Annotated in this window: 60 protein-coding genes (1 of these 60 cut by a window edge); 52 read left to right on the top strand and 8 right to left on the bottom strand. The window is 61.3% G+C overall.

Features of this window, described 5'->3' with window-relative positions:
• From ACKAMS_RS30260 to ACKAMS_RS30220, 9 genes are all read left to right on the top strand, one after another.
• Nucleotides 1-1,009 carry the 3' portion of an FAD-binding oxidoreductase gene (locus ACKAMS_RS30260; protein WP_118604050.1) on the top strand. The gene continues 80 nt to the left of window position 1, outside the view, so 1,009 of the gene's 1,089 nt are visible here — the last part of the coding sequence; its start codon lies beyond the left edge, outside the window; its stop codon occupies nt 1,007-1,009.
• Entirely contained in the window at nt 1,006-1,680 is a 675-nt protein-coding gene (locus ACKAMS_RS30255) for a VOC family protein (protein ID WP_202975883.1), read from the top strand. Before ACKAMS_RS30260 ends, ACKAMS_RS30255 begins: the two co-directional genes overlap by 4 nt.
• Entirely contained in the window at nt 1,674-2,252 is a 579-nt protein-coding gene (locus ACKAMS_RS30250; protein WP_118604052.1) for a flavoprotein, read from the top strand. Before ACKAMS_RS30255 ends, ACKAMS_RS30250 begins: the two co-directional genes overlap by 7 nt.
• Entirely contained in the window at nt 2,249-2,827 is a 579-nt protein-coding gene (locus ACKAMS_RS30245; RefSeq protein ID WP_118604055.1) for an NADPH-dependent FMN reductase, read from the top strand. The genes ACKAMS_RS30250 and ACKAMS_RS30245 overlap by 4 nt, the downstream gene beginning before the upstream one ends.
• Entirely contained in the window at nt 2,827-4,191 is a 1,365-nt protein-coding gene (locus ACKAMS_RS30240) for a cation:proton antiporter (RefSeq protein ID WP_118604058.1), read from the top strand. Before ACKAMS_RS30245 ends, ACKAMS_RS30240 begins: the two co-directional genes overlap by 1 nt.
• 11 nt (nt 4,192-4,202) lie before the next feature.
• A complete protein-coding gene (locus tag ACKAMS_RS30235; RefSeq protein WP_118604061.1) occupies nt 4,203-5,966 on the top strand; it encodes a tryptophan halogenase family protein in 1,764 nt (587 codons plus the stop codon).
• Nucleotides 5,967-5,971: 5 nt separating this feature from the next.
• Nucleotides 5,972-7,207 (top strand): M20 family metallopeptidase, encoded by a 1,236-nt coding sequence (locus tag ACKAMS_RS30230; protein ID WP_118604064.1) that lies wholly within the window; start codon nt 5,972-5,974, stop codon nt 7,205-7,207.
• Between the two features lie 200 nt (nt 7,208-7,407).
• Complete coding sequence (locus ACKAMS_RS30225; protein ID WP_147343756.1) at nt 7,408-9,618, top strand: lantibiotic dehydratase; 2,211 nt, start codon at nt 7,408-7,410, stop codon at nt 9,616-9,618.
• Nucleotides 9,615-10,061, top strand: coding sequence for a pyridoxamine 5'-phosphate oxidase family protein (locus ACKAMS_RS30220; protein ID WP_181991958.1), 447 nt, complete (start codon nt 9,615-9,617; stop codon nt 10,059-10,061). The genes ACKAMS_RS30225 and ACKAMS_RS30220 overlap by 4 nt, the downstream gene beginning before the upstream one ends.
• A 9-nt stretch (nt 10,062-10,070) precedes the next feature.
• Here ACKAMS_RS30220 and ACKAMS_RS30215 read toward each other — a convergent pair whose 3' ends face one another.
• Nucleotides 10,071-11,108, bottom strand: a complete 1,038-nt coding sequence (locus tag ACKAMS_RS30215) for a methyltransferase (RefSeq protein WP_118604076.1) — start codon at nt 11,106-11,108, stop codon at nt 10,071-10,073.
• A 221-nt stretch (nt 11,109-11,329) separates the two neighbouring features.
• Between ACKAMS_RS30215 and ACKAMS_RS30210 the strand changes: the two genes are divergently transcribed.
• The 5 genes from ACKAMS_RS30210 to ACKAMS_RS30190 all read left to right on the top strand — a co-directional run bounded on the left by ACKAMS_RS30210 (nt 11,330) and on the right by ACKAMS_RS30190 (nt 18,717).
• Nucleotides 11,330-12,085, top strand: coding sequence for a VOC family protein (locus tag ACKAMS_RS30210; RefSeq protein WP_141751367.1), 756 nt, complete (start codon nt 11,330-11,332; stop codon nt 12,083-12,085).
• 17 nt (nt 12,086-12,102) lie between these two features.
• Nucleotides 12,103-12,936, top strand: coding sequence for an SAM-dependent methyltransferase (locus ACKAMS_RS30205; RefSeq protein ID WP_083291413.1), 834 nt, complete (start codon nt 12,103-12,105; stop codon nt 12,934-12,936).
• Nucleotides 12,933-13,541 (top strand): TetR/AcrR family transcriptional regulator, encoded by a 609-nt coding sequence (locus ACKAMS_RS30200; RefSeq protein ID WP_070160024.1) that lies wholly within the window; start codon nt 12,933-12,935, stop codon nt 13,539-13,541. The genes ACKAMS_RS30205 and ACKAMS_RS30200 overlap by 4 nt, the downstream gene beginning before the upstream one ends.
• The gene (locus ACKAMS_RS30195) at nt 13,538-14,380 is read left to right on the top strand and encodes an NAD(P)H-binding protein (protein WP_070160022.1); all 843 of its coding nucleotides are present in this window, start codon (nt 13,538-13,540) and stop codon (nt 14,378-14,380) included. The genes ACKAMS_RS30200 and ACKAMS_RS30195 overlap by 4 nt, the downstream gene beginning before the upstream one ends.
• A gap of 1,964 nt (nt 14,381-16,344) precedes the next feature.
• Nucleotides 16,345-18,717 (top strand): type IV secretory system conjugative DNA transfer family protein, encoded by a 2,373-nt coding sequence (locus ACKAMS_RS30190; RefSeq protein WP_238704741.1) that lies wholly within the window; start codon nt 16,345-16,347, stop codon nt 18,715-18,717.
• Here the strand turns inward: ACKAMS_RS30190 and ACKAMS_RS30185 are convergent.
• Nucleotides 18,684-19,634, bottom strand: a complete 951-nt coding sequence (locus ACKAMS_RS30185; protein WP_118604079.1) for a nucleotidyl transferase AbiEii/AbiGii toxin family protein — start codon at nt 19,632-19,634, stop codon at nt 18,684-18,686. The two genes, ACKAMS_RS30190 and ACKAMS_RS30185, sit on opposite strands and share 34 nt — an antisense overlap.
• Nucleotides 19,634-20,431 (bottom strand): type IV toxin-antitoxin system AbiEi family antitoxin domain-containing protein, encoded by a 798-nt coding sequence (locus tag ACKAMS_RS30180; protein WP_118604082.1) that lies wholly within the window; start codon nt 20,429-20,431, stop codon nt 19,634-19,636. Before ACKAMS_RS30180 ends, ACKAMS_RS30185 begins: the two co-directional genes overlap by 1 nt.
• A gap of 244 nt (nt 20,432-20,675) precedes the next feature.
• Here ACKAMS_RS30180 and ACKAMS_RS30175 point away from each other — a divergent pair, with 244 nt between their 5' ends.
• The gene (locus ACKAMS_RS30175; protein WP_118604085.1) at nt 20,676-21,041 is read left to right on the top strand and encodes a hypothetical protein; all 366 of its coding nucleotides are present in this window, start codon (nt 20,676-20,678) and stop codon (nt 21,039-21,041) included.
• A gap of 26 nt (nt 21,042-21,067) precedes the next feature.
• Here the strand turns inward: ACKAMS_RS30175 and ACKAMS_RS30170 are convergent, their stop codons facing one another.
• Nucleotides 21,068-21,631: a helix-turn-helix transcriptional regulator gene (locus tag ACKAMS_RS30170; RefSeq protein ID WP_238704742.1), complete on the bottom strand. Its 564-nt coding sequence runs from the start codon at nt 21,629-21,631 to the stop codon at nt 21,068-21,070.
• Between the two features lie 371 nt (nt 21,632-22,002).
• Here ACKAMS_RS30170 and ACKAMS_RS30165 point away from each other — a divergent pair, with 371 nt between their 5' ends.
• The 5 genes from ACKAMS_RS30165 (at nt 22,003) to ACKAMS_RS30145 (ending at nt 26,137) form a co-directional block, all read left to right on the top strand.
• Complete coding sequence (locus tag ACKAMS_RS30165; RefSeq protein WP_372581612.1) at nt 22,003-23,274, top strand: hypothetical protein; 1,272 nt, start codon at nt 22,003-22,005, stop codon at nt 23,272-23,274.
• Between the two features lie 131 nt (nt 23,275-23,405).
• On the top strand, nt 23,406-24,044 hold the full coding sequence (locus tag ACKAMS_RS30160; RefSeq protein WP_118604096.1) for a hypothetical protein: 639 nt from the start codon (nt 23,406-23,408) through the stop codon (nt 24,042-24,044).
• Nucleotides 24,037-24,705: a TetR/AcrR family transcriptional regulator gene (locus tag ACKAMS_RS30155; RefSeq protein ID WP_238704743.1), complete on the top strand. Its 669-nt coding sequence runs from the start codon at nt 24,037-24,039 to the stop codon at nt 24,703-24,705. Before ACKAMS_RS30160 ends, ACKAMS_RS30155 begins: the two co-directional genes overlap by 8 nt.
• Nucleotides 24,706-24,864: 159 nt before the next feature.
• Nucleotides 24,865-25,146, top strand: a complete 282-nt coding sequence (locus ACKAMS_RS30150; protein ID WP_118604099.1) for a hypothetical protein — start codon at nt 24,865-24,867, stop codon at nt 25,144-25,146.
• A gap of 187 nt (nt 25,147-25,333) precedes the next feature.
• Nucleotides 25,334-26,137, top strand: a complete 804-nt coding sequence (locus tag ACKAMS_RS30145) for an alpha/beta fold hydrolase (protein WP_118604102.1) — start codon at nt 25,334-25,336, stop codon at nt 26,135-26,137.
• 12 nt (nt 26,138-26,149) lie between these two features.
• Here the strand turns inward: ACKAMS_RS30145 and ACKAMS_RS30140 are convergent, their stop codons facing one another.
• Complete coding sequence (locus tag ACKAMS_RS30140; protein ID WP_070160971.1) at nt 26,150-26,932, bottom strand: helix-turn-helix domain-containing protein; 783 nt, start codon at nt 26,930-26,932, stop codon at nt 26,150-26,152.
• A gap of 267 nt (nt 26,933-27,199) precedes the next feature.
• Nucleotides 27,200-27,676, bottom strand: coding sequence for a helix-turn-helix transcriptional regulator (locus ACKAMS_RS30135; RefSeq protein ID WP_083291530.1), 477 nt, complete (start codon nt 27,674-27,676; stop codon nt 27,200-27,202).
• A 206-nt stretch (nt 27,677-27,882) separates the two neighbouring features.
• On the opposite strand from ACKAMS_RS30135, the gene ACKAMS_RS30130 reads away from it, so the two are divergent.
• The 19 genes from ACKAMS_RS30130 (at nt 27,883) to ACKAMS_RS30040 (ending at nt 45,758) form a co-directional block, all read left to right on the top strand.
• The gene (locus ACKAMS_RS30130) at nt 27,883-28,587 is read left to right on the top strand and encodes an SAF domain-containing protein (protein ID WP_118604105.1); all 705 of its coding nucleotides are present in this window, start codon (nt 27,883-27,885) and stop codon (nt 28,585-28,587) included.
• Between the two features lie 99 nt (nt 28,588-28,686).
• Nucleotides 28,687-29,391: a hypothetical protein gene (locus ACKAMS_RS30125; RefSeq protein ID WP_238704744.1), complete on the top strand. Its 705-nt coding sequence runs from the start codon at nt 28,687-28,689 to the stop codon at nt 29,389-29,391.
• Nucleotides 29,388-31,037 (top strand): ATPase, T2SS/T4P/T4SS family, encoded by a 1,650-nt coding sequence (locus ACKAMS_RS30120; protein WP_118604108.1) that lies wholly within the window; start codon nt 29,388-29,390, stop codon nt 31,035-31,037. Before ACKAMS_RS30125 ends, ACKAMS_RS30120 begins: the two co-directional genes overlap by 4 nt.
• 2 nt (nt 31,038-31,039) lie before the next feature.
• Nucleotides 31,040-31,918: a type II secretion system F family protein gene (locus tag ACKAMS_RS30115; RefSeq protein WP_070161042.1), complete on the top strand. Its 879-nt coding sequence runs from the start codon at nt 31,040-31,042 to the stop codon at nt 31,916-31,918.
• Complete coding sequence (locus tag ACKAMS_RS30110) at nt 31,915-32,814, top strand: type II secretion system F family protein (protein ID WP_118604111.1); 900 nt, start codon at nt 31,915-31,917, stop codon at nt 32,812-32,814. The genes ACKAMS_RS30115 and ACKAMS_RS30110 overlap by 4 nt, the downstream gene beginning before the upstream one ends.
• Nucleotides 32,815-32,930: 116 nt before the next feature.
• On the top strand, nt 32,931-33,185 hold the full coding sequence (locus ACKAMS_RS30105) for a hypothetical protein (protein ID WP_118604114.1): 255 nt from the start codon (nt 32,931-32,933) through the stop codon (nt 33,183-33,185).
• Between the two features lie 605 nt (nt 33,186-33,790).
• On the top strand, nt 33,791-34,153 hold the full coding sequence (locus ACKAMS_RS30100; protein WP_118604120.1) for a hypothetical protein: 363 nt from the start codon (nt 33,791-33,793) through the stop codon (nt 34,151-34,153).
• Nucleotides 34,154-34,244: 91 nt separating this feature from the next.
• Nucleotides 34,245-34,559, top strand: coding sequence for a hypothetical protein (locus ACKAMS_RS30095; RefSeq protein WP_118604123.1), 315 nt, complete (start codon nt 34,245-34,247; stop codon nt 34,557-34,559).
• A 38-nt stretch (nt 34,560-34,597) separates the two neighbouring features.
• Nucleotides 34,598-35,011, top strand: coding sequence for a hypothetical protein (locus ACKAMS_RS30090; protein ID WP_070160957.1), 414 nt, complete (start codon nt 34,598-34,600; stop codon nt 35,009-35,011).
• The gene (locus ACKAMS_RS30085; protein ID WP_118604126.1) at nt 35,008-35,460 is read left to right on the top strand and encodes a pilus assembly protein TadG-related protein; all 453 of its coding nucleotides are present in this window, start codon (nt 35,008-35,010) and stop codon (nt 35,458-35,460) included. Before ACKAMS_RS30090 ends, ACKAMS_RS30085 begins: the two co-directional genes overlap by 4 nt.
• Nucleotides 35,457-35,912, top strand: coding sequence for a TadE/TadG family type IV pilus assembly protein (locus ACKAMS_RS30080; protein WP_058037093.1), 456 nt, complete (start codon nt 35,457-35,459; stop codon nt 35,910-35,912). The genes ACKAMS_RS30085 and ACKAMS_RS30080 overlap by 4 nt, the downstream gene beginning before the upstream one ends.
• A complete protein-coding gene (locus ACKAMS_RS30075) occupies nt 35,909-39,154 on the top strand; it encodes a LysM peptidoglycan-binding domain-containing protein (RefSeq protein ID WP_118604129.1) in 3,246 nt (1,081 codons plus the stop codon). Before ACKAMS_RS30080 ends, ACKAMS_RS30075 begins: the two co-directional genes overlap by 4 nt.
• Nucleotides 39,151-39,717, top strand: coding sequence for a hypothetical protein (locus ACKAMS_RS30070; protein ID WP_058037091.1), 567 nt, complete (start codon nt 39,151-39,153; stop codon nt 39,715-39,717). The genes ACKAMS_RS30075 and ACKAMS_RS30070 overlap by 4 nt, the downstream gene beginning before the upstream one ends.
• An 11-nt stretch (nt 39,718-39,728) precedes the next feature.
• Complete coding sequence (locus ACKAMS_RS30065) at nt 39,729-40,355, top strand: hypothetical protein (protein WP_118604132.1); 627 nt, start codon at nt 39,729-39,731, stop codon at nt 40,353-40,355.
• Between the two features lie 1,388 nt (nt 40,356-41,743).
• Nucleotides 41,744-42,628, top strand: coding sequence for a hypothetical protein (locus tag ACKAMS_RS30060; RefSeq protein WP_118604138.1), 885 nt, complete (start codon nt 41,744-41,746; stop codon nt 42,626-42,628).
• 163 nt (nt 42,629-42,791) lie between these two features.
• Nucleotides 42,792-43,697 carry a CPBP family intramembrane glutamic endopeptidase gene (locus tag ACKAMS_RS30055; protein WP_118604141.1) on the top strand — a complete coding sequence of 302 codons (906 nt, stop codon included), beginning with the start codon at nt 42,792-42,794 and terminating at the stop codon, nt 43,695-43,697.
• A 135-nt stretch (nt 43,698-43,832) separates the two neighbouring features.
• A complete protein-coding gene (locus tag ACKAMS_RS30050; protein WP_238704746.1) occupies nt 43,833-44,570 on the top strand; it encodes a hypothetical protein in 738 nt (245 codons plus the stop codon).
• A gap of 135 nt (nt 44,571-44,705) precedes the next feature.
• Nucleotides 44,706-45,458 carry a hypothetical protein gene (locus ACKAMS_RS30045; RefSeq protein WP_372581611.1) on the top strand — a complete coding sequence of 251 codons (753 nt, stop codon included), beginning with the start codon at nt 44,706-44,708 and terminating at the stop codon, nt 45,456-45,458.
• Nucleotides 45,459-45,758 (top strand): hypothetical protein, encoded by a 300-nt coding sequence (locus tag ACKAMS_RS30040; RefSeq protein WP_118604144.1) that lies wholly within the window; start codon nt 45,459-45,461, stop codon nt 45,756-45,758.
• Between the two features lie 31 nt (nt 45,759-45,789).
• Here ACKAMS_RS30040 and ACKAMS_RS30035 read toward each other — a convergent pair whose 3' ends face one another.
• A complete protein-coding gene (locus ACKAMS_RS30035) occupies nt 45,790-46,395 on the bottom strand; it encodes a hypothetical protein (RefSeq protein ID WP_372581610.1) in 606 nt (201 codons plus the stop codon).
• Nucleotides 46,396-46,663: 268 nt separating this feature from the next.
• Here ACKAMS_RS30035 and ACKAMS_RS30030 point away from each other — a divergent pair, with 268 nt between their 5' ends.
• From ACKAMS_RS30030 to ACKAMS_RS30005, 6 genes are all read left to right on the top strand, one after another.
• Complete coding sequence (locus ACKAMS_RS30030) at nt 46,664-47,563, top strand: A24 family peptidase (protein ID WP_238704748.1); 900 nt, start codon at nt 46,664-46,666, stop codon at nt 47,561-47,563.
• 91 nt (nt 47,564-47,654) lie between these two features.
• The gene (locus tag ACKAMS_RS30025) at nt 47,655-48,218 is read left to right on the top strand and encodes a hypothetical protein (RefSeq protein WP_372581609.1); all 564 of its coding nucleotides are present in this window, start codon (nt 47,655-47,657) and stop codon (nt 48,216-48,218) included.
• 40 nt (nt 48,219-48,258) lie between these two features.
• A protein-coding gene (locus ACKAMS_RS30020) for an IS3 family transposase (protein WP_372581608.1) occupies nt 48,259-49,481 on the top strand; the annotation gives its coding sequence in 2 pieces (ribosomal slippage) (nt 48,259-48,574 and nt 48,574-49,481; 1,224 coding nt in all).
• A 69-nt stretch (nt 49,482-49,550) separates the two neighbouring features.
• A complete protein-coding gene (locus tag ACKAMS_RS30015) occupies nt 49,551-49,718 on the top strand; it encodes a hypothetical protein (protein WP_408989962.1) in 168 nt (55 codons plus the stop codon).
• Nucleotides 49,719-49,791: 73 nt separating this feature from the next.
• The gene (locus tag ACKAMS_RS30010) at nt 49,792-50,151 is read left to right on the top strand and encodes a hypothetical protein (RefSeq protein WP_118604153.1); all 360 of its coding nucleotides are present in this window, start codon (nt 49,792-49,794) and stop codon (nt 50,149-50,151) included.
• Between the two features lie 45 nt (nt 50,152-50,196).
• Nucleotides 50,197-50,721, top strand: coding sequence for a hypothetical protein (locus tag ACKAMS_RS30005; protein ID WP_238704750.1), 525 nt, complete (start codon nt 50,197-50,199; stop codon nt 50,719-50,721).
• Nucleotides 50,722-50,906: 185 nt separating this feature from the next.
• Here ACKAMS_RS30005 and ACKAMS_RS30000 read toward each other — a convergent pair whose 3' ends face one another.
• Nucleotides 50,907-51,593, bottom strand: coding sequence for a CPBP family intramembrane glutamic endopeptidase (locus ACKAMS_RS30000; RefSeq protein ID WP_141751357.1), 687 nt, complete (start codon nt 51,591-51,593; stop codon nt 50,907-50,909).
• Between the two features lie 369 nt (nt 51,594-51,962).
• On the opposite strand from ACKAMS_RS30000, the gene ACKAMS_RS29995 reads away from it, so the two are divergent.
• From ACKAMS_RS29995 to ACKAMS_RS29965, 7 genes are all read left to right on the top strand, one after another.
• Nucleotides 51,963-52,505, top strand: coding sequence for a hypothetical protein (locus ACKAMS_RS29995; RefSeq protein WP_070159882.1), 543 nt, complete (start codon nt 51,963-51,965; stop codon nt 52,503-52,505).
• Nucleotides 52,502-53,443 (top strand): alpha/beta fold hydrolase, encoded by a 942-nt coding sequence (locus ACKAMS_RS29990; RefSeq protein ID WP_118604156.1) that lies wholly within the window; start codon nt 52,502-52,504, stop codon nt 53,441-53,443. The genes ACKAMS_RS29995 and ACKAMS_RS29990 overlap by 4 nt, the downstream gene beginning before the upstream one ends.
• A 1-nt stretch (nt 53,444) precedes the next feature.
• Nucleotides 53,445-54,491, top strand: coding sequence for a hypothetical protein (locus ACKAMS_RS29985; RefSeq protein ID WP_118604159.1), 1,047 nt, complete (start codon nt 53,445-53,447; stop codon nt 54,489-54,491).
• Entirely contained in the window at nt 54,491-55,390 is a 900-nt protein-coding gene (locus ACKAMS_RS29980) for a hypothetical protein (RefSeq protein WP_118604162.1), read from the top strand. Before ACKAMS_RS29985 ends, ACKAMS_RS29980 begins: the two co-directional genes overlap by 1 nt.
• On the top strand, nt 55,387-55,545 hold the full coding sequence (locus ACKAMS_RS29975) for a hypothetical protein (RefSeq protein WP_181991959.1): 159 nt from the start codon (nt 55,387-55,389) through the stop codon (nt 55,543-55,545). The genes ACKAMS_RS29980 and ACKAMS_RS29975 overlap by 4 nt, the downstream gene beginning before the upstream one ends.
• Before the next feature lie 413 nt (nt 55,546-55,958).
• The gene (locus ACKAMS_RS29970) at nt 55,959-56,402 is read left to right on the top strand and encodes a hypothetical protein (protein ID WP_147343758.1); all 444 of its coding nucleotides are present in this window, start codon (nt 55,959-55,961) and stop codon (nt 56,400-56,402) included.
• 95 nt (nt 56,403-56,497) lie between these two features.
• A partial coding sequence (locus tag ACKAMS_RS29965) for a hypothetical protein (protein WP_408989961.1) occupies nt 56,498-56,692 on the top strand: 195 nt, incomplete at its 3' end.

Raw genomic sequence — 56,692 nt, 5'->3', positions numbered from 1 at the left:
CAAGACCGGTGCCTCGGTTGTCGTCTTCGACGCGGGCGCTACTGCCGGAGGTGCGACCCCGCGTGCCGCAGGCGTCGCCGTACCGTCGTTGCGCTACCTCGGCGATCAAGAGTTCTATCAGTGGCTCTGTTCTGCCAGCGAGGATCTGGCCTCCGATATCGCGACGCTCGAGCCGGAGTCTGGCCCATTCTCCATGGCTCGTCCAATCCTCCGGGCACTGCGGCGAACCGACGCAGACCAGTACGCAGCCAGCCTCGCCGACGTCGACGGCAGGTGGGTCGAGCACGCCGAGCTCGCTGAGATCGCGCCCGGACTGAGCCTTCCCAAAAGCCGGCAATACATCCTCAGCGACGGGCTGATGGTGGACGGGGCCGGATATCTACGCGCGGTACGTGATCACGCACTCGCCCAGGGCGTCACCTGGTTACAGGGAACCGAAGTGCACGCACTCTGCGACGACCTGTCCGGAGTCGGCGTGACGACGAGCAGCGGCGTGTTCCGGGCCGAGCGCGCAGTCGTCGCAGCCGGAGCATGGAGCAGTTCCCTCGGAGCACCAGACGTGACCCCGCAGCGCGGTCAGATGATTCTCCTGCGTACAGAGGTCAAGCTGCCCGTGATCTTCTCTTCGGCGCTTTACCTCGCGCCGGCAATCGGTGGTGGTGTCCTAGTCGGTGCTACCGAAGAACACGCGGGCTTTGACGAAAGAGTCACTGCCGGTGGAGTATCGGGTCTGTTATCGTTCGCGACCGCGGCGATGCCAGCACTGGCGAGTGCCGAACCTGTCGAACTGCGTGCCGGACTACGCCCCGTGACCGCGACAGGTCGGCCGATCGTGGGCGCGATACCGGAACGCCCCCGACTCTTCGTCTGCGCCGGGCACGCCGGTCACGGACTATTGAGCGCTCGAGCCACCGCAATGGGTCTGGTTTCCGGTCTCACTGAAGACGACTGGGAGTCACTGCCGTACAGCATGTGCCCCAGCAAAGTCACTGCCGAATCGGCGCGGTGATCGCCGTGATACGCATCGATCATGTTTTGCTCGGATCTCGCAGCATCGAGCCGTTGCGAGATCGGCTACGCGACGAATTCGGGTTCGGCATCTGCGACGGCAGCCCCAACCCGGATGGCACCGCCAGCTGGATCGTACCCATGTCCACCGACGAGGTGCAGTACCTGGAACTGCTCGTAGCCCACGACGAGAACCTGCTCGCTGGCACTGAGTTCGGGCGACTGTTCCTCGAACGCACAGCCGACGGGCCCACACTTCTGAACTGGGCTGCTCTGGTCGACGACATCGAACAAGTAGCAGCACGTATTACCGCCACCGGAGCGTCTGCGGATCTGCTCACTGGCGAGTCGGTACGCGCAGACGGGGGAGTGGTCCCCTGGGCAGAAGCCGGATTTGCTACCTCGTGGTCCATGCCCGAGCGGCCGTTCTTCCTGGCCTACGGAGACATGGCGACACGGCTGGAACGGGTGCCCGCCGACCTCGATGCCGCGGCCCACGATCACGTGCCGACCGGTATCACTGGTATTCGGGTACGTACCGCAGACACTGCCGAGTGCCGCGCGTGGATGGGCGGCGAGACCCCGGGCATCGAGATCGTCGAGGATCTCATCGGAGGCATCGAGGAGGTACGGCTGGAGACAGCAGAAGGCCAGGTGGCTCTCCGATGGTGACGGATTTACCGATGCTGTACGCAATTGTCACCGGTGCCCCGCCAGCCGGAGGAGTCGGCGCACTGGTGTGTGCCGCCCAAGCAGACGGGTGGCAGGTGGGGATAATCGCCACCCCCTCTGCCATGCCGTTCCTCGACGTCGAAGCTCTCATCGCGATGACCGGATATCCCGTGTTGTACACCTTCAGGGCCCCGACCGAACCGGAGCCGTTGCCGCCTCCGGATGCGGTTGTCGTGGCCCCGGCCACGGCCAACACGATCGCCAAACTCGCGGCCGGACTGTCGGACACGCTCGCCACCGGCCGATGCGCCCAAGCGATCGGTGCAGGCATTCCTCTCGTGGTTGTCCCGTTCAGTACTCGGGACCACTTGGCTCATCCGGCGATCGTCGCAGCCATGTCCTCGCTGCGGGCCTGGGGTGTGACAGTCCTGTACGGAGAGCAAGTGTGCTCCATGCCCGCAGGCGGACCGACAAGCGCTGCGCCCGAGTCCTTCCCGTGGCGGCTTGCCTGGGACCACCTTCGCGCAGAGTGCGAGGGACCGGACAACGATCAGCGGAAGGCGGCACAATGAACACGTCCGTAGTAGTACTCAGCGGCTCGCTGAGCCGCGGCTCAGCGAGCAACCGACTCGCGACCTGGTGCGCGCAACAGTGCGCGCCGCATATCGACGCCACGGTGTTTCACGGTTACCAGCTCGAATTCCCTTTCTACACACCGGGCCGGGTGGGATCGACGACAGTCGACCTGTACCTGGATGCACTCCGCACTGCCGACGGTGTCATCGTGATTTCCCCGGCATACCACGGCAGCATCTCGGGGCTGTTGAAAAACGCCTTGGATTACATCAACGAGCTGTCCACCGATACCCGCCCTTACCTGCAAGGACGGGTATTCGGTTGCGTCGCCGTCGCCGGTGGGGAACAAGGCGCGGCCAGTACGTTGGCCGCCCTCCGTGCGATCGGCCACGCGCTACGCGCCTGGCCCACCCCTCTCGGCGTCGGAATCGCCCGGCCACCGTTTACCCCAGAGGGGCTACCCGCCGACCCAACAGTCTCCCAGCACTTGCCGACCATGCTCGACCAAGTCATGGAAATGTCACGGGCGCTGAACCGCAAGGAGCAACCGCTCCCAGCCGGGACAGAGTGATGAACCGCGACATCGCGGTGGCCCGCGCACCCTCGCGCCGCTCGATCGCGCCTGAAATTATCACCGCGACAGTGGCATTCGTCGGTCTGCTGATTGTCTCGTTGGTGTGGACTCGCCCCGCCGGGGCAACGCCGGCGCTGTTCGCGCAGTTGCTGCTCGGTGTGACCGTAGTCATTGTTACCTGTCGGCTCGCTGGTCGTGCGGCAGTCGGGCTGGGCCAACCCCGGGTAATCGGAGAAATCGCTGCCGGAATCGCCCTCGGACCGTCACTGCTGGGGCAGCTGTGGCCCGGTGCTGTGGAAGCGCTGTTCCCGGATCAGGTTCGGCTACCAATGAATTGGCTCGCCCACCTCGGCATGGTCCTGTTCTTGTTCCTGGCAGGAATGGAAATCGACCCGAAACTGTTGCGGCGCAGCGGCCGCATCACTACGTCGGTCAGTCAAGTCGGCTTTGTGTTCCCGTTGCTGCTGGGAGCGTTGTTCGCGCTGCTCGTATACCCGCACCTGGCACCTCCCGGTGTGCAGCTGCTCCCGTTCGCGCTGCTGGTGGGGGCGGCGATGAGTGTCACCGCCCTGCCGGTTCTCGTCGTGATCCTCAGGGGTAGCCCACTGCGAGGTAGCGCATTGTCGACCATCGCGGTCACAGCGGCCACCATCGCCGATGTACAGGCATGGATTCTTCTTGCACTGGTTGCAGGCCTGGTCGGCGGCGTCGCTGGCGGGCTACTCCCCACTATCGGACTTACTTTCGCGCTAATGGCGGGATTGATGTTGGTGCGGCCCTGGCTGCGCGCATTGCTGAACAGCCAGGTTATTCCCCTCCCGATCCGCGTTGTCATTCTGACTGCCTGCGCTGTCGGGTTCGCCGAACTGGCCGCTTTGGCTGGGATGCACGCAGCGATAGGCGCGTTCGTCTTCGGGTTGCTCGTACCCCGCGTCGGCGGTGTCGCGGAGCGGTCGATCAGGCTGCTGGGTCCAGCCGCCGCGATCCTATTGATGCCGTTGTTCTTCGCGGGCAGCGGAATGGCAACGGATCTAACGACACTCGGTGCGGCAGGTGCGCTGTGGGGATGGTTCGCCGTTGCTCTCGCTCTAGCGTTCGTCGGCAAGTATGGAGGAGTCGCGCTTGCCTCACGTGCAGCCGGCGCGTCGTGGTCGGATTCGGCGCGGCTCGGCGCGCTCCTGAACTGCCGCGGCATGACGGAGCTGGTCGTACTGGGTATCGGGCGGGATCTTGGTCTGCTCGGGCCCGAATTGTTCACGATTCTGGTGCTCACAGCGTTCGTGTGTACCGCAATGACATGGCCTGCGCTCGCCGCGGTTGATCGATTCAGCCCCAGCGTCCAGGTCGCAAACTCTCGTTGAAAGGTCTTCCCATGTCCGTATACCCCCTGACCGACCTCGACCGTTTGCTCGCCAGCCTGCCTGACGACGACTCGACCGCAGTACGGGAATGGTTCACCACCTCGAACGGCCTCAGCGCCGACACCGAGAGCGAGGCCGACGACTTCCGCGACATCTCGGCGACTCGCCCATCTGCCGATGATCCCCGTGCAATCCGCCGCATCGGGATCATCGGCGGCGGCACCGCCGGATACCTCACCGCGCTGGCATTGCGCGCCAAAAGACCCTGGTTGGAAGTGACTCTCGTCGAATCCAGCGGGATCCCGATTATCGGCGTCGGAGAGGCGACGACACCGTCGATGGTGCCGTTCTTGCACCACTACCTCGATATCGACGTCGAGGAGCTGTACCGGGAAGTCGCCCCCACGTGGAAGTTGGGCATCCGATTCGATTGGGGCCCCAAACCCGCCGGCTTCATGGCACCGTTCGACTGGGGTTCGAATTCGATCGGTGTGTTGGGCTCGATAGCCAGCCAAGGCGACATCAACGCATTCACCCTCCAGTCCTTGCTGATGGCACACGATCGAGCGCCGGTCTTCGACCTGGGCGATGGTGAACACATATCGTTGATGAACCACTTGCCTTACGCCTATCACCTCGACAATGCTCGATTCGTCCGGTACCTCACCAAACTCGCGGGTAGTCGCGGCGTACACCACCTCGATGCCACTGTCGATCAGGTCGTACTCGACGCCGAGGGCTGGGTCGATCACCTGGTTACCGCCGACAACCAGCAGATCGTATTCGACGCCTACGTCGACTGCTCCGGCTTCCGATCGCTGTTGTTGGGTAAAGCGCTCGACACCCCCTACGTGCCATTCACCGACAGCCTCAAAACCGACCGGGCGATCACCGCCGTCGTGCCACACCACGGCGCGATCAAACCGTATACGCGAGCGACAACGATGGACGCCGGCTGGTGTTGGACCATCCCCACGCGCACCGATGATCACGTCGGCTACGTCCACTCGTCGCAGTTCATAGACGAAGACGCTGCTACTGCGGAGTTGCAGCGGCTCTACCCAGACGCACATTCCTTCAAGACCGTCCGGTTCCGCTCCGGCAGACACGAGGAAGCATGGCGCGGCAACGTTATCGCGATCGGCAACTCGTATGCTTTCGTCGAACCGCTCGAGTCGAGCGGGTTGATGATGATCACATTGGGCATCATGTCGCTAGTTGGATCGCTACCTGCGTCGTGGGATGAACCCAGCCCCCGCGCCGTCGTCAACGCCGCACTTGCCAAGAAATGGGACGAGATCCGTTGGTTCCTGTCTCTGCACTACCGCTTCAACACCCGCAAAGACACCGAGTTCTGGGTGGACGCACGGGCCAACACCGACGTTTCAGGTCTACTGCCGTTGCTCGAGGTGTATGCGGGCGGTGCCCCGCTGCGATTCCGGAACCCAGTAGTGCGGGGGTTTCTGGAGTCCACCGCGCCGACCTTCTACGGCCTCGATGGGGTCGACTGCCTGCTGCTCGGACAGGAAGTGCCGACGAAACTGTTGCCGCAGAACGAATCTAGCGACGCGTGGGCAGCACGCAAAGCATCCGCCGATGCGCTCGTCGCACTCGCTCTACCCACCGAGATGGCATTGAAGGCCTTCGATCTGGATCCGCGGCTCAATGCAGCTGTACTCCGCTCCCGAGGTAGTTGGGCAGGGCCGCGTGGCGCCGAGCGCCTTGTCGCGGCCGAACCTGCCGGCCCCGCAGGTACACGAGCCGAGCCGGCATGAGGCAGATGCCGAGTACCGCGGCTTTTGATCTGCTCGGTGCTGAGATAGGTGAGCGGTGCCGTACCGCAGTCGACAACTGCGCCGACGAACTGCGCGAACTGTCGCACGCTATACACGCCGACCCCGAAACGGCATTCGACGAGCATCGTGCGGTAGGACGCTGCACGGATCTCCTGCGGGCGAACGGTTTCCGTGTTCGCCACGAGGTCGGTGGATTGACAACAGCGTTCTGCGCCGAGTATGGATCCGGGCCGTTCGTTGTCGTGTTCTGCGCCGAGTATGACGCGCTGCCCGAAATGGGTCACGCATGCGGGCACAATATGATCGCCGCCGTCAGTGTTGGAGCAGGGCTCGCGCTGCGCGATGTTGCTGACGAACTCAACATCACCGTACGAGTCTTGGGGACCCCAGCCGAAGAATCCGGTGGTGGAAAACTCGTTCTGCTGGCCGACGGCGCCTTTGACGACGCCTCGGTGTGCCTGATGGCACATCCTGCACCGGAAGAGAACTGTGCGCCGAGGTCGCTCGCGGTGATGGACCTCGAGGTCACCTATCACGGTCGCGCCAGCCACGCCGCCTATGCCCCACACGCCGGCATAAATGCCGCGGATGCGCTCACTGTCGCCCAGGTGGCGATCGGGCTGGCGCGTCAACATCTGAAGCCCCGGCAGATGGTGCACGGGATCGTGACCGACGGCGGGAATTTACCAAACATCGTCCCGGAGCGTACCCGCGCATTATTTCTGCTGCGGGCATCCGATCTCGAGGACCTGCAGAATTTGAGGGACCGGATCATAGGGTGCCTACAAGCCGGGGCGTCCGCGACCGGATGCACTTTCACCGTCGCCGAGCCGACCCCGGCCTACGCAGAACTCACGCACGACCCCTGGCTCGTCCATGCCTACCGCAGTGCTGCGCGCGCTCTGGGGCGCCCGTTGCTCTCCGAGCAAGCAGAGGCCGAAATTCCTACAGGTAGCACCGACATGGGCAATGTCAGTCGGGTGGTTCCGAGCATTCATCCCACACTGAGCATCGACTCTGGCGCGGCGGTCAACCACCAACCCGAATTCGCCTCGGCATGCGTCTCCGAGTCGGCCGATCGCGCAGTACTGGACGGGGCATTGGGCCTTTGCTGGACCGCTGCGGCCGCTGCAGCCGATGTGGATCAGCGGGCACGCTTTGATCAAGCACGGGCCGACCGGTTGCGAGAACGCACTCGATCGACGGAAGAGGGGTTGTGATGACGGTGCATCTGGCTATTGACCAGTCCGAAGGAGTCGAAGAACAGAGGAAGAGCCCTCTGATCAGAGAGGTCGTACTGCCCGATCGAGTGCTGCGAATCCAATTGCGTCCGTGGGCATTGCTGCGAACCCCGGGATTTTCCGCACAGTTAGCCGACACCGCAGCGGACACACAACGCTTGGCTGCTATCATACGCATCTTGGACAGCGAGGCCGCACTCGACGCGATCGCAACCGATTTCGACGAAGCGGTCGCACCGAGGCTCGACGAGTTCGCGAATAGACAGGAAAATCGGCAGCGGACGCAGCGTGCGGTACGCCACGTCCGTCGACTGCTGACCGCACGTGCTGAACTGGACATGCGCGCCACGGGCCTGTTGCTCAGTGCAGGCAGTGATGATTGGGCGAGACGGTGGACCGAGGCCGTGCAGGGCTATCGATCACTTCTGGCCCCATACGAGGCCACGGAATCAGGGGCGTTGGCCGCAGCCCGATCGAAAGTGCGCGCAGCCTTCGCCGATGAGCGTATTCGCCACGCGGTCTTCGTCTCCAATCCCGACTTCCACGATCATGCCGCCACGGTCTGGGACCGTGCCGAGTCGTCGAACGCATCGTCTCGTCGCACCCTCGCCACGTTGCACCGCTATCTGCGGCGCTTCAGCACCCGGTGCGAAACAGTGTCGTTCTTCGGGCCGGTCCAGTTCGTTGCACTCGACAGTGCGGTAGTGGAGCCGCTGGCGATCGATGAGCCTGGCCCCGAGCGGATCACCGTCGAGGCGAGCAGCTGGCTGGTTGAAGCATTGACCAGGCACCTCACTGCCGCTTCTGCTCCCGCGGACCGATCAGTACGACGCAATCCGCTGTTCGCTGAGCTTCCTGACGGCCGCGGCCTGCGACACGTCGCCAGCGGCCGCAATTTCCGCGTCGACGCGCACAAGCTCACAGTGTGGCGGGCAGCAGATGGTCGCACCGCCGAGGAAATGGCCCATGCGTTGGGCTGGACAGTCGATGAAGTGTTGGCCACAGCAGGCTCACTCGGTGGAGCACTGTCGGTTCTCGCCCACCCAACCGCGTCCGTAGAGCTGCATGCACTGACGCGTCTGTCCGAGATGACCGAGGACCCCGTCGTGGCAGAACTCGCGGCGGCGCGTGATCGCTACGCAACCACAATGTGGCCGCAGAGACGCGAAATGCTCCTCGATGCACGTCGACTAGCGGGTGAGTTGTCGAACGGGACAGTTCGCCGACAAGAAGGCAGCCACTACGCCGATCGGGAGATCTTTCACGAGGATCGAACTGGCCCCCACAGCGAAAAGATCCGAATCGGCGGTCAAGCCCTGGAAGGAATCGCCGACGCCCTGCGATCAGTACTGTCGATCTGCTATCTAGGAGCCTTGTTGCGCCGCGCCGACGCGCGGGCAGCACTGCGGAAGGCGCTCGGGGGTAAGGCCACACCGTTGGCAGAGCTGACCAGCCTCACGCTGCCAACAGAGGGGCCGGCCATGCGTGATTTTCGAGACCGGCTCGAGTCGCTTTTCGAAGGTAGCCCCAATATTCGGTCGGGCGACCTACATGACGCGTTGGCAGACCTGTGGTCATCGGTGCCACACGACGCTGCGGCGGATTGCTGTTTTCCGAGCCCGGATCTCATGGCACTCGGCCCCGACCTGTCCACGTCGTCGTGGCTTTTGGCGGAACTACACGACGACTGCAGCTCGATTTACGGTGGGCTGGAATCTCCGTTACACAGCGAACCTGATCGGCTATGGAACGAATTTTCCACCGACGTCGCAGCCTTGGTCGGCGATCATGCCGCAACCATCGTGGGCCGCCGGCGCAGCGCTCACGTCACACCGGAGCTCCCCGGTGTGTCAATCGAACTGGCGGGACGATCCAGCAAGGAACAGAATGACATCGTCCCGATCGCTGAGGTCGTCGTGGTGCCTGAAGGCGACGCGGTGCTCATCCACGGACGCAGGCGCAGGCTATACCCGGGAGATCTCAACGCGCCCCTGTACTGCGCCCTGGCACTGCCGGCCGTTGTGCCAATTCGCATCGGCTCCGGTGCGCATACTCCGCGACTGACCATCGACGGCACCGTGTACCAACGCGAACAATGGCGATGCCATATCCCCGAATCTGGTAACGCGCTCGACCTGCACAGGCTTCGACGTCGCCTCGGTCTACCGCGGCGCGTGTTCGTGCGGTACCCAACTGAACCCAAGCCTCTGTACCTGGACTTCGCCGACCCGATGAGCCTTCGAGAAGCCGCGCGGCACGCAGGCGCAGAGGTCAGTGTGACCGAGATGCTGCCGGTACCCGAGGATCTGTGGTGGCCACTTCAAGAACCTCAATGCGCCGAACTGCGAATCGGCTGTTCGATCACCCCCTTCAAGAGAGAATCGAAATGACAATCACCGGAACAGGTTTGGACGCACTTCTGGAAGACCGTTCACAGGAATACCGCGCGCGGGTCCACCATCGCTTGGCCACCGAGCGGGTGGTGTGGTTCACCACCGTGAACGCGCGAGGTGTAGCAGCACCGAACCCGGTGTGGTTCTACTGGGATGGAACAAGAATTGTGGTGGCCCACGACAACAGGGCGCACCGTTTGACGCACCTGCGCCGCAACAGTGACGTTGTGCTGCATTTCGACTGCGGTTCTTTCGGACGTGACATCGTCGTGATGGAAGGTAAGGCCGATCTAGCCGCAACACCCGACAGCGGACCGGATACCGGGTACCTCGAGAAGTACCGCCAGCCGATCGACGAAATGTTCGGGGGGGTGGAGGCTTTCCTGCAATCGCATCGAGCCCTGACCTTCATCCAGCCGACGCGTCTGCGTGGATGGTGATAGTAGATTTCACACCGCAGTTGCCGCAATGAGACTTGTGCGTTCGCTTAGCGAATGCTCTACACGATCGAGGCGGAATCCTGCCGATGTCAGCAGGTCGGCGGTTTCCGCCTCGGTTCGCTCACGTCCGCCGATGATCATCAGCAGATGAAGGTCCAACAGACCACGCGCTGCGGGTTGTCCAGGTCGGCGTAGACCACCGACAATCAATAACGCGCTTCCCTCCCGCATCGCTGCTCTGCAATTGGCTAGCAGGATCGCGGCATGAGCGTCATCCCAGTCCGACAGCACCCGGCACAGAACATAGATATCGCCACCAGAGGGAACTCGCGTCAAGAAGTCGGCGCCTTCGACGCTGGCACGTTTCCCAAAATGCGTCAGTGCATTGGCGGCCCGCTCGACGACTCCCGGTAGGTCGACTACGAGAACACTCAGATCAGGATGAGCGGCGAGCAGGGTCGACGCGAGCTTGCCGTTGCCTCCACCGACGTCGGCGACCATCGTCGCCCCATGCAATGCCGGGTCGCCGGTGATGAGCTCGCATGACTCAGTGACCGAGTCCGCCATCGCTGCGTCGAAATCCGCGGCCGCATCAGGATTGCTGGCAAGATGCTGCCAGAAGGAAGTCTTGAATACTGCGTCAAAGGCAGGTCGCCCGGTCCGGATCGCGTGCGCGGATTCTTGCCACGCCGCATACTGCGTTCCCGCCGAGGTCGTTGCCCATCGAGCAAGTGAGCCGGGTGCGTCGCGCCGCAACAGCTCGCCCGCGGGGGTGAGCGAGTAGTAGCCACCCGTTCGAGTGACCAGACCGACCTCGAGCAATGACTCGAGTAGTCGACCGGTTGCCGATGGATGGGTTCGGCATCGTACGGCGAGTTCATCGGCCTGAAGGGGGCCATCGGCGAGTGCATCAGCGATGCCGAGGTCAGCGGCAAGGACCGTCACCTTGGCGCGCCGGTAGCCGGTCACCAGCTCTCGGACATGTTGTGCGGGATCGGATACCGAGGAGGATCCTGGCTGGCCAGCAGAGTGGGAAGCGGAGTTCATGAGCGTCTCGATCCTGAATCGATGCGGTAGTGACTAGTTTTTCACGAATATATACGGTATCGTAAGTCGGTACCATAATACGGTACTGTCATACCGCTTTTGAAGGGCAGAAACTCCAGCGGAATTCGCTTAGGGGCACGCCGCGTCATGTCCGAGACCGCGGGCCGTGGGGATCTGCCGGACGTGTCGACTCGAATCACAAGAAGTAAGGAGTGCAATCGGTGAACGTGAAAGATGGTCGGCCTGGAGTGGCCTTGGTGGACGTCGCAGTTTCCGATCCGAACGGTGCAAGCGAGTTCTACGGTGAACTGTTCGGCTGGGAGTTCGACCCTGAGCTGTGGCCCAACGGCTACCGTTACGCACGCGTGGACGGTTCGATCGTCGCAGGTATACGTCCTTTGAACGAGCAGGAATCTGCCAAGTGGGATGTCTACTTCGGAGTCGATGATGTGGAAGCCGTCGCCGCAAAGATTTCTGACCTGGCTGGGCGCGTGGTTTTTGGTCCTAATGACGCCGGTGGTGCCGGCAAAGTCGCGATTGCTCTCGACACGGCGTTCGGAGCCTTTGGGCTCTGGGAGGCAGGTGCAGGGTGGGACTTCATCCAGGGCCGTGACAACGCGCTGGTTTGGTCGGAATTGGTCACGCCCGAAGCCTCAGTGGACGAGTTCTATTCATCGGTGTTCGGCTTCGAGACCCGTCAGATCGGTGAAGGGGCTTTCGACTACACGATTTGGACTCTCGACGGCGACACCTCGGTCGGTCGGTTGAAGTCTTCCGACGGAGAAGATGCCTCTTGGACACCATATTTCGGTGTCAATCCTTCGGTTGGCACTGACAAGGTCGTTGCCCGAGCGGCCGAGCTCGGCGCGCAGATTCTGTTCGGCCCCGCGGATATCCCAGCGGGACGCGTCGGGACTTTGCGAGATCCTTTCGGCGCGCGATTCTCCCTTGTCGACCTGTCCCGTTCTACTCGTTGATGCGGTCGGCCTCTCCGATGAATACAGATGAACCCGTTCACGCCAGCGCTGCCCGTATGTACGACTATTACCTCGGTGGTACCCATAACTTCGCAGTGGACCGTCAGCGTGCAGAAGAAGTCATCGCACTGCTGCCGATAACGCCGATGATCATGCGAGCCAATCGGCAGTTCTTGCGGCGAGCAGTTCGCTTTTGCGCAGAGCAAGGAGTGAACCAATTCCTGGACCTCGGCGCGGGAATTCCGACCGAAGGTCCGGTGCATGAGGTAGTTGCTTCAGTGACGTCGGACTATCGGGTTCTTTACGTCGACAGTGAGGAAGCTGCGGCCGTCTACGGTAGAGAAATACTCGGCAGCGACCCGAGGTGCGCATTTCTGCACGCGGACATCTGCGATACCGACGCCGTCCTGGACAGTCCGGAGGCCAAAGGCCTTCTGGATCTTTCTCAACCAGTGGCAGTACTGCTGTTCTCGGTGTTGCAGTTCGTTCCGGACGCTGCTGATCCATGGGGTGTGGTAGCGCGCTATCGAGATCGACTGGCCGAGGGTAGCCACCTTGCGCTTTCCCACGCCACAGCCGAAGGTTTACAGGCACAGTCCGGTGATGTGACCGCAATCTATTCCAAGACCGATAATCCCATTCGATATCGCAGCGATGAGGATGTCTACGCCATGTTCGAGGGCTTCAAACTGGTCGAACCCGGGATGACACGCATACCGGAATGGTGCAGGCCCGGTAATGAGTTGGATGGAGAGTATGTCGGAAAGGTCTTCGGCCTTGCTGGTGTCGGAGTCAAGGCGGGCACCGCGTCAGAGGCAACGGGCGGACCTGGGGGTAGGGTTCGTCGATGACTTTTGCTCACACCCGGCGGCGACGTGCAGGCGGCGAACGCAGGCAAGCTGTTCTCAAGAACGTAATCGAGGTCCTCGCCGAGCGGGGTTACTACAATACCCGTTTCCGAGATGTTTCGGATGCAAGCGGGGTCGCTATCAGTACGTTGCAGGGGTACTTCGGATCGCGGGAAGACATGCTGGTCGAGGCCCTACAGGCGGCGACCGAAGGCGAGGTCACCGAGATGCGTCGAGTCAGTGAAGGCATCGAGGACCTGTGGCAGCAAGTGGTGCTGTTGGTTGATCGTGGCATCGACACCCCGACTCCGGTGTGGCGCATGCTGATGGAGTTCTGGACCGCTGCAGCTCATGACGACGAGTTGCGGGCCGACAGCATCGGACTCCAAGCACGCTATCGAGAACCGTTCGAAACGACGTTGCAACTCGGCGTCGACACCGGAGTGTTCCATCCAAAACATGACATTGGATCGGTCGTTGACCTGGTGGTCGCCGCCCTCGATGGACTCTGTTTTCCGCGGGTGCTGCAACAGCCGTACCCGCAGTTCGAAGGCTTTCGGGCTGTTCTGCTCGATCAGCTCGCAACGACGTTAGGGGTACAGACGTGACAGTTCTGGTAACCGGCGCGACAGGCAAAGTGGGTTCGCAAGTACTCGCCGAGCTCGGCCACCGTGCTGTGGGGGCACGGGCGGCCGGCCGCAGTTCCTCCCCTCCGTTCGATTGGCAGAATCCGCACGGTTGGGAGCAGGCACTCGTCGGTGTCGACAAAGTATTCCTTGTTCTTCCCGGCGGCGACGACGGCCATCGCTCTGTCCGCGGTTTGGGCGACGGCGCCATCACATTCCTGGATGTACTCGAGCGATCGAATGTTGAGCGAGTCGTCGTCATGACCGCACTGGGGATGGAGTATGCGCCGGAGACGGTTGATCAGCGCCGGCTGGAGTTGCGGGTGCAGGAATCATCGATCGACTGGACGATCGTGCGCCCGAATTGGTTCCACCAGAATGTTACTGAGGGGCCGTTGCGAGATATCGCCGCTGCCGCGGCCGGAACGCTTCGGATTCCAGTGGCTGAGGCCGCCGTGAGCTTCGTCGACACCCGAGACATCGCGGCAGTGGTGGCCGAGGCGCTCCTCGCAGAAGGTCACGTGGGCAAGGAGTATGCGTTGACCGGGCCAGATTCGCTCACGTTCCGTGAATTGACCGCGTTGACTGCCGGAACCGGAATTGGCGTGGAAAACTATGAGGCAGTGACGGTCTCGGAGTTCGAGCGTTTCGCGCTGGAACTCGGCTGGGATGCCGAGTACATCGACACGTTACTTGGTCTGTTCTCGACAATCGCGGACGGACACGCAGCGCCGACGACAACCGATGTCGCCGACGTATTAGGAAGAGCGGCAAGCACATTCGCGGATTTCGTAGTGTCCACGGCCAGCCTGTCGCAATGATGTTCACTGATCGGGTCGCTCGTGGCATCGCAGCCGGAGAGATCACCCACGTGTTCCGACGCTGGGCCGTGCCGAGAGTACGCGTAGGCAGCACGCTTCACACCACCGCCGGGATCGTCGAGATCGAGTGCGTAAATCGGGTCGACATACGGGAAATCTCGGACGAAGACGTTCGCGCAGCCGGAGAACAGAATCTAGCCACACTTTCCGCGACTCTTCGCGGTGCCGAACGAGACCCGGTCTTCCGGATTGGAGTTCGCTACATCGGCCCTGATGAGCGCATTGAATTGAGCGATCGTGCCGAACTGTCCAAACAGGAAATTGGTGAAATCGAGGCATCGTTGGCGCGATTAGATCGGGCAAGTCGGCGAGGACCTTGGACCACCGCGGTGCTCACAGCAGTCGCAGACAACCACGGTTGTCGAGCAGCTGAACTGGCGGAGCTACTCGGCCGAGACAAGGACTCGCTGAAACTCGACGTCCGCAAATTGAAGAACCTTGGTCTGACGCGCAGCCTGAATATTGGTTACGAAATTTCACCACGAGGCGATGCCTACCTGCGAGCTATCCGCTCCAGATAGCTCACGTAGCGGTTCGCTCGCTGGCCTAGTGTGCATCGCCGATCTCTACAGCTTCTATCCCTCCGTGTATCACAACATTGACGAGACGGGTTCGTTAGCTCGCCCGGAACATCTCGATACGGCGCAAACACGTTCCTCCGCTCTGCGATCTGATGTGCATTGGGAACTCGTTCATGCGGCTCTCGACGAGGTGAGCGTGATCGTCGAGAGCCAAGGACGCGATGGCCCGCGTATAGCTCGGTGCCTGAAGGACGTTACTTGGCACCGAGCTATACGAACCAACGGCGGCTTAGATGCTGCGAAATTTTGGAGCCTCGGCACCTCGGTCTAACTTCGAGCAGGGGCACGAGGTCAGCGACAGACGTCAGCAGCCGATGCAATTGGAGAAGATTGTCACGCAAACGTAGTCAGTTCTTCGATGCGGTCGGTGAGATCGGTGCGCCGATTTTGCGAAATTCGGAATAGTCTCGTTTCTTGGGTGCCGCCGGTGTGAACCTCCGAGTCTTAACTCCGAGCAAATCTGCTCACCGACGTTGACAACCAAAGTTTGAGCATGCCCCCCCGCTCGTGAACAACTTGATCGGCATTCCGGAAGCAACTGGTCCCGTGCGATTGAGCTGTTTCATTTCGTAGATATTCGGTGCGCATCGAGCAGTGTGTCTGTGGTGCAATTCTTTTCGATTCCTCATAGGTTCGAGCGGCTTTTACGGACACGGGAGAAGGGACTTCTGGGATCCGTCGGTTGGTCGACATCTCGATGAGCCCGTTGTCGGGATGTAAACCTGATGTCATTTTTGCAGGTCATATCTGCCAAATCTCTCGGTTAAATCACTTGGATCATTCCGGTGTCGAGGTATATCGAGGGTGATCTTGTCAGCGAACAAAGGGCATGCTCGGTCGATTCTCGATGCATGTCGACAACCACCATGACGCTTCCACGCGCCTCAGGTACTTTGAGCCGCGCTGAATCCCGCTGGCTCAACCAAAGTGATTCCTCCCAGGTCAATTCCGCGAGGAAACATCAGATTCAATCAGTCTGAACACGATTGGAATGAGCGTCAGTTGTTGTGCGGGCTCCGCGAAGGGAAGTTGCAGTGGGAGGGCGATGGGATGCCTCCCATGAACCTGTCACTCGGTGATGCATCGGATACAAGGCACTAGCCGATGCGCCGGTAGAGGTCAGGCAGGAGTGAAAGTCCAGAGACATTTTTCTCTGAAGATATTTTTTGCCGCGATGTCACTCAGGTCCGGTCGGCGGGATCTTCCTATGAGTAGAAGGACCATCCGAGGCAGCTGCGCGAGCGCGCGGTTGACCGACCACAGGAGGAGCGCCATGCAGATGCAGACCGGAATCGATCGCCGCCAGGTGATCGGGGGTCGGCGATGACGAGTCCCGCGCAGGAAAAGGCTCCCGCCCGATTCGCTCGTTCCCCACGCATTAGTTCACTGCCGGCACGGTCGCATAACTGGGTTCGCGACAGCTTCTGCCTCGGAAGCGCAGCAGTGGGTGTCGGCGCCGCAGCCCCGCTGTTCGGGTATGCCGCCTTGTCCATTCCGGCGGCCGCAGGTCTGTCGATAGGCGCGGTCTACACCGGAGTTGTGGGGAAGAGAAAACAACTCCGAGATGTCGACGTCGACGAAGTTGTCGAACGACTCTGCCCCGTCATGGGACTCCCCGAAGCGACGCGGGCGGTGTTGTCAGTGACGAAGTGGAGCGGAGGGACACCGGGCGTGCCCGGAAAACTCACCGTCTATTACCAGTCGGCGCAACCGCTCAACGACGACACATGGGTCGACGACATCTGCGAGGTTTTCGAAGACCAAGGGTGGGGATTCTTCGCCCTCGCAGAACACGACCGCAACCGTCGGCGATTGATCTTCACACCCGCAGCGGAACCGGAACGAGAGCCCTCCGACAGTGAAGCGGTGGCGCGTGCAAAACGCTATGTCGGGCAACTGCTCGGACCGACCGCAACGGTCACCGCGATCGATGTCGATACCAAGACCGGAGAAGTCACCTCCATGAAGGTGCGGCACGAAATCGGATCGAAGCTCGTCTCGGACGGCTATCGAATTCGGGTCGAACGCGCGATCAATGCGATGTTCCCCGGACGCTGGCGCGCAAAGTGGAACCACCACACAGACGAGGTCACGTTCGAGCAACGCACCGAGTTTCCCGACAGCGTGTGGTTGCCTGCGCCGGACATCGACCCGGAAGTGGATTTGTTGGCCAGCTACGACTCGGTCGAGATCCCATACGGTGTCGACGAAGATGGCAACGAAGTGGTGTGGCGCCCCGCGATCGATCCGAATCTGATGTTGATCGGACCTCCCGGTAGCGGCAAGACAGTGACGGCACACAACCTGTTGGTCAACTTCTCTCGCCGCGGCTGGCCGATCTGGGTGCTCGATGGAAAATACGTCGAATTCCTCGGCTATCAGGACTGGCCCAATGTTCAAGTAGTCGCCACGTCCATCGAACAGCAAGTTGCGATGGTGCACCGTGCACGCGACTTGATGGAGTTCCGCTACGACAAGATCCGCAAGGGCGAGGCAACGGAAACGGACTTCGAACCGGTCCTGGTGTTCCTCGACGAGTGGGCGGAATTTCGCGGCAATGTCGAGGACTGGTATTTCTCGGTCAAACCAAAAGGTGGACCGAGGGAACCACCGGTACTCAACATGCTGGCGTCGATGGCGCGCAAGGCTCGCTCGTCGCGAGTGCATCTGGTCTTCGGCACACAGCGCCCCGATGCGATCTATTTCAAGGGCGATATGCGTGACAACTTCGCGATGCGCATCTCCATGGGGCGGCTCTCACCTCAAGCTGCCGTCATGATGTGGCAGTCGCCGGTGATCGGCACGAGCGTTCCGCGCAAGTGCCGAGGACGCGGCACCACTGTCACGGACACCTATCAGGCGCTCGAAATCCAGTGCTACCGCGTGCCGGACCCGCGGAAGACCCGAGACGGCACTCCCGACGCTGAACTTCTCGACAGACTTCGGCCAGCGGTGACCAGACACCCGCGGTTGCTCATCGTTCCTCCGGAATCTCTGGCAGACATCGACGCTTCCGATGAAACGTCAGAACCCGCGCCCCTGACCTATTTCGACTACGTCGACGCTGACTGGGTTCTTGCCAGTGACAGGCCTGACCTCGACCCGGTACTCACACGAGCGCGGATGAATGGCGACACCGATCCCCGGCTCGCATCGCCGACCGCATTGTTGGGTCTGTTGGGGGCGTCCGAAACTCCGAAGAAGCGACAAGCGATGGCGGACTTCGTCGACCTCGACACCTACCGCCGGCCGGCGTTCGCGACAACCGATGCCGCAGATGCGGGGGTGTTCCTCGACAAATTGTCCGGTGCTGCAACCCGAACGGAACAGACGAACGCCGAACAGGCCCGAACGAAACTCACTGTCGTTAGGGAGGCGGTCGCCCACACTGCTCTAGGCGAGGAACCGGACTATGCGTTCGTCGGAGGAGACGAACAGGAAGAGGGCCGATACGGTCCTGTCCAGGATGTTCGCGCCTCTGACGTGGAACTGGGAGATCTGTTGTTGATGGAGGACACCGACGAATGGGTCGTTGTCGACACCGAACCCGAACCCGACATCTTCGAAGACTCGTTGCTCTCGTTGACCTGGCGCAGTGACACCGACGAGATGGGCGATCTCGCGATTCCGGACAGTTCCTACGTCTCAATTCGCAGACCTGTTCACGTACCTGAACTCGAACCTGCGCCGGTGTGATCTCTGTCGAGCTCGGCCGGCATCCACTGCCGTGCGGCGGGGTCCCATGTCCCTGTGGATCTCCGCCCCGACAGCAATGGAGACAGTGCACGGCTGAGCTCGGCGAGTGCGTCGTCGAGGGTATGAAGCTCCGAATTCAACGACGTCGTCGACGCGAGTGCTCGATAACCCCCGGCCCAGCTCGGGCCGGGGGATGCAAGCGTGTGGGGGAGCGTGAGCACACGACGGGCCTGTTGGGCTCGTAGTGCGTTCACGGTGTCTGCGGCGTCGAACGTGCATGAGGTGATGATGAGTAGCAGATCAACGAGATCGCGGAAACGCGTTGAAGGAGTGGCCTTCTGAGGGCCGTGAAATTCGTACATCGCGCACAGTTTGTCAGCGATCTGATCGGCGACAGGTACGACAGTGAAGGTCGGCAGCGTCGAGACGTCTGCGATTTCGACGGCGGGGCGCGGCTGCAGTCGCTCCACCGGCCCGACCAAGGTGCGTTCGATCGCAATGTCGATCGGAAAGTTTCCCACGCGAGCAGAGCCGAGATAAACGGTTGCTTTCAATTGAGCCCCCCGACTGACTCCGGTCAGTGACCCTTTCGCCTCGATCTTGAAAGTGAATCGGTCCAGGTCTGGGCGGACGCTGAGAGCACGTAGTTCGTCGACGGCGCCGATGATGTCTGTTCCGGGATGAAGTAGATCGATGTCTTGGCTGTAACGGGCCCCAGGGATGCGAACGAGCATCCCACCACCTCCGGTGAGGATCCACCTCGAATCAGGTGATGCGAACACCCTCGCCAAGAACCGCTGGGTGAAGTATTCGCGTTGAAGTTCCTCAGTCGTGCGACCGCATGTTTCGGCCTGGCTTCCCAGGCGGGCCAGCAGTGCCCGGTGGAACGCTGCCGCGGACGGATAATGTTGTGCCACTATACAATTCCTTGCTTGCGCAAGGCGCGGAGCGCGGCAGGCAGAGCAGGATCACGCAGGATGTTCAGGACGCCTTTCCTGGCCTCGTCCGTGGCGCCGGCCTCTTTGTGGCGAGAGGCCCTCGTATCGGTTGGCGTGGACATCAGGTCCGAGGCGACAACGTCGTCGATGAGTGCGGCGACGAACCCTGCTCCGTCGCCGAGGGGAGCGCCGTAGAGGTGCGCGAATGGGCGCAGTTCGGACTCCAGTTGTTCTCGCGAGATCTGGTCGGTGCGCAGTGCATCCCACACCACTCCCGCGAGGTGTCCACCGTCTGTGCGAGAGCGAGCGAGGTCAACGATCGTCCTTGCTGTCGTCGTGACCGGCAGGCCGTCGAGGAGGGACCAGTCCGTAGGGTCCAGCGCGGCGACGTGGAAACGGACTCCGTCGCTACGTGTATTGCGCCGCCGCGGGACGGTGAATTCTGCAATGTCGGCATCGATGTCACCGAGTTCTCTCAAGTCGGCGGCCGTTCGATGAGAGGCGACCCCGCGGGGATCGGCACTGTTGATGCGCTCTGCTGCCGAGCGTGTCGGGTCGAGTGCAAGCCATTGGGCGCGTACGTGATCGGTGGGGTGAATCGGCGTCCCTGTCAGCCGGTACACGCCATGCCTGATGCGGGTGAGGATGAATCGGTCCGCCAACCGTTTGAGGTGTTGCGCACTTACGCCGGACTCGGCGGCTTGGGCTGAGGTGAACATGCCCCACTGTTCTTGGGCGTGGTCTGCCAGCGCCAGGATCCGATCATCACCTTTCATGCATCAATAATACCACTCAAGGTGTAATTTTTGACGTCCTGTTATTGAGTTTTGGTGACATTTGCTGCACGTGTGGCCGATAGTCGAACCAAAAAGCGCGGCAGGACGTATCGATGTCCCACGTCCGTCACGTGCGACGCGCCCAGGTTCCGAAATTAGTTTGCCCACGCGTGTCACACAGGACGCCCCCACCGGATCTTCCTACTCGTAGAAGCCCAATTCCGGCGACACGAGGAGATCGGTCATGTTCGACAGTCAGTCAGAACCCCAGCGGACCACCCCGAGTACGGCGAACTCGGCAGGTCTCTCTGACGCGGATCAGATGTCCCTGCTGATGGCAGCCCCACTGATCTTCGGTGTCGTCGTCGGAGCCCTTCCTTCCATGTCGGCCAGGGTCACAGCCTGGCTTCTCGAACACAACATGATCATCGGCGCCGCGGAATCGCCCTTGCTGGCCCTTCCGGGCGCGGAAGGTGCTGGCCTCGATGTCCGCCGGCTCATCGTCGTCGTCGCAGTCCTTGCGGTAGCGGTCGCTCTGGCGATCAGCGGACTACGCCAGGCAGTTGATCGTCGACGGCAGCAGCGGCTGCGAGTGGGTGATCAGGCGTGAAGAAAATCCTAGGTGCGGAGTCCGCGCTAACGAGCCTTGGGAAGAGGTCGAAGAGGTCTGGTTCGAGCTCGGAGGAACGCGGCACGAATCGTCTGAATCTCCACATGCAGGGCCTCGCCCAGCGCGGTGGCGTGGCGATCGGCGAGAGTCCCTTCGCCGCGCTCGATCCTGCCGATTGTTGTGGTGCTCAGGCCGGTGCGGCCGGCGATGTCCTTCTGGGTCAGCCCGGCGAGATTGCGCAGGTCAGCGATCGTTCTGTTCTTTTCTGGGACGACGATCAGTTGATCGAGAGGAATGCCGAGTTGCTCAGCGGCACGCGCCAGATGGTCAGGCGACGGTTGCGATCGTTCGGTTTCCCAATTGTGAACGGTGGTCGGGTCCACGCCGATTGCGCGGGAGAGGGCACCACGGCTGATTTTGGCCGCAGTACGAGCTTTCTCGAGGGCCTTCGGCTGGAAGCCGTTCAAAGGCAGTCTCACCTGGATTGTCCGTTCATCGCTGGACATCCTATTGAAGATGTAGATACCATCGTTGCATACCGGGTTTAGATTCCAGTGATAAACACCAGAAGGACCTCGACCAGCAGACATTCGCTGTTCTCGACCACCCGGTGCGCTCGAGTACGAACTGTTCACACGTACATGCGGCCTGACCAGCCGCTAACGGAAAAGAGCTTCCGATGACCACCAGCACCGCAGCACCGCAACGCTCGTCCGAAACTTCCAGCAGCCGCCGCGGCTGCCGCTCCTCGGCACGCCAAGCGTCGGTAGCTAGACTGAAAACAGCCGGAATCCCCGCCCGGTCTACTACACCCAGTCGCGACGACGGGTGGTTCCAGACATCGCGACAATCGGGTTCAGGGGGACGTGACGGGCAGGCTTGGACACCTGCCCGTCACGTCGATACATCAGTCGACCTCGCAAACGTTCGCTACCACGTCAACGCTCTGATGTGCGCGGGAATGACAACCGAGCTGATCGCTCAACTCGCAACACTGCCCGTCGCAACCATCCGGGCGTTGCGCAAGACTTCCACGACGTCAGCACCCCAACGTGTCGTCGACGCAGTCCTTTCCATCACCTTTCACCCCAGCCGCGGCCGCGATCTCACCCCCGCAGTAGGAGCGCACCGGCGCCTGCGCGCACTCAATGCAATGGGCTATGGAGACGATCTCTTGGCAGCGCGTCTCGGCGTCGACATCAACGTCGTCACCGGTATGCCCACCAAGAGCCTCATCCCCAGTGGCCTATGGAAGGCGATCGACAGCATCTACGACGAGCTGTCCATGCGCCCGGGCCCGGATGCAGAAATTCGTGAACAATCCCGTGCAGCCGGCGTCGTACCGCCACTCGGGTGGGACGACGATGAAATCGACAACCCCAAGGCGCGGAGTCAGGAACGAGTTCAACCACGCCAGGGAGCGGGAGCTGTTCCCGTTGACGAGGCAGTCGTGATTCGCCGGCTTGGTGGAGAACAGATGCCACTGCGCTTCTGCGAGCGACGCGAGATCGTGCGCATTGCGTTCGAGAAGGGATGGTCTCCTGCTGAGCTCGCGGCAACGCTTTCCATCAAATATGACTCGGCAGTCACCGAATTGAGCCGCTACCGGCGCGCACTGGCGCGCGATGCAGCTGCCGACAGCGATTCATCGCCAGAAGTGAGCAACCCGCAGGAAACGGCCGCTGAAGTACTCGCTCTGCGCGAAGAATCTGACGAACTGCCTCCTGTCGAGGCTAACTCGGGCCGGGAGCTGGAGCCGATCTTGCTCGACGAAGAATCGCCGGAAGAGGCGACATCGAACGCTCGCGCGGCGGCCGTGCACGACGTGAGGAACGGCCGAGTTCCGTTGCCAGATTCTCTGTCAGGGCATGAGGATGGTGCGACACCGAACCGCGCCGCGTGCCATCTGCCGCGCACTCTGAGTAAGCGCAGCCCCGGAGTAGGCCCTGGTGGTCGAATCATTCGCCATCAACCCAGACGAGACAGGTTGCATCCCAACTTGACTGGTCGATTGCTCGGACCCGATCAACACTTCAACGATGCCATGCAGTGCCGACCGTCGCAGCCGCTGTCACCCGCACATGCATCGCGTCGGCGCGGTCGATTCTTTTCAGGGGCTCGCACCAGTGCATTCGTTTACAGCCACGACAGCGGTCTGCCGCAGCGAAAGGCGAACGAAGGGAAACAACCGCAGGGATACGTGCGCCCGATCGACATCGCTGATAGCGGCTGAAGCAACTCTCGACGAGATTTCCGTTGAAGACTGAAAAGCATGCCAGGACAGTGCATTACGAAGATATTTTACGATTCTTACATATACAGGCATCTCCGGTCCCGACCTGAGAGCCCAGACGGGACCTGCTCATGAACACGACATTCGCCTCCGCGCTCAACACCATGACCCCCGGCGACGCTGTTATGTGTCTTGCTGCCGGGTCAGTCGAGCTTGCTCTCGATGACGCCCCGGAATCGATGCGCTGGCAATGGTTCGCAGACCTCCTGGACTCGCAGTGGGGGCTGACCGGCAGACTCGGCCCGATCCTGACCGAGCAGATCATCTCCGAATTGGAGCAGGTTGCCCGCATGTGCCGCGCCTCCGCGCAGCATTCGCTAGACCCTCAGGTGTGGATATCGGCATACCAATCGACTGCAACGCTGGTAGAAGACCCGGTGGTGATTTCAACGGACGCGCTGCACCTCGCGCTTTCTGCCGCCAACGACATCGCGCTGGAAGCAATGGACACTCCGGATCCTGATTTCTCTGTCGCCGTCACGTTGGCATTCGAAGCACTGACATCGGTAGCGGGTGTTGACCGCGAGGTGTCCAGAAGTTGGATTTTGACTGCAATCGGAGAGTGGGTTGCGAGGACAGAGTCAGCTCACGCGGGCCTCCGATCGGCACAATCGCGCGCAAACGCTGACAATAGGCAGATTGCCAATGCCTCCGTTGTTTCTGCAGGATGCAGCGAGAAGGCAATGCTGAAAGTGAGAGGGAATGCGTGAAACCGTCGTCCAATCAGAGTCGGTGAGTCCGGATCATTTCGGTTCGCCCAGTGCGTCCGTCGCCGGTAACGCGGGCAAAGGAAGGCAACGGCAAAAACGGTCGGTGATTACTCGCGAGAAAATCGTCGACGCTGCTGCCCGCCAATTCGATGCTTGCGGATTCGCTGCGGCAAGCATGAACGCCATCATCGAAAACGGGAACCTCACCAAAGGTGCCATATATTTCCATTTCCCCTCCAAAGAGGAACTTGCACAACAGGTTATCGAAAGATGGTCCACCATGGTGGATGAGGAGTATGCGGCTCTCGGAGAGCCTGACGGAGGTTCCCCCTACAGCCGGTTGGTGCGGTTCTGCAGCGAGGTGGCGCACCGCATCGATGCCGACCCCGGTCTGCGTGCTGGGTTGCTTCTCACTGTAGAACCCTCCGTCACTGGGGGGAAGAGCGCATACATCAAGTGGCGCAATAGTATTGATGACTTGGTTGTCCGCTCCATCGAGGCGGCCGAGATACGGGCGGGCGGCGCAAGCTACCGATTGTCCGATCAGGTGTGCGCGACGTTCATCGGCGGTGCCCAAATCCAGTCAATTGACGTCAGCTCCCCGAATTTGCAAACACGGGTAGCGGACGTGTTTGAAGGACTGCCCGAAAACCCGGACTAGCCCAACTACAGCACCTACGAAAGACGTTTCACTGCAACGTATTTCTATGGTCGCGCATCAGGAACTCAGGGGACTCCCGTATCCACGTTCGCACATGAGCAGGATCGAATCCGCGGTCACTATCCGCTTGCGGAACACCAGGAAGCGTCAGGTATTGAAATGGCACATTCGGACTCGTCAGCATCGTTCCACGACAGGGAAGTCCAAGATCTCGGCTTCGTCGGCCCCGATCGCTACGATTTGGTGCGCATTCTCGGTGGCGGAGGCCCTTCAAGCGATCGCGATTCCTACTTACTCGAGGAATACGAGCGCCGCGACGCTATAGCCCAGAAGTGGTACTACGAAGAAAAAGCCGCGGGTATGAGACGCAATCTCACGGCTCTCGTCGTCCTCGGAGCCTTCCTGATCGTGGCGTCGTTCCTGCTTCCCTATCTCTTCTAAACAGCTGCGCCGCACCTCTGCGCACGAGGTCATTCAAGGTCCAGCCCGTGTCTCGCTTCCGGATTCCCTATCGAGACCCGCCGCAGCGGCCGGTCGCATGAGGCGGCGGTGTGCCTTTCAGTCCACTCAGCGTCCTCGCCCTCGGCCACTGGTGGCGAAGGAATGCGTCACCCCTAGTATCAGGTTCGTGCCGAACGTGAGAACGCCCGACGCCGATATTTATTTCACCGACAGTGGGGGAGCGGGTCCCGTTCTGCTGCTCGGTCATGGATTCTTCATGGATTCGTCGATGTTCGCCCCGCAGATCGATGCACTCGCAGGCAAGGTCAGGGTGGTGGCCTGGGACTCTCGCAGGCACGGCCGAACAACCGATCACGGTGCCGCATTCACGTACTGGGATTTGGCTCGCGACTCCCTCGCGATCCTCGACGACCTCGGAGTCGAGACAGCAATCGTCGGCGGAATGTCGCAGGGCGGCTACACCGCGCTGCGGACTGCTTTGCTTGCTCCGGAGAGAGTCCAAGCGCTGCTGCTGCTCGATACCGAAGCATCTGCCTGCACCGATGACGAAAAAGCTGGATACAGGGCCATGTTCGATCAGTGGTGCAGCGATGCGCCGATCGAACCGCTTGTCGAAGCTCTGGCGCCTCAATTGATCGGTGGAGACTCACGAGAGTCGTGGGCGCCGTGGATCGAGAAGTGGACGTCGAGTGATCGTCGGGCGATTCGGCCGGCTGCGGAGTGCTTGATCGAACGCGACGATGTCGTCGACCGGCTGAGTGCCATCGCGGTGCCGGCCTTGATTGTCCGCGGTGAACACGACATGTCCGCACCTGCGACCAAAGCGAAACAGTTGTACGACCATTTGCCGCTCGCAGTTCCAGTCCTCACCATTCCCGGCGCAGGTCACGCGGCCAATTGGACTCACCCGCAGCCCGTGAACGAGACCATCGCCGCTTTCGTGAAGATGGTCGAAACCGGCTGGCTGTAGCGGTTCGAGCAGCTATTGCGTTCCCGGGATTCGCACCCCTAAGTACATCTGGACGGGGTAGTCGCCGCGCATTTCCGTGTGTACTTGGACGTGAACGCGGTATTCCTCGCCGGTGTCGGCATCGCGCAGGTGCATGAATGGCTGGTGCCGGCCGAATCGGACGTCCTCTTTGTCCCACAGGCGCCGAAAGGCCGGGAACTGGCTCAGTTCTTGCAGGGTTTCGATTGCCCATTCAGGGTTGTAATAGCGTCCCATCAACGCGCGGAACCAGTTCACCGTCAAGGTCGTCTCGGCTTCCCACTCCACCATGACGTGCTTGGACTGCGGCGTGGAGAAGAACCAGCGCAAAACATTGCCGTCGTCGAGAAGCCCTGGAAAGGCGCGATCGTAGGCAGCGTTGCACTCGATGACATTCCATCGCTCGTCCAGATAGGCCACCAAATGTGGATTGAGCGCTGTGATCACCGTGCGCATCTCGGGTGTGATGAGTGATCGGTACTGATCGAGCGTCCACGGCGTGGTCGATGTTTCCCGTTCAGTTTGAGTGCGACGAGCAAGGTTGTACAGATGTCGTCTCTGGGCCGGATCGAGGCCGAGCTCTCGTGAAACATCTTCGAGGAATTTGACCGATGGGTTCGGCGCTACGTTACGTTCGACCTGCGTGATATAGCTCACGCTCCAGTAATTGTTGGCCGCAAATTCGGCTCTTGTCAGACCATCCGGGTGCTGCGGCGTGGATCGGGTGCGCAACGCCCGAACGTAATCGCCCAGGTTGGGCGGTCGGACCGTGTCCATACGTGACCTTTCGCGGGTATCTGTAACGCGGCATAACACCCAAAGCGGAGCTACGACGAAAAGTCAATACTCGCAGGTAACACTCTTTAGTGGTACCGGCAACCCTCGCATCGGCCACACAAACCTGCTGTCCTGTTTCATAAGAAGACTCTCAGCTGCGTGGCAGGCAGGAGAGTGAAACAGCAGGGAGGCGAGTCAACACCGGGGCGGGGAGAACCTCGGAGTTTGCTCCAGAGGGGGATAGCCGTGCCACGTGTACAGCGAGGTTCAGGCAGGCGTTCCAGGAGGTCGCCGCTTGGCCTTCATGTACGCCCGATTCACCTGTTCCCTGGAAATCCCCAACGCTTCCGCCAAAGCGATCTCGATCTTCTCGGTGAGAGCGATCTCACCGCGTTCGATGCGCGTGATCGTGGTGGTCGTCAGCCCGCACACTTTGCCGAGCTGGGGTTGGGTAAGTCCGACCAAGCATCGATAGTCGCTGAGAAAGCGTTGCTCCGGATCCGTGACGACGACGTCGCCGATCTCGATGTTCAACGCCTTCGTGGCTCTGGCCAGGAAATCTATTTGAGGAGACACGGCACCGATCTCCCAATTGCGGATAGTCGCGGCAGTCGTGTCAGCCAAGCGGGCGACATCGCCGCGGGACATCCGAGCTGCCTTTCGGGCAACTGCGAATGCTTTTTTGTCGAAGCCGCGCAGGACGTTGCGGCTCATCGGGTTGGTCCGTCCATCGCTAGACACCATGCCGCAACCCTTCTAATATGCCATCCAGATTGGCTTTTAGATTTGTCATCAGAATTGACAAGAATTGCGGCGAACCTACCGCCACCGAAAAGCCGAGGCAAACCGTTCTGCAGCGCAGTTGGCGCCAGCCAGTCCAGGTCCCGTCCTACTGTCCCTGTACGACCTGCCCACCTCGTCCACTCGTCCACTGTGAAGGACCACCACACATGGCATCCCTACTGACCAAAAAGATCGATTCCATCCGCTCGTCCGGTGACAAACCACCAGCACATAACGGCGCAGACCCGGATGGCCCACCTGATCTGACTACCCGTGCGCGTGTTCGTCGACGCCCGATCTACTTGGCCGTGGGCATTGCCCTTGTCGTCGTCGCTGTGATCGGGATGCTCGCCGCTGTGAGTGCTATGCGCGCCACCACGGATGTCCTCGTGCTCGCCCGCGACGTCCAACAGGGTCAAGTCATCGAGTCGAAGGACCTCACGGTGAAGACCGTCAACGTCGACGCGGACCTGGGTGCGCTCTCAGCAGGTGAACGCGGCCGTGTCATCGGCATGAGCGCCGGCACGCGTCTGCCGGCCGGATCCGTATTGATGCCCGCAGCTGTCACCGACCAGGTAGTGCCCGGGGAAGGCCTGACGATGGTCGGCATCACCGTGGGATACCCACACCTACCGTCGGAAGCGATTGTCCCCGGAGACATGATCCGCGTCGTAGACACACCCCGCGAGGGCGACGATCCGCCCGTCACAGGACCCGTCAACACCAAAGCGCAGGTCTACTCCACAACCGTCATCGCGGAAGCAGGCGAAACCACCCTCAACCTTCTGGTCCCGGAAGCCGAAGCAAACTGGGTCGCCGCCCGCGCCGCCACGAAGCGCGTGTCCATCGTCCTCGACAACCGAGTGCGGTGATTCCCCATGTATCTCGCACTCATCTCAGCATCCGGGGCACCGGGGGTCTCCACGACAGCATTAGCTCTGGCCTTGAATTCACCGAGTAGCAACACGCTCTTGGTTGAAGCTGACCCCATCGGCTCCTCGCCGGTGCTCGCCGGATACCTGCTCGGAGGCCGCTACCACGACAAATCGTTGATCAACCTCGTCGACGCCAACCGTCACGGACGCCTCAAATCAGCGCTGGCCGCCGAGGTGATCACCTTCCCCGACACCACGGTCTCGGTTCTCCCCGGCCTTCTGCATTCCGCTCAAGTCGACGCAATGCGCGCCGTCTGGAGCCCACTCGGAATCCACCTCGCAGGACTCGGGGTCGACGATGCCAACGTCATCGTGGACGCCGGCCGGATCGGACAACACGGCTCACCGGTGGAAATGATCGTCAATGCCACGACTATTGCCATCGTCACCCGCACTACTCGCCCGGCACTGGCAGCACTGCGAGCGTCGATCAACGGATTGCGTCAACAACTGTCCGCTACACAGTCCACGGCAAGCCTCGGGCTGATCCTCATCGGCGAATCCCCGTACAACGCAGACGAAGTAGCCAAGGTCGCGGGACTCGATGTCATCGCGGTCATCCCGGATTCGAAGGACGCGCGGGTGTTCTCCGACGGTGAGGTGTTGACCAAGTGGCGCCGCCGTCGGTCGCTGTATCTGCGTGCACTGCACCGAACGACCTGGCCGAAGATCGAAAAATTCGCGGCCACCCACCAGGCCGACTGGAAGTCCAGCCTCGCCATGACAGGAGACCGACGATGACGACAGACGAGACAGCGCAGACTACGCACAAGAACATCACCGATCTCCCGTTCTTCTCCTCGATGCTTCCAATCGCCGATCAGCCCCAGACTGCCCCCGAACCAGTGGTGCCGGTGCCGGCGGAGACCGCGGATTTCTTCCGCACCAACAACCTTCACGACCTACCGCCAGCGCCGCGGCCCAATGCCCCTGGTGAGGTCGTACAGTCGCAGCGGAGTGCGGCCCCGAAGATCCCAGTCGACCGAAAACTCGTCCGCACCCTGCAGCGAGAAGCGGCCGAGCTGCTGCGCGAACACCGCACCAAGCGGGACCGAGAGCTCAACGATCCGAAGAACACGAAAATCGTCGCTCCCTTCACCGCAGACGAAGAACGCGAATACGGGCGAGAGACAATCACCCGGCTGGTGAAAAACCATGTCCAACAGACGATCCGGTCCGGAGGCGAAACCTTCGATCTCAACCAGGAACACGCCCTCATCAAGGCGATCTTCGACGCGCAGTTCCGCCTCGGACCTCTTCAAGACCTCGTCGAAGAACCTCACATCACAGATATTTACCTCAACGGCGACGCCGTGTACGTCAAATACCCCGACGGACACTACGAATCCAGAGACTCCGTCGTCGACAGCAGCGACGAACTCCTCGAATGGATGAGTCTGCTCGCATCCAGAGCCGACAACGGCGGCAGGCCCTTCTCCAGGATCAATCCCTCCCTCCGGCTCAACATGCAAGGCAACCACCGACTTTCGGTCCTCGGTTACACCACCATCCGGCCCTCTGTCGCAATCCGCATCCACCGCCTGACCAACATCACCCTCGAACAACTCTCACTCGACCACCGCATGATGCCCCCAGAACTTGCACACATGCTCGGGTGCGCCATCCGAGGAAGAGCCTCGACCGGAGTCGGCGGCGGAATGGGCTACGGCAAAACGACATTCGCCCGCGCCCTGGCCAACGCACTCCCCATCCAGACACGAATCGGAGTCGCCGAAACCGAACGAGAACTCTTCCTCGACGAACTCCCAGGCCGTCGAGACTTCATCGTCGATGCAGAAATGATCATGGGCGGCGGTGAGCGCGGCGCAGACGGACAACTTGCCGGCGGCTTCAGTCTGAGCGCAATTCTCTACGAGTTCGTCCGCCAGGGACTCGACTTCCTCGTAGTCGGTGAAATCGCAGGCCTCGAGATCCTCGCCCTGGTCAAGGCCCTCCAAACGGCCAATGGCGGAATTTTCACCACCCACGCTTACACCGCACGCGGTGTCATCGACCGACTCGCCAACCTCGCCCAAGAGCCGCCGATGAACGCGTCAGCGGAATACATCGAGCGGCAACTCGCCGAACACGTCGACGTGATCGTTCAGCTGGCGACGAAGGTCAGGGTCAGCCGCGAAGGCACCACAACCGCAGTCCGATACGTCTCCGAAGTCGTCTACGTCGAACCTGGCGACACCGACAAGCTACCCAGCTTTTCCAACATCTACCGCGGATACTCCGACGGCACAGGCGTATTCGGCAGCATCCCGCAGCCGATGCTACGCAAGCTCCTCGCCGGCGGATTCAAGAAAGTGGACCTCCCTCCCGACACTCTTCGGAGTTTTGACGAAGAACGCGATCTGTTCGACGACGAAGGAGCTGCATGATCATGTACCAACAAATCGGCGTCTTCCTCGTCCTGCTGCTCTGCGCAGGAGTCGGCTGCCTCGTCGTGGGGTGGAGGGACCGCCGCGACCCCACAGCCCCCACTCGCCAGCGCCGCCGAAAGGGCGAACGAGCAAAACTATCGGGCACCACCCAACTTCTCCTGGCCGTCGGAATCGGCGCAGGCGCCACCGTCTACTACCTGAGCGGATGGCTCTTCACGCTCTTCCTCGTCCCCGCCCTTCTCGTGGGTCTTCCCTACCTCCTGAGCCGACCGGAAGCCGAACACCAGATCAGTCGCTTGTCCTCGATGGACGAATGGACACGCAACTTGTCGAGCAGCATGCGAGCCGGCTCCGGAATCGAACACACCATCATCTCGACCCCCATCCCAGAAGCGCTGAAAGACGAGATCACCGCCTTCATCAACAGGCTCCGCAACAATGTCCCACCCGCCGAAGCGGTCACACGATTCGCATCCGACCTCAACGACAGCGTCGGTGACAAGATCTGCGGCGCCCTCCTTCTCGCTATGCAACTGCGTGGTGTCGGCCTGGCCAACGTCCTCGAAGGCCTCGCCGAAGACGTAGGCGACACCGTCGCCCGCCGCCGCCGCATCGAAGCGGACCGCAAATCGACTCGAACACAAGCCAAATGGGTCACCATCATCACCATCGCCGTCCTTGCCGCAGCGTTCGCCTTCACGAATTTCATGGAGCCCTACCGTTCAGGCGGAATGCAGATCGTCCTGCTGATCCTGCTGACGCTCTTCGCTGCGGATCTGTACTGGATGAAACAAGCCACCAAGCCGCCGGTCTACCCGCGGTTCATCGGAACCAACGACCGCGTCGAACGCACTGACCTCGTAGGAGCGCAGCGATGAGCATCACCATGACGATCATCGTCTATACCAGCGTCGGCACAATCGGCATCTACCTCGTGGCCCTGTACTTCCTGCGAGCCCAACCCGCCCTCACCGACGTGATGTCCAGAATGTCCGGACCCGCGCCGGAAAAAGCAAACACCGCAGGAACATCACTCGTCGACGGGCTCGCCAACAAGCTCGGCCTCCGCGTACACCCCTACCTACAAGACAGCCGATTCCTCACCCTCCCCACAGCGGACCTCTCACTGCTGCACAAAGATCCGGCGCACGTACTCGGCGAAAAACTTGTCGCGGCGTTCTTCGGCCTGCTGATCTTTCCGATACTGAATCTGGTTCTGACAGCGTTCGGACTGGGATTGGCATGGTCGATGCCGGCGATCCTCTCACTCGCGACCGCCGTCTTCCTCTTCATGATTCCCGACATCGACATCCGTCGACGCGCAGCTGCCGCCCGCGCCGAATTCGCACAGGCTCTCAGCTCCTACATCGACCTCGTCGCGCTATGCCGACGAGGCGGAGTCGGATCCACGCAATCCCTCGAGATCGCCGCCCAAGTCGGAGACAGTTGGGTGTTCCTCCGACTCGACGAGGAACTCTACGAAGCGGGCCGCTCCGGCGAAGCGCCCTGGAGTGCTCTCACTCGCGTCTCGCAGCAGCTCGGACTCGCAGAACTCGGCGACCTCGCAGACATCATGACGATGACCGGTGACAAAGGCGCCAGCGTCTACACCTCACTGCGAGCCAAAGCCGCCAGCCTGCGCTCCGCACAAACCTCCGCTGAACAGTCCGCCGCCGTCGAGGCAACGGAGAAGCTCGCCATGCCCCTTGCCGGCCTCGCCGGCCTGTTCATGGCACTACTCCTGATCCCGGCGGTATCTGTCATCAGCGGCTAATCAAACCCACGAAAGGAAATCCCTCTGAACAGGCAAAACGAAGAAGGACTCATCGAACGGACTCATCCAGTCCAGGACAACTGCTACACATCCAGCACACCAATAAGGAGCACGCCATGACCACCAAGGCCATCACCACCACCCGCCGCGCAACCCGCGCTGCCATCACCTCGTACCTCGCACTCACGATGATGTTCGTCGCTGCACTCGCAGGAAGCCTTCTGCAGCGTGCAGGCGGTAAGGATTCGGACCGTGGCCCGTCCACCCTCGAGTACGTCATCATGGCCGGAATCGTCGCCGTCGCGGCCATCGCGGCCGGCGCCGTAGTCGTCCAGAAGATCCAGTCCCGCGCGGACTCCATCCCCGACTGAAGCTGCCGAGCGCAGTTCGGATGCTGGAGAACAAAACCATGGGCTTGTCGATAGCGCTGAGGACATGGAGTGCAACTTCGCTCTCCAGTGCTCGGCGCTATCGATGCCCGACAAGTCCAAGCCTTGCCATTTCGAGAACGAGAGAAACGAGAAAAGGGGGTATTAGATGTTGATCGCGATGAGCATTGTCGCCGGCGCACTTGCCCTCTGCGGCGTTGTCTGCCTCGTCTTCAGTTACTGGACGATGGAGCACGTAATTCTGTGGTCAATGTTGGCATCACTTCTGGTGACGTTTTCTACCTTCTTTTTCCCGTGGAGAACATCTTTGGTCGTTATTGGGGGTGTGGTACTCGGAGTGGGGGGTCTTTTCGGTCTCCGCTACATCGTCGACACAACGATCCAACATCGGCGAGGGCCAACCGAAGTGCCCCGCATTCCGCTGTGATTCTTCCTTGTCGAACGAACGATTTTGGAACGGCGACATACGAAAAATTCACGGACCCGCCAAATGAGAAGAGGAATTCATGATCATCGCCATCAGCGCATTGGTTAGTCACTCGACCGGATGATCAGTTGCCAACAGTTTCGAAGAAAGTAGGTCAAGGATGAAGCTTCCAGAACTCGTGATCGCCTGGTCATTAGCAATAATGCTGACGATTTCGCTCTGTGTTGTCCTTTTCGATGAATGGCAAACTGCCCTGCTTGCTGTGATCGCAATCGCCGTCGGCTTGCTGTTCCTATTCGACCTAACCTTCAACGGGTATAACGGTCTCGAAACACTCCTCCTGCTATCGCTTCTCGTTTTTTGGGTAGTCGGGTTTTGTACCTACTTCACTAGTTCAGTGCAAACATCTCTGATCGCGCTTGGCATCGTGGGCACCTGCATCCTGGCGTTCTACCTGATTGGGAGTTCTGTCCAACTCCGACTTGAAATCTCGCGCAACCGATTGCAAGAAGGAGAATCTTAGTGTCGATCATGATGACCGCCTTCGCTGTCGTAAGTGTTCTCAATGCAACAGCATTCACCGACCACCAGGCCCGCTGAAAGGTAGAAAACGGATGATAACCACACTCGGCGTACTGCTCGTCACGATGGCTCTCTTGCTGGCGATAGTAGCCATCATCGATGACCACTCCATGGCGTTCATTTACGCCCCCATGGCTGCGGTAATCATGATAATCGTCCTGCCGTTCCTGGCGACCGACCTGATTACCGACGAAAACACGTCCCGTGCAGCACGTTTCGGCACCTTTGCCGCAGCATTCCCCCTCTCCATAGCCTTTGTAGCCGCAGTGACATGTTCTGCCGTGTTCGTCCGCAACCGTGTGGAAACCAAACGCAGAATCGCAGCCCAAAGAGATCTCGCCACCTAACCCGACCCACCAACCGGACCGCAGAGAAACGGACAGTCATGACACTGGAACAGCTGATCGACCGGTGGCGCCACGACGACCGAGGGCCCACCACGCTCGTCACCGTCATCGCGATGGTCGCTTTCCTGATGATGTTCTCCGTACTGCTGCAAACCGCCCTGTTCTTCCACGCACGGGACGTCGCCAACACCTGCGGCGAAAAAGCATTGCAAGCCACACGTTCTCAGCAAGGGAACCAGGCGCTCGGGCTCGCTGCAGCGAACGCGTGCATCGCGAAATCCGGATCGGGTGACCTTCAAGCTCCGGTCGTGTCAGTGAACAAGACACTCCGCGAAAGCACCGTCACGATCACCGGCAAGTCCCCGTCCCTCGTCCCGGGGCTGGAATTCGCCATCACCGTCGACCACACCAAACCCACAGAGCGCGTGACCAATCCCGGAGGTGTCGGATGAACCTGAACCAGTGGATCGCTCGCGCCCGCTCAAACGATCGAGGAGATGTGACCATCGAGTTGTGCCTCGCGATCGTCGTCCTCCTCGTCCTACTCGGCTGGATGTACGCATACGGCGTCAACCGCCAGGCACATCAAAAGGTCGAGCACGCCGCAGGAGAAGCCGCCCGAGCAGCATCACTCTCACGTACCGCTACTCAAGCCAACCCCCTCGCATACCAAGCGGCCCTGGACTCCATGGACGGTCAAGGACTCAAATGCACGACCATGAACGTCAGCGCTGACACCTCCGGATTCCGCACGCGCCCAGGAGTATCCGCAACCGTCGAAGTCACCGTCAGTTGTGAAGTCTCCTACGACGCCCTCGGATGGCCCGGCGTCAGCGGAGGACGAACTATCGAGGTCACTGCAATCTCACCCATCGACACCTTCCGGGAGCGCACCAGATGATCACCGCCCTGCGTAAGCGACTCACCTCCAGGCTCCCCGAGGAACGCGACAAGGGCGCCGTGACGCTGATGACCGTGATTCTCGCCCCCATCCTCATATTCTTCGTGTGGGGACTCATCGTCGACGGCGGCGGAATGCACACCGCAGCTCAACGCGCGGACAACGTCGCCGAAGACGCCGCCCGCGCGTCCGGACAGCAGATCGTCGGATCGCTCAGTGCGCGAGGGATCGATACGGTTGTCGACCCCGTACGCGCAGTGGCGGCCGCGAAACGCTACCTCGCCGACGCCGGTGTAGAGGGTGAGGTCATCCCCACAGGGCCTCGCACACTGCTGATCACCACCCGCATCGTCTATGACAACAAGCTTTTGCCCCTTGGTTCGAAAGTGATCACGGGCAGCGCAACCGTGAACCTCAACCGCACCAACGCAGGGGAGGTGTACCGGCCATGAGTGCTCGCACAGTCCGATCCCGCCTCGCAGGACTCGGGTACCTCCTGATCCTGCTACTGCTCGTGGCAGGGATCCCCGCAGCACTGTGGGCATTGCGCGGTAATCCTCTCGACATCCCCTTCTCGGATCTCGAGAGTCTGCTCTCCAGCCCCGACGACGGCAGCCTCCTCGTCGCACTTCTGCCCCTCGTCGGCTGGGCCGCCTGGGCGACATTCACCCTCCCGATCCTTGTCGAGCTCGCAGCCACACTCCGGGGCGTCAAGGCACCGAAGATCCGACTTCTCGGATCGCAACAGAAAACGGCGACATTCCTCGTCAGTGGTGCACTGCTTCTACTGACAGCCGGCACCGCAACCGCTACACCCGCACTCCCGCAACCAGCAGACAGCGCATCACCTGCGCCCTACGCACCGATCGCCGCACAACAAGACCCGAGCGGCCCCGCCCACACTCAGATGGACCCCCGCGCTGCACGGCCCGCAGTCCAACCCGCCGGCCCGACCGTGACCACCGAACGCGGAGACACCCTGTGGGGACTCGCCCACACTCACCTCGGCGACGGAAGACTGTTCACCGAACTGCTCGAACTGAACAAAGACGTTGTCCCTGAAGCGGGATTCCTCGCAGAAGGAATGACGCTGCAACTCCCTGCGGCAACCCAGGACGTCGTACAAGGCGCCTACACCGTCCAAGCTGGAGACACGCTTTGGGACATCGCCGACCGAGAGCTCGGCGATCCTTTGCGTTTTTCTGAGATCACCACTGCGGACGGGTCGCCCGCCGGAGACCTGATCACAGTCGGACAGCAATTGATCATCCCATCCGACTCCGCCCAAACACCCGTGCCGGCAGCGGACGCAGCCCCCCAGCCGGCGGTCGTACCTGCGCCGGCGGTGGAGGTATCCCCGGAGGCGGCGACGGCACCTGCGCCGGCGGTGGAGGTAGCCCCCGAGGCGGCGGCACCGGAACCAGCTCAGGCGCAGATACCCAACCCTGCACCGGAACCCCTCCCGGAAATTGCAGCGACACCGAACTGGCAACTCGACCCCATCGAGCCCCAGATGCCTGCGAACATGGCCCCTGATGCCGAAGCGACCGTGACCACCGCCGATACGGAAGACGACTCCTCCAACTCGTCTGACGTCGTCTACATCGCCCTCGGTATCTCCGCGCTCGCCGCCGCCGGCCTGACCGGTCATCTCGCGCTGCGCCGCCGGCAACAGCAGCATCGTCGCCGCCGCGGTGAGCGCATCGCCCTGCCCGCCAAGGAAGCAATCCTTGCCGAACAAGCATTGACGGCCGCCGTCGATCCGTTGACCACCGCTCATGTCGATATTGCATTACGGAACCTCGCGCAGTACTGCCGAGCGAACGAGATCTCCATCCCCCGACTGCTTGCGGTTTTCATCGGCGACGACACCATTGAACTCGGGCTGATCGAGAAGATCTCGCTGCCCCAGCCTTGGATGCAATCAGACGACGACACGTGGATGGTCGACCCACGGGCGTTCCCTCGGTCGGTCCCGGACATCGACGTCAGCCCATACCCAGCCCTGACTGCGATGGGAGCCAGCGACGACGGGCGAGAGCTCATGCTCAATTTGGAGGAAATCGGGCATCTCTCCATCACCGGCACACCTACCGCGACCGCAAATGTGCTTCGCGCGATGGCCGTCGAGCTTGCCGTATCGCCTCTAGCCGATTCCCTTCACCTCAACGTCGTCGGATACTGCGGCGACCTCGCAGGCGCAGTGAATACCGGCCGTATCACGCACTCGGACAACACCGACGAGGTGTTGGCGCGCTTGGCCCGCCACCTCGAACGCGACGCCGACATCCTCGACGAGAACGACATCGAATCCATCGCGCATGCACGGAGCGTGTACGAAACCAGCGAGCTGACTGCTCCGGAAGTCGTCCTCATCTCGGACCCGCTGACAGCTGAACAAACAGAAATTCTGGCCGCGATCGCCGAGAACGCACCGCGGATCGCGTTCGCCGCAGTCACGACGCAGAACGCGAATACTCGCTCCGACTGGACGTTGGATGTCGCCGACGACGGCACTGCAACACTGGTCCGCCCAGGTATCGCAACCGCGCAGCTCACTGTCACAACACTCGACGAAGCCGGCTACGAAAGCATCGTCAGTCTGTATGCCACCACCACGCATGATCCTTCCCCAGCTACCCAACCCGAAACTGCGGACTTCAGTTGGGAGGGGGCACGTCTCGACTTCGACATCACGACCGAAAATCTCATCACCAGTGCCGACCCTGCGGCATTCACCGTAGTTCGCAACGACGACAACGTAATTGAGGGAATCAACTCCGAGACAGTCGGTGACATCGAAACCGACCGTGGCGGCCACACCGAAACCGAAACCGTCGCATACGAGGCTGACGTCCCCACAGCTCCACACATCTGGATCCGCGTCCTCGGAGAACCCACCCTCACCCCACTCACCCCAGGCTCAACGGACCGAGAAAACTCGCGAAGCCTCACCGAAATCGCCGCTCTACTCGCATTCAGCGACGACGGAGTGCCCGCAACTGAGCTCACCGCAAAGATGTGGCCCCACGACGTCGAACTCGTCAACGCGGCCAGCACTGCCGAAGAAGCGAAGACGGCAAACGCGCGGCTCCGTAGCCGCCGCAACCAAGCCGTCACACGACTGCGCAGCTGGATGGGAGATACCGACACCGGGGACGCAGCGCTCATCAAGTCCGGAGACCGAACCGGCCGAACGCCACTTCGCCTCCACCCTTCAGTGACCACAGACTGGGACTACTGGAACCAGCTCGTCGACGCTCACCCTGCGACGACGACAACCGAACGCCTTGAATCTGCACTAGCGCTGGTGACCGGTCAGCCCTTCACCAGCGACGACCCGATTGCCTACCGGTGGGCAGATCACATAAAGCAGGAAATGATCTCCGCGATCACCGACGTCGCAGAAGAGCTCGCCGGCCGCTACATCCGCGGCGAACAGGTCACCCAGGACCTCGATGCCGCAGGAAAGGCAGCCCGGGCCGGCCTCACGGTCGACAGTGCTCACGAAGGCTGCTGGCGAGCGGCCATCATCGCCACCCACTTCTCCGGGGACATCGAAACCACCCAAACCCTCATCGACACCCTCAAAAGCGAACTCGACGAACTGCAAGTCGACGCACACCCGGAGACCAACGAACTCCTCAGACAGCTCGACACCACCACCGACTACCGCATCGGAGCCGCATCATGAACCGCCGCCTCGCAGCCATGCTCACCCTCACTGCGGCGGCCTGCCTGACCGCAAGCTGCAGCATCCTCAGCCCGGAGCCCGGCACCCTCAACACCAGCAGCGGCCCGACCTTTACCGGCCCCCCTGGATCGGGAAAATCACCTGAACAGCAAGCAGGAGAAGGTGCCCTCGCCAAGATCAGCGAGTACTACACCGTGCTCGCACGATTGAACTCCGACCCCGCTGCCCCGCTCTCTGACCTCGATGCCGTCGCGGCCGGCCGTTTCCTCGACAGGACCAAGAAAGAGATCACAACCAGTCGCAACGGAAACCCGACGCCACCAAGCGATCTCAAAGTACTCAAGAACGTGATTACCAAACACGACATCCCCATCGACGAGACCGGCGCACCGACAGCGGGAACTGCCACGCTCCAAATGGACGTCTGCATCAGCAAGCCAGTGGACAAACTCGAACTCGGAAAACCGATCCTGACGAACCCGTCGTGGCCCGACCCAGCAGGATGGAGAGTCACAGCCGACTACACACAACCCGGAACACCCTGCAGCGCCGGAAGCTTCTAGGAGACAACAACATGGCCCACAACAGAATTCGACGAACCACAGCAGCAACAGTCGCAGCTGTTGCCCTACTAGCCGGCGTCGCAGCTTGTTCCAGCAATTCCGACGAGCCGAACGTCACTCTCACTGCGACCGGAAACCCCGCTTTCGATGGTCCAGACGGCAAGACCGAGGCGAAGACGCCCGACGAGCAAGCGCGGAGCCAAGCGATCGCCAAGGTCAACGAGTTTTATGCTGCCCTCGGAAGCATTGAAGCTGACCCAACAGCTTCTGTGGATGCGATCAGCGGTGTGGCTGGCGACCCAGTCTTGAACGACCGAGTCGGGGACATCATGCTTCGACGGTCGCAAGGCATCACCAGTACCGGAGCCATTTCCGTCATCAAATCCTCGGTGACGGATCTGAGCGCTCCAGTAGATGATCAGGGAAAACCCCGCGCGGAAGCCGCCTGGGTTCACGTTCAGGCCTGCACTGATATCTCCGGCTGGAATGCCGTATTTCCGGACGGATCAAGTGCGATGAAGCCCGACCGCGGCCAGTTCGAGTCCACCAACATCACCGTTCGGAACCCCGCGTGGCCTGATTCGAATGGCTGGCGCGTCACAAGTCAAACAGTTGAGAAGGTGCAATCATGCGACTAGCAATGAGAATTTTCGCCACTGCGACACTGGTTTGCGGCGTTCTGGTCACGGGGAGTCAGTCAGCGTTGGCGCAGCCAGGCGTAGGTGGAGGTGGAGTTGACGTATCGTCCTCGCCCGGTGGTGCGAATGTGACAGTGGGTGGCGGCTACGTGAGTGCGCCCGCGGGCTCAGGCGCCGGCGCGGGGGCCGCGGCAGGCGGCGCGGCTGGCAACGCAGGAGGCGGCGGAGGCGGTGCGGGTACTGGCGGCGCCGGCCCCGCTGCTGCACCTCCGTCCGGGGTCCTCAACGGAATCCTGCAAGGCGCATGTCTCGGCACACCGGGGGGATGCCCCGCACCGCCTGCGGCACCCGGTATCGAGGTCCCGCCGACGCCGCCCTCAATGGCGGAGATCATGAATACGGTGTCTATGGCGATCACCGCTATGCAGCTCGAAAAGCCTCCAATGTGCTGGACACCTGAACCTGCGAACTCAGGTGGAGGTCAACGTACCGGTCTCGTGGGTAAGGAGAGCTGGGCTTTCATGTGCCCCAACGACGTTCGTGAATCCACGACAGGCCCGGTCAACAGAGCAGCCACCTCGGGTGTTGTAACCGTCACCGCGAACGCCATCAACACCGGTGTCCTCATCAATCACGGCGATGGAGACGTGCAACTGTGCCCGGGTGCATTGCTGCCGTTCACTCCGTATACCGATGCTGTTGACGCCAGCCCTCTTTCGCCCGCCAGCGGAACTCCATCGCCCACATGCGGGCATCGTCTCGCAAAATCGTCCATCGGACAGCCGCAAGACGTCTTCAAGGTCAGCGCGACCAGCAACTGGGTGGTCACGTGGACTGCCACTTGGCCAGGCGGCACGATGGGTTGGTGTAGCCCCCACTCCGTTGACGTCGATGTACGACCGGCGGGTAGGCGAATTGCAGGTCTTGGTCACACCGAACTGAATTCAGCCAATGGATGCCCGCGTCATTTTGAACTGTCCAGTTCGAGTGACGCGGGCATCTTTGTCGGCAGAACGAGAAGGGAATCATAGGTGGGCACCTATCATCACGTGGTCCTACGCTCGGCGCCAGGCGAATACGTCGCCAGGATAAGGCCGAGCGCATTCGGATGCGACATCAAGGTCGGTAGGGGAGGTTGGTTTGATCAGAATCGCCTCCCGGCCATCATGGCGTTCGCGGAGAAGTATTTCGACTGTTCCCTGACGGCGATCTGGGTAGACGACCTGTCCTGTGACGGTTGGGAATACGACTCGTCACTGGTAGCTCCTTGGGACGGCCCGGTGTCCCTTGATGACGAACCTGAACTTCCTCACCTGGTACCGGCCAGTTCGCCAGGCAAAGCAGACGCCGCTTGTCCGAACATCATTGTCGAGGGGATGTAAATACACGTGCTGACCGGGGATCCGAGCGAGAGTACGTCGTTGTCATTGGGTGAAATTCGGAGGGCCATAGCGCAATCGTCGGTTCTGACGGTGAGACAGAAGCTCTCGTATCTGGGTGCGTGGTCGGTTCATGCTCGTGGTGCATCCCGCAATGCAGCCAGGGTTGAGGACTACTGGCAGGCGTCTGATTTTGCTGTCCGCGTCTCGGCATTGCGCGCCTGTGTGAATGCGGTTGATCCGGAGTTGATTTCGGACTTGTCGGCGACGTTGATCCCATGCGAGGAATCTTCGTATTCCGCGTCCTTTGAGGATGCGCTCAGGTCTGAATTTGGGGGTCCGGTGGGTTCTGCGATCAACAGGCTGGCGCTGGAATGGAATGCGAAGGTCAACCTTCCGTGGCCGATGTTGATGCACCAGGCCGTTGACAGCACAAGCAGGTATCTGGCCGTGGACAGCCTGTCGAGGGCCGATCGGGGAGAGGCGCGATTGGCCGCAGCTTTGGCAGTTGCGATCCCGATGGTGGTGCGTAGTGAATTCGCCGAGATCGGTGTTCGGGGTCGCTATGTTTTGCTGTGGCGGGGGCTGGGGAAGTTTGGGGTAAGCCCTCGACGCAAGCTCTGGCCTGAACTGGCGGGGCGTCGGGTACCTCACGATTACAGCGCGCAGCCTCTGTCGTCGTTTACGGCCAACTTTGAGGTTGCCTTGGATTTCGCGCGTGACGGTGAGGGGATTTTGTTGGCTGAGTTGGTTCCGTTGTCGGCCGTATTTTCGACTTCCCTGGTGTTGGGGTTCTTGGGATTTGAGGTGGTCGTGCGAGATCATCGCCACCGTTGGCTGGTGCCTCTCCGCCGGACCGAGGGCGCTTGGGTAGTTGACTACAGCGCACCCTGATTGATTCATCTCCCCGAGCTGTCGTCCAGTCTCGCCGTTGCTTGCAGTTGCGCGCTTGCGTTGCGTGTTGGATTACCTTGTGGCGGTGTAGAACTGTGGATCGCCAGTCTGGTTGAGTGTGGGTTGTCAATATCGTGAAATTCGAGCAGGCGGGGGAGTTTGGATGAGGCAGCTGCCGACTTCGATTCAGGAGGAGAGCGCTTCAGGTGGGGGGACGGGCCGTTGGGGGGCGTGGCGGAAACAGTTGGTCCCGCTGATCGGTGTCCTCGCGATAATCCTGCTGTTGTTCTGGTTCAACGTAATTTGGACGTCGATCGACCAGTATCTCAATCCAACTTCGGGGGCGGCAGTGGATGTTTCGCCCGATCCTGGAATTGCGGAGGACGTTATCGCTACTAGCGTGGCGGTGGCGTGCGGGTGGTTCACGTTTTTGGTTGTTCGCAGATTCTGGGGCCCGGTCGATCGATCTGCGCCGTGGCTCGCAGGTGTGGGCCGTCGTCGGCGGTTCCTCGGAGCTGCAGGAATTTGGGCGGTCGGTCAGGCTCTGGCAATTGCGTTTCGGGTATTTGTCGGTGAGGGCTCATCTGGTACTCCCTCGGTCGAGGGTGGTTGGTTCTCCTGGGACGTCGTGAAGCCGGTCCTGCTGGCGGGGTTGATGGAAGAGGTCTTCTTTGCCGGGCTGGCGGTGTTGGTAGGTCTGCGATTCCGGATCAACCTCATCGTGGTGATCGGTATTTCAGCGATTCTTCGTGGAGCCTTGCACATATATCAGGGGTGGGAGTTCGCAGTCAGTGCGTTGTTGTGGGGAGGGTTTGCTGTTTTCGCGTACTACCGTTATCGATCGCTCTTGGGATTAGTTGTGCCTCACAGTATTTTCAATCTTGGCGTAGTGGCGGGTTGGATGGGACAGCGATGGTTGGTCGTGGCCGTCGCGGTCGTAGTGGTCGGTTTGGCTGTTGTCTACATCGCAGAGATCGAGAGGTCGCGCGGTTCTCGTTTGGGCACTGAGGGTGGGGTAAACGTGGGCGATCGGCAATCGCGGTCAGTTGTGTTGACCGGTGAGCCTTAAAGGCCAGAAGCATCAAAGAAGGCCCTGTTCGAGTGCGTGAACAGGGCCTTTTGCCAACTAGATGCATCGGAGGATTCGTACGGGTGGGTCGCGGGACCGTGCTCAATGTCTGTGTCTGCCCATATCGTTGGGGATATGACGGAGAATCGAAGCTTTTTTGATCGTCCGAAACCGTGGCTGGATGCTCCCCGCCCGGGGCCGACTGTCGTTGTCGACATCGATGGCGTCGTTGCGGATATGCACAATTTCGAGGGGTTGATCGCCGCGCCGTCATACGCCGATCGAGATTGGAAGCGGTTTCATACCCATTTCGGTGAAGCTTCCCTGAACCGCGCGGGTGGAAAGTTGGTTCGGGCGCTCGACAGTGCAGGTTTCACCATTGCTTACAGCACAACCCGCTTGGACCAGTTCAATCGGACATCTGATCGGTGGATTCGGGCGAAGTCGTTGCCGCCCGGTCACATCGAATCACGGAGCTTGTGGGTGGACGGAACTGTGCGTCGGGCGTTTGATGTCAAACGTCGGCATTGGTGGCGGTGGGAAAACCACTACGCAGAGACGAGCCCGATAGTGGCCTGGATCGACGACGAACCAGACGCAGTCGACGCGCTTCGGGGGGAGGGCTGCCCGGCGTGGTTGTTCTCGGAGCTCTTCGATCGCCTCAAAGTCGGCGATGTGGTTCCAGCGCTCGCGTCCGGACCGGAACCCGTTGATGTTCTCGCTGCGAGGAAGGCGGAGGCTTTGCCGCGGTGGGAGGAATTCGACGAGCGCTTCAAGGTCAAACACGCGCGGTGGCAGAAACGGCACGCGGAACGAATGCGGAGTCGCCAACAGGATCAACGAGTGGTCGGCGATGGAGCTGTTCGCGTCTGAGCCATTCTGTGAAGGTGGCTCACCGCATCGACGATGGACATCGGTGCGGTGAGCCGGAGCACACTACGCCAGCAATGCGCCGCTGACGATGCTACTGCACCCCTGCTTGGAGGTGCGGAGATTAGGCTCAGCCGCATGACCCTCTGGTTCTTGCGCTCTCGATCCAACAAGTACGCGGTGAGAGTCGACATCGCCGCTGCTGCTGCGGATCTTCGTGGGCGAATGCGCGCTGTACGTGAGATCAGCTCTCCTACAGGCAGTGTGGACTGGGAATCGGCGCGTGAGATCGCTGGAAAGTGTGATTCTCAATTCGTGGCGGCCGCCCGAACGCTTCCCTTTCTCGAGAGGCGCTTGGCGTTGGCGTGGGAGCGGTCACTAGTCATGAGTTGTTGGTATGCCCGAGGTAATCGACACGGCTTCGAGCTCCTTGAGGAACGCGGCTTTGCGCTTATGTCGATGCTCCCGGAAGGGGTTCAAGCGTCGGTCTGTCGCGAGTTCGTCGATGCCGTCGACCACCGCCACGAGATGGGCTCGCGCGTCGACGGGGTAGGCGAGTCGGTGGCTGCGGCAGAACTCGCGCTGGTCGAAGTGAATCAGAAAGCGTTGCGCCGACGAATGAAGGACGAGCGACAACTGATCGTGCTCGAGAGCGTGATCGGTGGCCAGTCCGGACGGATCGGTCAAAGCCTGCGGCATTATGTGCCGTGGCTCGACTTCGCGTGTGAGTACCTCGAGGACCCACGGGAGGTTCAGGAGCTGGAGATGCTTGTCGCTCGTTGGCGCATCGAGCGTTCGAAATACGTTGTGGAGAACCCGGATTATGCACACGTGCGGATTGTCGACGTGAAGACGGCGCAGGGCGGACCGCACCACAGAGAGGGCAGGTAGATGAGTACCGAACCATTTCGAATCAGCGAAGGCAGCGCTCTGCACGCCGATGACCCGGATCCTTTGCGGCAGTACTGGTACACCGCTGATGACCTGGTGGATACCTTTGGTTACCGGCGGGACGCCTTGGAAGGTTTGTTCGGTGAAGCGACGCCCGGGCCTGGCGGGTTGGGGTGGACGACGTCGGTGGTGTGGAAGATCGAGAGTGAAGTGATTGTGCCGGCGGTGGAATTGTTGGAGTCGAGTTTCCGCGATCAGGAGTCGATTGATCTCACGGTGTATCGGTCGTCGGCTGGCTGAGGCTCGGAGATTAACTGCCGCTTGCGGGGCCTTACATGTTGAGCTGGTTGGCCAGTCGACTGATCGGGCGCGGCTCGATGCTCAGGTTCCTCGGCTGAGGAACTCCGATGATGTGCACTCCGGCGCTGGCGCGGACGTGTGCGTCGCCGTTCACGGAGACAGAGGAAGTGTCTGTCGCTGCGACGAGAGTATGGCCGGCTGCTTGGACGTGGCACTGGGAGTGGGCGAAAACGACAGCCTGATCTTCGGCGCGAATCTTGGCGTGATCGGTACCGACAATGTGGCTTTTCCCGCGCGCTTCGATGGTGACGCCATCGAATGCTTCGACGTGCGCGAATTCGTAGGCGGTGACACGGGCGCGGTGGGAGGCCTGTAGGAAGCATCGACCGGCGGCAGCGATGGATCCTCCGCTGATTCCGCCGCAGGATTGGCCGATGATCTTCACATCGACTCCGTTTGGGACATGCCCGAGGTCGAACCACAGGTCAGGGTCGGCGTCGATGATCAGTCGTTTGGCGCCGCTGCGGATGTGGTGGGTGTATTCGCTGAAGCTGTGAACGATCAATGCTGGACGGGAGGAACGTGCCGGGTGGAGTCGGGCGCGGCGGCGGTCAGCTTTTCCGATTGGGGCGTTCATAGGGTGATGTTGCCTCTACTGGTGAGTTTTCGAGTGGTTTTGGTGGCGGCGAGTCCGGTCACGATGCGGGAACATCGTGGTTCGAGAGCAGCACGAGCGGGTTTTCAGGCATCTGAGATGGCGCGGTCAGTGATAGTCCATGGCATGGGCAGCGCACGCCCCAGCGGCCAACCGATGAGTTCGGAAGCCCGCGCTGTCCGGTAGAGCGGTTAGGGTCGGGTTCTGCCTGTGACCACGGGTGATGGACGCGCTGAAGGAGCTTTGTGAGATGGCCGAATCGAATGTGGAGTCGGGAAATGCTGCCGCCGGTGCTTCGACTTCTCTCTTCGCTGAGGAGGCCGAGCCCACAACGCCTGGCCGTGGTCAACGACCGGGGCTCGTCAGCGTCGCCGACGCAGGAAGGCGGAAACCCACTCTCTCGACGTATCTGCCGATCCTGGGTGTCATTGCTGTGAGTGTGGCGGTGTGGATCGCTGCTCGCTGGGCGTTCGGTCGTCACGAGCAGGCTGGTCTGTGGTCGGTCGCAGCGTTCGCCGCTCTGGCTGGTGCGGCGGTGAGCGTGGCGGTGCGTCCGATGATGGCAAGTTTGTGTGCACTCGTGCAGATTCCCGTGAGGCCGACCAGTCGCCCGATCGTCCCGGCAGTGGCAACAGCAGGATTGTGGTTCGGGGCGGTGATGGTCACCGGCGGCGACGCGATCTTGCCGGCATGGCTCACGGTGGCGGCTTTGTCTGTCTGGGCCGCGTGGATTGACCACTTCACCTTGCGGTTCCCCTTGTCGTTGATCCGTGCAGTCACCGTGTCGGGTCTGCTGCTCGGCGCGATGGCAGTGGTGGTCGATCAGGACCCTGCCTCGGGTCTTCGTGCTGTGGTGGCCGGGGCCGCGATATTCGCCAGTTACCTGGTGTTCGCGATCATTACTCGCGGTCACCCCGGTTTGGCGGATGTGAGGTTGAGCTTCGTTCTCACGGCAGCTGTCGGATGGGTCGGTTGGATGAACGTGGCAGCGGCGGTGCTGCTCCCCAATGTCTTGGCAGTAGTCGGGGTGGCGGTCACCAAGGTGTTCGGCGGTGGAAAGGTCCGGGGCGTGGAGTTCGGGTTCGCTCCGTACCTCGTTGTCGGCACAGCGCTCGCTATTGCCTTGCCCGCGGGCTGGTGGCTGCTGTGAGCCGGAGCAAACGTATCCGAATCGATGAGAGGAACTGGACTTGAGGTGGCGCCGCCGGAATCGTTTTCATTCACCGAATCGGGTGGAACGGGTGAATGAGTTCCTTGATCATGTCCAGGAGGTCGCAGACCGCGCTCTGCCGGCATCAGATGCCCCGGGATCTGCCGGTGTGCGACGTCTGCACGTGGTCGCCTCGATGATTCGTGAGCTGGAGGAGGACATGCGCACTCACAACGCCATCGCAGGCACGACAGTCGAGTCGGTCAGTCTGGGACAGTTCTACGTGATGACCGCGCACGGATGCGCAGCACGGCTCGCGGCGGATCTCGATGCGGAAGACACTCCGGAGCGCGATGACGAAAGACTTGCCGCACTGGATGAATTTCATGCTCTTCAAGCAGCCACCGGAATCACCGTCAATGTTCACCGGATGCCTACTTCTCCGGAAGGGATCAAGGTTCTGACGGAGTTGGTACGACGAGCTCACAGCGGCGACATGACGCCGGCGCATGTCGAGAATGTGAGTGAGGTCGGTAGATTCGGTGCACTTCTCGACTGCCCTGTCCCTGACCGCGATCTTCGCGGGCTGGTCGAACATTTCGAACGTTTGGCGAACGAGGCGTGGGCCTTGACCCCGCGGGTTGGACACGCTTGATCCTGGTCTCAGACCGGGGAAAGCGAGAAGATCTAACCCGATGGCAAAGAAAAATTACTCCGAAGAGTTCCGCCGCAACGCAGTCGAGCTGTACCGCGACACCGACGGCGCGACCGTAGCCGGGATCGCCGCCGACCTCGGCATATCCCACGGCTCCCTGACCACATGGCTGAGAAATGCAGGAATCCCAATCCGCAGACCCGCCACCACCGCTCCGGGGCCCGGCACCGGCGAAACACCCGAGCAGGAAGCCGCCCGACTCCGCGCCGAGGTCGCACACCTGCGCGCGGAGAAAACCAAGCTCGAAACCGAACGAGACATCCTGCGATCGGCGGCCAAATATTTCGCCGGAGAGGCGAACTGGTGAACCGCTTCCAGTTCGTCGCCGACCACTCCGACACCTACCCGGTGAAGCGGTTGTGCCAGGTCATCGATATCGCCCGCTCGTCGTACTACGCATGGATCAACGCCGGGCCCGTGCGAGCTGCCCGCGCCGCAGCCGACGTCGAACTCGCCGACAAGATCCGCGCCGTCCACACGGTGGACAACACCTACGGGCGGCCCCGGATCACCGCCGAGATCAATCACGGACAACCCGCCGACCAGCGGGTCAATCACAAACGGATCGCACGGATCATGCGCGCCAACAACATCGAGGGCCTGCGACTGCGCCGAAAACACCGCACCACCATCGCCGAACCAGCCGACACTCCGTCGCCGGACCTGCTCAACCGTGATTTCACCGCGATCGCACCGAATACCCGATACGTCGGTGACATCACGTATCTGCCATGCGGGGACAGTGAGTTCTTGTATTTGGCCACGGTGATCGACTGCTTCTCCCGCCGCCTGGTGGGCTGGTCGATCGCCGAGCACATGCGCACCGAACTCATCGAAGACGCCTTGGGTGCCGCAGCGCTGACCCGCGGCGGCCTGGCTGGCGCGGTGTTTCATTCTGACCACGGAAGTCAGTACACCTCAAAGGATTTCGCGTCGCTATGCAAGAAGCTGGGTGTCACGCAGTCGATGGGATCGGTCGGAACGAGCGCGGACAATGCCCTGGCCGAGTCGTTCAACGCGACACTCAAACGCGAAACACTGCAAGGCGCCCAGCGGTGGGAATCCGCTCGAGCAGCGCGGCTGGCGGTGTTCCGGTGGATCACCCGCTACAACACTCGACGCCGGCACTCGTACTGCAACTATCTCAGCCCTGCCGACTACGAAAACGTTCACACATCCGATAGCTTGCAGCAAGCCGCGTAATCACAAATCCCGTGTCCAACTTCCGGGGTCAAGGCCCCGTCCCGTCCTATCGGTTCTCGGATGCCGGTGGTGCGTGCTCGAACATTGGTGACATTCTTCGACCAGTATGCGGCCAGGCTGATCGGCACAGGTTCGAATACGTTGGCGGCGCCGCATGTCCTCGAACACGCAACGGTGTGTGAGTTGTCCGAGCGCGCACGCTGGCATCTCGATCGAGTAAGAAGCATCCGACGCTAGGGGCTGAACACCTGCGGATTGTTTCGGAACACGAATGCTTCTCGGACGGGGAAGTGGAGGAGAGGATTGCAGCATGGACGAGCGAGCGAGGGACGCGAAGTCAGATGTCGTGCAGACTGAACTTCCGTGCGAGTTCTGCGCCGAGCACCCGCAGTACTTTGCCGGTGACCCTGTCGGTTTCGTGCGCGCAGCGAGGTGGGCAGCGGTCGTCAAAGACTGTTGTCATGGCAACGCCCCCGTGGACTATCTACTGTGCGACGAACATTGGGCCATGATCCGTTTTCAGCAGTTGCCCGGCCAGTGCCGACGATGTGGGCGTATCGCCTACTCGGTAGCCGATATTGTCAGCACCGAGATTCCACTCGGCCGGACCGCTGAAGGCGCATGGCCGTTGGTGGGGCGTGACATCCCTGTTCCTCGATTCGTTGAATAGGTCCCGCGACAGACTTTTTGAAGGGTGAACAGCAGCGTGTTGATCATGGCGCTCGGAGAAGGTTTGACGCAGGGGCAGGCAACGATCATCGCGGCGGCGATCGCAGTGGGGGCGGCGAGCATCGCGTTCGTGGGAATCCTGGTGAAGGCACGAGCCGACAGAGCGTTGCATGAGGCCACCCTCGGTGAGGATCGTGCAGTCCAGCATCGACAGCAGGTGACCGACGCTCTCTTGTCCGCACTTGAGGCGATGAACCGGGCTGATGAGTTGGTGTCGAGTAATAACCCGACCATGGAGCGGGACTCTGATGCCTACCGTGACCGCGACAGCCGCTACTACGCATGCGTTTCTGCGACGTTGAAACTGCAGATATTGGGGCTGGAGGATGCGCACTTAGCGATGTCCAAGTTTACGGGTTCACTTGGCCTCCACTGGATTATCGCTGACGAGGAAGGCACTGCGAGGCCGCATCGGGACACGTTCGGAAAGATCATGCAAGCAAAGGCGTCGTTACCGTATACGTTCAGCAGCACGCTAGCGCAGTTGGATCACCGGGCGTTGCACCCCTGAACGGGAGACCGTTTGAGGGCCGTCGAGGATCACGAAAACTGAAGCGGCTCTTGGTTTGATCAGGTTGTGAGTGCAGACTTTGTCCGTGAGAATTGGTGTGCGATCTGCACCGCCTGAACGCAGGTCGTGTCCCCTAGCTGGGTGCCGTGGCACCTAGTCAATCGGTCAGGCCGGCGGCGAAGTGATCACCAGTCGGCGAGGAGGTTGAACACGGCATGGCTGGTGATCGAGGGAATCAGGGACCTTGTCCAGATGGCAAGACCGCCCCAGAGCAGTCCGGCGATCACCATGTGCACCGCATTGAGGGCTGAAAACGTAATGTGCCCTATGCCAAATAGATAGCCGAGAAGGATCCACAGTCCGGCGATCATCATGAATGCTGCCCATTTCGGCCAGCCACCACGAAAATAGCGGCGGGTGAGGACAACTGCGACGACCAGCGGTCCTCGCCAAAGAACTTCTTCTGCGACGACTCCGGAGATCAGTGTGAGACCGGGAATGTGGGCTGCCCAACCTGCACTCAGCCAGGTGGATCGTTCGGCGGTTGCAGCGAGTTGTTCAGGAGATTGCTGCGTTCCGACCGCAGCGACGGTGAGGTCGAAGATCGGTCCTCTCAGCAGTGCGGTGATCGTCAGTGTGACGATGCTGACGGCGACAAAGTTCGCGATGGTTGGGGGTTGTGGGAGTGTGCAGCCGATGCTGCGCGCGGCGCGTCGGGCTCGAGCCGTGGCGACGCGAACTCCGCGCGCAGAGTAACCACCGATCGGCCGTATGAGGAAGACGAACAGGGCGCCGGTGAATAACCCGAATCCGAGAATAGTAAGTGATGCGGCGTTACTTTTTTGCGCGGACATGACTGGTACGAGTGCCATGAAAAGGATAAATCCGCTGAGGCAGAGCGCCGAGAACGTCCGTAGGGCACCGATCTTGAAGACGGCGTACCGGTGTGGCGTTGCATACGTGTGTACGAGCTCACCGAAGGTTGGTCGGGACTTTTCGGGCACAGGGGTGGCCCTTTCCGGTTCGAGTGCATGAGTGAGCGAGTTCGGGCCCGAGTTCCCTATCTCGTGCCGCCCCCCGTTTCGTCGTCCGCCGCAAGGAAACGTCACGTATACGCCCTGTGCAACTTCGGGCTCGCTGACCAGGTCATGAATCGGCGGGGTGGTGGTTGGCGCTGAGTTGTCCAGGTCCGAACCTATGGTCCTCCCACATGCCGTTTGTGACGACGAGGAGTGAGCCTGATGACTGTCGAGATTGTTCGTATTCATCCAACCGAAGCGAAGAAGATGCGCAGGCTTCACCGGCACTGGTCGCCGGGTACCGACGCTCCGGCGGGGCTTGGGGGAGCAGGGACTGTGGGCGTCGTCGCATCGTCGGAGTACCGGCAGCTCGGGTACGCGCTGGCCTCGGCGCCTCATGGGCTGATTCGGACCGCGCGCCAGGCAGGTTGGTCTGCGGAGGGTTGTGAGCAGCTTGCTGCACACGTCCGCATCGTCGACGCTCTCATCGTCAACCCGGAGGTTCCCGACGCGACCACTGTCCGGGCCGCGCTGATCGAGCGGTTGATCGCCGAGCTCAGCGACGACACGGCCGGCAAGGGGCGCTTGTACGGATCGACGGAGGACCTTCCGGAACGGGTGCAGTTCTGGCGCGAGTTGGGGTTCGAGGTGGGCGAGCCGAATACTCCGACGACGTGGGAACATCCGGGATGCCGCACATTGCGAGACAGCGGCGAGAGCCCCGGCTTCAGACCGTTCACCAGAACTCTGGGAGGGCCGCTGTGAACGGCGAGGAGGGCCGCTCGCACACGCTGGTTGTCGCGGACGGAACCAGACTCGCGGTCCGCGAGGTCGGATCCCGAACGGCGCCGCTGACGGTGATCTTCGTCCACGGCTTCTGCCTACACGCCGGTGCCTGGGAGCCTCAGCAACGCTATGTGAGTAGGAAGTGGAGTGGCCGTGCGCGGCTGGTGTTCTTCGATCACCGAGGTCACGGTGGCTCAGGGGGTGCCGATGCCGGCACCTACACGATCAGCCAGCTCGGGCGAGACGTCGAGGAAATCATTCGGGTGGTAGCGCCCACCGGACCCGTTGTCCTCGTGGGTCATTCGATGGGCGGTATGGCGGTGTTGTCGTACCTCGCACAACACGCCGACTCGGCATCTCGTGTGGTCGGCGTGGGGTTGATCTCGACCGCCTTGAGTAACGTCGCGGGCGCCGGCATCGGGCGCGCGTTGAATACCCCGGCAGTCTCACTGCTCGGCGGTGCGTGCGCGCACGCACCGAGATTGGTGTGGCGCAGCTGGAGTCTCTCGCGGCGGCTGCTGACCCCCGTCATCGGCGCGACCTGTCCCATGGCTCCGAGCTCGGGCCTGCGGGCGGCAGCGACGTCGTACGAGATGGTCCACGCGACACCGATTGCGACGGTGGCGGCATTCTTGCGGGACCTGCGTCTCTACGACGCGTCTGCCGCGGTGGGAGCGCTGGGGCGCATCCCGGTATCGATCATGTGCGGAACCAGAGATCGGGTCACTCCGATCTTGCATTCACAGCAGCTGGCCGCGCTTGTGCCGAACGCCGAACTCGTTGCCGTCGCCGGTGGCCGGCACATGGTGGGTCTGGAGCAACCGCAGGTCGTCGGAGAAGCGCTCGATCGGCTGCTTGTCCGTGCGCAGACCTATCACCGGGAGCATTCACCTACAACGGATCTGGTCGGAGCGTGACGTGAGCGTAGAGAGTGCAGCAACCGCAGTGCGGTCCATGATCGCCGACATCGACGTGGACCCGGAGAGCGAAGAATTCTTGGGCGCGCTCGACCGGTTGTGGGAGCAGATGCTCAGCGAGCGCGTGGCGGAGATCGTCGGGCTCAGGCGTGAGCAGACGTGGAGTGCTGACGAGCCTGGATGGGAAGGAAATTCGTCGCTCGACTACTACCCTCGGCGCGATGTGTGGCGCACGACGGTACATACCGGTCGCACCGCCGGCGGTGAGGAAGTGAAGATTCCGCTCGCTCTTCTCGCGCCGGTTCTGATCGGACTCGTCCCGGTTCTTGCCGGCGTGACTGCGCCGGCGAACCCACTCGTCGCACTACTTGTCTGCATTGGTCTCGCCGCAGGGGTAGAGGCGGTGGGGTTGTGGTGGTGGACCCGCCGCGATCCACTCCGCCTGAGTGCGGAGGACAAAACCGAGATCGGCGTCGCTGTGACAGCTCTGCAGACGTTGATCTCAGCGGGCGGAACGCATGTCGAGCTGCGGTTGGCGTTGGCGGCATCGGCACTCGTCGACGAGATCCGCACCGTCCCTGTATGGGAAAGCGAGGATCTCGACATAGGCCGCATACGCCTGAATCTCGACGAGCAACTCGCCGACATTCTCGCGCACGCCGGTGAACTCGCCACAGTGCGAGCAACTTTGGGAACCCCAGCGGCGGGTAGCGGCCCGCAAGCCCTCGCAGCGAGGGAAGCTCACCTGGTGAGCAGCCGGTGGCTGGGGCGCGTCGAGCGTTCGCTGCTCACACGTGTAGCTGCGCTGTGGAGCTATCGTCGTCATCTGCTCGAACTGCAGGAATCGATCACTGCCGGTGAATCTCTCGACAGGATTCACGATGGAGACCGGGCCATCGAGGACCTTCTGGTCAACTCGGCCGGCGATGATGTGGCGGCCTCGGCGATAGATCAGTTGGCGATCGACCTCACAGACCTTCGGCGCGCACGAGAGTCCGCGTTGGCAGAACTACGCGGAGAGCTCTACGAATTCGAGGAGCGGGACTGATGGGGAGAAGTCACGACAGGATCAGCCCGGACCGCGGTAACGGCGTCTTCGACCCAGATCGGGGAGAGAGCGACATCGCCACCCGCAAAGAAGGTGCCTTGATCTCGGAACACGCCTACAGCACTCGTGCCGACATTCGCAGCGGAGCACGCGAACTCGACCATGCAACAGAGAACTTGCCCGGCCTCACCCGCGCAAGTCGAGACCTCAACCGGGCCTATCCACGCCCGACGCCGGCACCGATCGAGAACCACAGGTTGCGCCGAGAACTGCCGGCCGCGATCGAACTACGTCGCTCGCTGTCCGCACGGCAGAAAAACGCACGCTCTGCCACCAAACGGCAGGTGCTCGATTCGATGCCGCAGGCGCAGTACAACGCCCTGTCGGCATTGACGTCGGACCCGAACGCTTGGAAAGAAACGAACAACGCGCTTTCTGCGGTTGCCGGCGATGCCGTCGAACTCGACGACAGCAGGCGAAAGCAGGTGCAACGAGTCGACCGCGCCATACAGCGGTACGAACGTGAATCCGGCCGCGGACATCTCGTCTACACATCCGTCAGCGTTCCCCATGCTGTGGTCAACCCGGCGGATCTGCCTGCCACGCTTCAACCCGGCACGGTGCTGTCCTTCGACCGGTTCACTGCAGCGACGCACTCGCTACACGAGCTCGATTCCACCACTCGCCCGACAGATGTCGTCTTCGAGATCTCCACAGAGCGGGGAATGTACTACGGGCAGTCTTCACGGATGAACAACTCACATCATTTGCTTCCGAGAGGAATCCAATTGGACGTGGTGGGTGCACATTTCGTGCCGTACGAGCGACCTGGACAACAACCTGGCGAACGTCTCGTCGTGCAACTGACTGACCACAGACCCGAAGGAGAACAACAATGAGCAAAGACCAGACGTCGCGCCATCGCCGCCCGGACCTGACATTTCATCCTGACATTCTCGGGATCCCGGCACAGTTCCGAGTCGTCGACACCCGCCGAGCGGAAGAGTCGGGCACCGTGCAAAAACATGAGAGTGTGGCCCCTGACAGTGTGTGAACCATCGCCATAGGCGATGCCTCCAAAGACAGGAGCCTGCCGACTGTGAAGGATCGGAATCGCCGCACCACGGAGACCGATCACGGTAAGACTGGCCGACCGCCGATCCAGCGGCGAGCAAAAGTCGTGTCTTTTCATCGTGATGCTCTGGCCATTGTTGGTACTCCGCTACCTGGTCACCCGTTGATCGGGCGGCCGGACTCACTTCATGCGCTGAATCCATGGGTTCGCAGTGTTTTTCGAGCAAGGAAAGGTATCGAAATGAGGAGCGGCGCTCTGCGTCATCTGGATGCCTGTGGGATGACCTTGTGATTTCGGATGCGCGTACGACCAGTGACGTGGGTTCGTTGCTACAGTTTCTGCTCGCGACCCAACCTCTCAGTGAGGTGCAGGTCGTTGACGGATGTAGGGAGATGCGTCGGCATGTGCGATTGCATCCGTTGCCGGCGAACCGTGGCGGCGATGCGGTGTGGGCGCAGTCGGCAGCGTCTGTGATGGAGAAGCCGCAGCGGACGAGATCTGGCTTGAAGTCGTCACCGCGTGGACCGAAGTCGCCGGTGCAGTCATGGACAGCTGTTTTCAATGTCTCGGCGGATGCTTTTGTGGGAGCGGGCGGTGACGTGTCGGCGCTGTCGACTGCCCTGATGAGCCGACTCGGTATCGCCTCTGACGACGGCTCGTGGAGGTGGATCGCGTTGTCTTTCCCTGTTGTCGGAAGGTTTGTGCGGCGGATTCAGCTGGCAGCGACACCGCTGGACAGTCGGGATCCGACGTGGAGTCTGCTCGGCCACGAGAAATGGGCGCCGCGTACTGCCGCGAGGGTGGTCGCGGACGCAGAGCGTGGGTTTCTACGCTGATGGCCATCAGGTAATCGGATCCTCCACTGGCGCTCGTGTGCGGCAACATGACTTGCTGGGGATTCGCTGTCGGGTTGAATTGGAGTATGAAGTGGATGGCGAGCATCGTGTCGGCAATCAGCCTCGTGCTGCTCCTCAGTGGGTGTGGCAATGGTGAGGAGGAATTCACAGCCCGACCGGGGGCTCAGCAGTACGGCTCGGCGAAAGAAATCGCCGATGATCTCGCTGCGGCAGGAATTACCTGCGAAAGCTTCGCTCGGGATGCATCAACTGAGTACTCCGCTGACGCC

The organism is Rhodococcus sp. 5A-K4 (genome assembly GCF_046097995.1).
Classification (GTDB): Bacteria; Actinomycetota; Actinomycetes; order Mycobacteriales; family Mycobacteriaceae; genus Rhodococcus_F; species Rhodococcus_F erythropolis.
This window is presented reverse-complemented; position numbering and strand designations above follow the sequence as displayed.

Coding starts and splice junctions, on each gene's coding strand:
- ACKAMS_RS30250 (WP_118604052.1), top strand. CDS start 1,674: ATGGTGACGGATTTACCGATGCTGTACGCAATTGTCACCGGTGCCCCG.
- ACKAMS_RS30245 (WP_118604055.1), top strand. CDS start 2,249: ATGAACACGTCCGTAGTAGTACTCAGCGGCTCGCTGAGCCGCGGCTCA.
- ACKAMS_RS30240 (WP_118604058.1), top strand. CDS start 2,827: ATGAACCGCGACATCGCGGTGGCCCGCGCACCCTCGCGCCGCTCGATC.
- ACKAMS_RS30235 (WP_118604061.1), top strand. CDS start 4,203: ATGTCCGTATACCCCCTGACCGACCTCGACCGTTTGCTCGCCAGCCTG.
- ACKAMS_RS30230 (WP_118604064.1), top strand. CDS start 5,972: ATGCCGAGTACCGCGGCTTTTGATCTGCTCGGTGCTGAGATAGGTGAG.
- ACKAMS_RS30220 (WP_181991958.1), top strand. CDS start 9,615: ATGACAATCACCGGAACAGGTTTGGACGCACTTCTGGAAGACCGTTCA.
- ACKAMS_RS30215 (WP_118604076.1), bottom strand. CDS start 11,108: ATGAACTCCGCTTCCCACTCTGCTGGCCAGCCAGGATCCTCCTCGGTA.
- ACKAMS_RS30205 (WP_083291413.1), top strand. CDS start 12,103: ATGAATACAGATGAACCCGTTCACGCCAGCGCTGCCCGTATGTACGAC.
- ACKAMS_RS30200 (WP_070160024.1), top strand. CDS start 12,933: ATGACTTTTGCTCACACCCGGCGGCGACGTGCAGGCGGCGAACGCAGG.
- ACKAMS_RS30190 (WP_238704741.1), top strand. CDS start 16,345: ATGACGAGTCCCGCGCAGGAAAAGGCTCCCGCCCGATTCGCTCGTTCC.
- ACKAMS_RS30180 (WP_118604082.1), bottom strand. CDS start 20,431: ATGAAAGGTGATGATCGGATCCTGGCGCTGGCAGACCACGCCCAAGAA.
- ACKAMS_RS30175 (WP_118604085.1), top strand. CDS start 20,676: ATGTTCGACAGTCAGTCAGAACCCCAGCGGACCACCCCGAGTACGGCG.
- ACKAMS_RS30170 (WP_238704742.1), bottom strand. CDS start 21,631: ATGTCTGCTGGTCGAGGTCCTTCTGGTGTTTATCACTGGAATCTAAAC.
- ACKAMS_RS30165 (WP_372581612.1), top strand. CDS start 22,003: ATGACAACCGAGCTGATCGCTCAACTCGCAACACTGCCCGTCGCAACC.
- ACKAMS_RS30160 (WP_118604096.1), top strand. CDS start 23,406: ATGAACACGACATTCGCCTCCGCGCTCAACACCATGACCCCCGGCGAC.
- ACKAMS_RS30155 (WP_238704743.1), top strand. CDS start 24,037: ATGCGTGAAACCGTCGTCCAATCAGAGTCGGTGAGTCCGGATCATTTC.
- ACKAMS_RS30150 (WP_118604099.1), top strand. CDS start 24,865: ATGGCACATTCGGACTCGTCAGCATCGTTCCACGACAGGGAAGTCCAA.
- ACKAMS_RS30140 (WP_070160971.1), bottom strand. CDS start 26,932: ATGGACACGGTCCGACCGCCCAACCTGGGCGATTACGTTCGGGCGTTG.
- ACKAMS_RS30135 (WP_083291530.1), bottom strand. CDS start 27,676: ATGGTGTCTAGCGATGGACGGACCAACCCGATGAGCCGCAACGTCCTG.
- ACKAMS_RS30130 (WP_118604105.1), top strand. CDS start 27,883: ATGGCATCCCTACTGACCAAAAAGATCGATTCCATCCGCTCGTCCGGT.
- ACKAMS_RS30120 (WP_118604108.1), top strand. CDS start 29,388: ATGACGACAGACGAGACAGCGCAGACTACGCACAAGAACATCACCGAT.
- ACKAMS_RS30115 (WP_070161042.1), top strand. CDS start 31,040: ATGTACCAACAAATCGGCGTCTTCCTCGTCCTGCTGCTCTGCGCAGGA.
- ACKAMS_RS30110 (WP_118604111.1), top strand. CDS start 31,915: ATGAGCATCACCATGACGATCATCGTCTATACCAGCGTCGGCACAATC.
- ACKAMS_RS30105 (WP_118604114.1), top strand. CDS start 32,931: ATGACCACCAAGGCCATCACCACCACCCGCCGCGCAACCCGCGCTGCC.
- ACKAMS_RS30100 (WP_118604120.1), top strand. CDS start 33,791: ATGAAGCTTCCAGAACTCGTGATCGCCTGGTCATTAGCAATAATGCTG.
- ACKAMS_RS30095 (WP_118604123.1), top strand. CDS start 34,245: ATGATAACCACACTCGGCGTACTGCTCGTCACGATGGCTCTCTTGCTG.
- ACKAMS_RS30090 (WP_070160957.1), top strand. CDS start 34,598: ATGACACTGGAACAGCTGATCGACCGGTGGCGCCACGACGACCGAGGG.
- ACKAMS_RS30085 (WP_118604126.1), top strand. CDS start 35,008: ATGAACCTGAACCAGTGGATCGCTCGCGCCCGCTCAAACGATCGAGGA.
- ACKAMS_RS30080 (WP_058037093.1), top strand. CDS start 35,457: ATGATCACCGCCCTGCGTAAGCGACTCACCTCCAGGCTCCCCGAGGAA.
- ACKAMS_RS30075 (WP_118604129.1), top strand. CDS start 35,909: ATGAGTGCTCGCACAGTCCGATCCCGCCTCGCAGGACTCGGGTACCTC.
- ACKAMS_RS30070 (WP_058037091.1), top strand. CDS start 39,151: ATGAACCGCCGCCTCGCAGCCATGCTCACCCTCACTGCGGCGGCCTGC.
- ACKAMS_RS30065 (WP_118604132.1), top strand. CDS start 39,729: ATGGCCCACAACAGAATTCGACGAACCACAGCAGCAACAGTCGCAGCT.
- ACKAMS_RS30055 (WP_118604141.1), top strand. CDS start 42,792: ATGAGGCAGCTGCCGACTTCGATTCAGGAGGAGAGCGCTTCAGGTGGG.
- ACKAMS_RS30050 (WP_238704746.1), top strand. CDS start 43,833: ATGACGGAGAATCGAAGCTTTTTTGATCGTCCGAAACCGTGGCTGGAT.
- ACKAMS_RS30045 (WP_372581611.1), top strand. CDS start 44,706: ATGACCCTCTGGTTCTTGCGCTCTCGATCCAACAAGTACGCGGTGAGA.
- ACKAMS_RS30040 (WP_118604144.1), top strand. CDS start 45,459: ATGAGTACCGAACCATTTCGAATCAGCGAAGGCAGCGCTCTGCACGCC.
- ACKAMS_RS30035 (WP_372581610.1), bottom strand. CDS start 46,395: ATGAACGCCCCAATCGGAAAAGCTGACCGCCGCCGCGCCCGACTCCAC.
- ACKAMS_RS30030 (WP_238704748.1), top strand. CDS start 46,664: ATGGCCGAATCGAATGTGGAGTCGGGAAATGCTGCCGCCGGTGCTTCG.
- ACKAMS_RS30010 (WP_118604153.1), top strand. CDS start 49,792: ATGGACGAGCGAGCGAGGGACGCGAAGTCAGATGTCGTGCAGACTGAA.
- ACKAMS_RS30005 (WP_238704750.1), top strand. CDS start 50,197: ATGGCGCTCGGAGAAGGTTTGACGCAGGGGCAGGCAACGATCATCGCG.
- ACKAMS_RS30000 (WP_141751357.1), bottom strand. CDS start 51,593: ATGGCACTCGTACCAGTCATGTCCGCGCAAAAAAGTAACGCCGCATCA.
- ACKAMS_RS29995 (WP_070159882.1), top strand. CDS start 51,963: ATGACTGTCGAGATTGTTCGTATTCATCCAACCGAAGCGAAGAAGATG.
- ACKAMS_RS29980 (WP_118604162.1), top strand. CDS start 54,491: ATGGGGAGAAGTCACGACAGGATCAGCCCGGACCGCGGTAACGGCGTC.
- ACKAMS_RS29975 (WP_181991959.1), top strand. CDS start 55,387: ATGAGCAAAGACCAGACGTCGCGCCATCGCCGCCCGGACCTGACATTT.
- ACKAMS_RS29970 (WP_147343758.1), top strand. CDS start 55,959: ATGCGTCGGCATGTGCGATTGCATCCGTTGCCGGCGAACCGTGGCGGC.